Source organism: Flavimobilis marinus, from assembly GCF_900113055.1.
GTDB lineage: Bacteria > Actinomycetota > Actinomycetes > Actinomycetales > Cellulomonadaceae > Flavimobilis > Flavimobilis marinus.
Genome location: NZ_FONZ01000003.1, coordinates 223,934 through 279,728, shown reverse-complemented (window position 1 = coordinate 279,728; position 55,795 = coordinate 223,934). Strand labels below are relative to the sequence as shown.

At 72.9% G+C, this 55,795-nt stretch carries 53 protein-coding genes (2 of these 53 cut by a window edge); 36 read left to right on the top strand and 17 right to left on the bottom strand.

From position 1 onward, the window contains the following. From BMZ30_RS09995 to BMZ30_RS09985, 3 genes are all read left to right on the top strand, one after another. Positions 1–481, top strand: partial view of a carbohydrate ABC transporter permease gene (locus BMZ30_RS09995; RefSeq protein ID WP_093378110.1) — the 3' portion only. It extends 359 nt beyond the left edge of the window; 481 of the gene's 840 nt are visible here — the last part of the coding sequence; its start codon lies beyond the left edge, outside the window; it ends in the stop codon at positions 479–481. Continuing rightward, complete coding sequence (locus BMZ30_RS09990) at positions 478–1,479, top strand: glycoside hydrolase family 43 protein (RefSeq protein ID WP_093378107.1); 1,002 nt, start codon at positions 478–480, stop codon at positions 1,477–1,479. The genes BMZ30_RS09995 and BMZ30_RS09990 overlap by 4 nt, the downstream gene beginning before the upstream one ends. A gap of 70 nt (positions 1,480–1,549) precedes the next feature. Beyond that, a complete protein-coding gene (locus tag BMZ30_RS09985) occupies positions 1,550–1,822 on the top strand; it encodes a DUF7218 family protein (protein ID WP_093378105.1) in 273 nt (90 codons plus the stop codon). Positions 1,823–1,904: 82 nt separating this feature from the next. Here the strand turns inward: BMZ30_RS09985 and BMZ30_RS09980 are convergent, their stop codons facing one another. From BMZ30_RS09980 to BMZ30_RS09970, 3 genes are all read right to left on the bottom strand, one after another. Further along, the gene (locus BMZ30_RS09980) at positions 1,905–2,834 is read right to left on the bottom strand and encodes a universal stress protein (protein WP_093378102.1); all 930 of its coding nucleotides are present in this window, start codon (positions 2,832–2,834) and stop codon (positions 1,905–1,907) included. Between the two features lie 265 nt (positions 2,835–3,099). Continuing rightward, entirely contained in the window at positions 3,100–3,882 is a 783-nt protein-coding gene (locus BMZ30_RS13590) for a hypothetical protein (RefSeq protein WP_143073175.1), read from the bottom strand. Between the two features lie 97 nt (positions 3,883–3,979). After that, the gene (locus BMZ30_RS09970; RefSeq protein WP_177191343.1) at positions 3,980–4,504 is read right to left on the bottom strand and encodes a DUF3806 domain-containing protein; all 525 of its coding nucleotides are present in this window, start codon (positions 4,502–4,504) and stop codon (positions 3,980–3,982) included. Positions 4,505–4,677: 173 nt separating this feature from the next. Here BMZ30_RS09970 and BMZ30_RS09965 point away from each other — a divergent pair, with 173 nt between their 5' ends. The 3 genes from BMZ30_RS09965 to BMZ30_RS09955 all read left to right on the top strand — a co-directional run bounded on the left by BMZ30_RS09965 (position 4,678) and on the right by BMZ30_RS09955 (position 9,566). Then, positions 4,678–5,118 carry an OsmC family peroxiredoxin gene (locus BMZ30_RS09965; RefSeq protein ID WP_093378094.1) on the top strand — a complete coding sequence of 147 codons (441 nt, stop codon included), beginning with the start codon at positions 4,678–4,680 and terminating at the stop codon, positions 5,116–5,118. A 59-nt stretch (positions 5,119–5,177) separates the two neighbouring features. After that, positions 5,178–8,096 (top strand): FAD-binding and (Fe-S)-binding domain-containing protein, encoded by a 2,919-nt coding sequence (locus BMZ30_RS09960; protein ID WP_093378092.1) that lies wholly within the window; start codon positions 5,178–5,180, stop codon positions 8,094–8,096. Between the two features lie 120 nt (positions 8,097–8,216). Then, complete coding sequence (locus BMZ30_RS09955; RefSeq protein ID WP_093378089.1) at positions 8,217–9,566, top strand: restriction system modified-DNA reader domain-containing protein; 1,350 nt, start codon at positions 8,217–8,219, stop codon at positions 9,564–9,566. Positions 9,567–9,578: 12 nt separating this feature from the next. On the opposite strand, the gene BMZ30_RS09950 is transcribed toward BMZ30_RS09955, so the two are convergent. From BMZ30_RS09950 to BMZ30_RS09930, 5 genes are all read right to left on the bottom strand, one after another. After that, positions 9,579–10,559 carry an alpha/beta hydrolase gene (locus BMZ30_RS09950; protein WP_093378087.1) on the bottom strand — a complete coding sequence of 327 codons (981 nt, stop codon included), beginning with the start codon at positions 10,557–10,559 and terminating at the stop codon, positions 9,579–9,581. After that, positions 10,556–11,509 carry a zinc-binding dehydrogenase gene (locus BMZ30_RS09945; RefSeq protein WP_093378084.1) on the bottom strand — a complete coding sequence of 318 codons (954 nt, stop codon included), beginning with the start codon at positions 11,507–11,509 and terminating at the stop codon, positions 10,556–10,558. The genes BMZ30_RS09950 and BMZ30_RS09945 overlap by 4 nt, the downstream gene beginning before the upstream one ends. Positions 11,510–11,580: 71 nt before the next feature. Continuing rightward, a complete protein-coding gene (locus BMZ30_RS09940) occupies positions 11,581–12,312 on the bottom strand; it encodes a maleylpyruvate isomerase N-terminal domain-containing protein (RefSeq protein WP_093378082.1) in 732 nt (243 codons plus the stop codon). A gap of 36 nt (positions 12,313–12,348) precedes the next feature. Beyond that, positions 12,349–13,581: a homoserine O-acetyltransferase MetX gene (gene metX / locus BMZ30_RS09935; RefSeq protein WP_093378079.1), complete on the bottom strand. Its 1,233-nt coding sequence runs from the start codon at positions 13,579–13,581 to the stop codon at positions 12,349–12,351. A 4-nt stretch (positions 13,582–13,585) separates the two neighbouring features. Further along, a complete protein-coding gene (locus BMZ30_RS09930; RefSeq protein WP_093378600.1) occupies positions 13,586–14,929 on the bottom strand; it encodes a bifunctional o-acetylhomoserine/o-acetylserine sulfhydrylase in 1,344 nt (447 codons plus the stop codon). A 446-nt stretch (positions 14,930–15,375) separates the two neighbouring features. Here BMZ30_RS09930 and BMZ30_RS09925 point away from each other — a divergent pair, with 446 nt between their 5' ends. Next, a complete protein-coding gene (locus BMZ30_RS09925; protein ID WP_093378077.1) occupies positions 15,376–16,929 on the top strand; it encodes an NlpC/P60 family protein in 1,554 nt (517 codons plus the stop codon). Between the two features lie 111 nt (positions 16,930–17,040). On the opposite strand, the gene BMZ30_RS09920 is transcribed toward BMZ30_RS09925, so the two are convergent. Beyond that, positions 17,041–17,541 carry an inorganic diphosphatase gene (locus BMZ30_RS09920; protein ID WP_093378074.1) on the bottom strand — a complete coding sequence of 167 codons (501 nt, stop codon included), beginning with the start codon at positions 17,539–17,541 and terminating at the stop codon, positions 17,041–17,043. 226 nt (positions 17,542–17,767) lie between these two features. On the opposite strand from BMZ30_RS09920, the gene dacB reads away from it, so the two are divergent. The 17 genes from dacB (at position 17,768) to nadC (ending at position 34,978) form a co-directional block, all read left to right on the top strand. After that, a complete protein-coding gene (gene dacB / locus BMZ30_RS09915) occupies positions 17,768–19,150 on the top strand; it encodes a D-alanyl-D-alanine carboxypeptidase/D-alanyl-D-alanine endopeptidase (protein WP_229828726.1) in 1,383 nt (460 codons plus the stop codon). Then, a complete protein-coding gene (locus BMZ30_RS09910; RefSeq protein WP_093378598.1) occupies positions 19,147–20,232 on the top strand; it encodes a zinc-dependent metalloprotease in 1,086 nt (361 codons plus the stop codon). The genes dacB and BMZ30_RS09910 overlap by 4 nt, the downstream gene beginning before the upstream one ends. A 3-nt stretch (positions 20,233–20,235) precedes the next feature. Beyond that, positions 20,236–21,231 (top strand): tRNA lysidine(34) synthetase TilS, encoded by a 996-nt coding sequence (tilS, locus tag BMZ30_RS09905; RefSeq protein WP_093378069.1) that lies wholly within the window; start codon positions 20,236–20,238, stop codon positions 21,229–21,231. Between the two features lie 12 nt (positions 21,232–21,243). Beyond that, entirely contained in the window at positions 21,244–21,798 is a 555-nt protein-coding gene (gene hpt / locus BMZ30_RS09900; RefSeq protein WP_093378067.1) for a hypoxanthine phosphoribosyltransferase, read from the top strand. Positions 21,799–21,951: 153 nt separating this feature from the next. After that, positions 21,952–23,976, top strand: a complete 2,025-nt coding sequence (gene ftsH / locus BMZ30_RS09895; RefSeq protein WP_093378064.1) for an ATP-dependent zinc metalloprotease FtsH — start codon at positions 21,952–21,954, stop codon at positions 23,974–23,976. Then, the gene (folE, locus tag BMZ30_RS09890; RefSeq protein ID WP_093378062.1) at positions 23,973–24,539 is read left to right on the top strand and encodes a GTP cyclohydrolase I FolE; all 567 of its coding nucleotides are present in this window, start codon (positions 23,973–23,975) and stop codon (positions 24,537–24,539) included. The genes ftsH and folE overlap by 4 nt, the downstream gene beginning before the upstream one ends. Before the next feature lie 78 nt (positions 24,540–24,617). Beyond that, the gene (gene folP / locus BMZ30_RS09885) at positions 24,618–25,433 is read left to right on the top strand and encodes a dihydropteroate synthase (protein WP_093378059.1); all 816 of its coding nucleotides are present in this window, start codon (positions 24,618–24,620) and stop codon (positions 25,431–25,433) included. After that, positions 25,430–26,602 (top strand): 2-amino-4-hydroxy-6-hydroxymethyldihydropteridine diphosphokinase, encoded by a 1,173-nt coding sequence (gene folK / locus BMZ30_RS09880; RefSeq protein ID WP_229828730.1) that lies wholly within the window; start codon positions 25,430–25,432, stop codon positions 26,600–26,602. Before folP ends, folK begins: the two co-directional genes overlap by 4 nt. Beyond that, entirely contained in the window at positions 26,602–27,072 is a 471-nt protein-coding gene (locus tag BMZ30_RS09875) for a DUF3180 domain-containing protein (protein ID WP_093378057.1), read from the top strand. The genes folK and BMZ30_RS09875 overlap by 1 nt, the downstream gene beginning before the upstream one ends. Before the next feature lie 11 nt (positions 27,073–27,083). Beyond that, the gene (locus BMZ30_RS09870; RefSeq protein WP_093378054.1) at positions 27,084–27,584 is read left to right on the top strand and encodes a PH domain-containing protein; all 501 of its coding nucleotides are present in this window, start codon (positions 27,084–27,086) and stop codon (positions 27,582–27,584) included. Then, positions 27,581–29,122: a PH domain-containing protein gene (locus BMZ30_RS09865; RefSeq protein ID WP_229828734.1), complete on the top strand. Its 1,542-nt coding sequence runs from the start codon at positions 27,581–27,583 to the stop codon at positions 29,120–29,122. The genes BMZ30_RS09870 and BMZ30_RS09865 overlap by 4 nt, the downstream gene beginning before the upstream one ends. Further along, positions 29,119–30,081, top strand: coding sequence for a Rossmann-like and DUF2520 domain-containing protein (locus tag BMZ30_RS09860; protein WP_093378052.1), 963 nt, complete (start codon positions 29,119–29,121; stop codon positions 30,079–30,081). Before BMZ30_RS09865 ends, BMZ30_RS09860 begins: the two co-directional genes overlap by 4 nt. After that, positions 30,082–30,963, top strand: a complete 882-nt coding sequence (panC, locus tag BMZ30_RS09855) for a pantoate--beta-alanine ligase (protein WP_093378049.1) — start codon at positions 30,082–30,084, stop codon at positions 30,961–30,963. Beyond that, entirely contained in the window at positions 30,960–31,457 is a 498-nt protein-coding gene (panD, locus tag BMZ30_RS09850; RefSeq protein WP_093378047.1) for an aspartate 1-decarboxylase, read from the top strand. Before panC ends, panD begins: the two co-directional genes overlap by 4 nt. Continuing rightward, on the top strand, positions 31,454–33,148 hold the full coding sequence (locus BMZ30_RS09845; protein ID WP_093378044.1) for an L-aspartate oxidase: 1,695 nt from the start codon (positions 31,454–31,456) through the stop codon (positions 33,146–33,148). Before panD ends, BMZ30_RS09845 begins: the two co-directional genes overlap by 4 nt. Before the next feature lie 71 nt (positions 33,149–33,219). Beyond that, complete coding sequence (locus BMZ30_RS09840) at positions 33,220–34,098, top strand: M15 family metallopeptidase (RefSeq protein ID WP_093378041.1); 879 nt, start codon at positions 33,220–33,222, stop codon at positions 34,096–34,098. Then, on the top strand, positions 34,091–34,978 hold the full coding sequence (gene nadC / locus BMZ30_RS09835; RefSeq protein WP_093378039.1) for a carboxylating nicotinate-nucleotide diphosphorylase: 888 nt from the start codon (positions 34,091–34,093) through the stop codon (positions 34,976–34,978). The genes BMZ30_RS09840 and nadC overlap by 8 nt, the downstream gene beginning before the upstream one ends. Positions 34,979–34,989: 11 nt before the next feature. On the opposite strand, the gene BMZ30_RS09830 is transcribed toward nadC, so the two are convergent. Then, positions 34,990–35,901 carry a cation diffusion facilitator family transporter gene (locus tag BMZ30_RS09830; RefSeq protein ID WP_093378036.1) on the bottom strand — a complete coding sequence of 304 codons (912 nt, stop codon included), beginning with the start codon at positions 35,899–35,901 and terminating at the stop codon, positions 34,990–34,992. A gap of 140 nt (positions 35,902–36,041) precedes the next feature. Between BMZ30_RS09830 and lysS the strand changes: the two genes are divergently transcribed. Beyond that, the gene (lysS, locus tag BMZ30_RS09825) at positions 36,042–37,505 is read left to right on the top strand and encodes a lysine--tRNA ligase (RefSeq protein WP_093378589.1); all 1,464 of its coding nucleotides are present in this window, start codon (positions 36,042–36,044) and stop codon (positions 37,503–37,505) included. Between the two features lie 156 nt (positions 37,506–37,661). Here the strand turns inward: lysS and mmsB are convergent, their stop codons facing one another. The 3 genes from mmsB to chvE all read right to left on the bottom strand — a co-directional run bounded on the left by mmsB (position 37,662) and on the right by chvE (position 41,593). Next, positions 37,662–38,834, bottom strand: coding sequence for a multiple monosaccharide ABC transporter permease (gene mmsB / locus BMZ30_RS09820; RefSeq protein WP_093378034.1), 1,173 nt, complete (start codon positions 38,832–38,834; stop codon positions 37,662–37,664). Then, positions 38,831–40,381, bottom strand: coding sequence for a multiple monosaccharide ABC transporter ATP-binding protein (gene mmsA, locus BMZ30_RS09815; protein WP_093378030.1), 1,551 nt, complete (start codon positions 40,379–40,381; stop codon positions 38,831–38,833). Before mmsA ends, mmsB begins: the two co-directional genes overlap by 4 nt. A 78-nt stretch (positions 40,382–40,459) precedes the next feature. Beyond that, complete coding sequence (chvE, locus tag BMZ30_RS09810) at positions 40,460–41,593, bottom strand: multiple monosaccharide ABC transporter substrate-binding protein (protein ID WP_093378028.1); 1,134 nt, start codon at positions 41,591–41,593, stop codon at positions 40,460–40,462. 364 nt (positions 41,594–41,957) lie between these two features. Between chvE and BMZ30_RS09805 the strand changes: the two genes are divergently transcribed. Next, positions 41,958–42,137, top strand: a complete 180-nt coding sequence (locus BMZ30_RS09805) for a hypothetical protein (RefSeq protein WP_093378024.1) — start codon at positions 41,958–41,960, stop codon at positions 42,135–42,137. 159 nt (positions 42,138–42,296) lie between these two features. Next, a complete protein-coding gene (locus tag BMZ30_RS09800) occupies positions 42,297–42,632 on the top strand; it encodes a histone-like nucleoid-structuring protein Lsr2 (protein WP_093378022.1) in 336 nt (111 codons plus the stop codon). Positions 42,633–42,702: 70 nt separating this feature from the next. Here BMZ30_RS09800 and xylB read toward each other — a convergent pair whose 3' ends face one another. Both xylB and xylA read right to left on the bottom strand, forming a co-directional pair. Further along, complete coding sequence (gene xylB, locus BMZ30_RS09795; protein WP_093378018.1) at positions 42,703–44,151, bottom strand: xylulokinase; 1,449 nt, start codon at positions 44,149–44,151, stop codon at positions 42,703–42,705. An 87-nt stretch (positions 44,152–44,238) separates the two neighbouring features. Next, positions 44,239–45,426: a xylose isomerase gene (gene xylA, locus BMZ30_RS09790; RefSeq protein ID WP_093378016.1), complete on the bottom strand. Its 1,188-nt coding sequence runs from the start codon at positions 45,424–45,426 to the stop codon at positions 44,239–44,241. A gap of 66 nt (positions 45,427–45,492) precedes the next feature. On the opposite strand from xylA, the gene BMZ30_RS09785 reads away from it, so the two are divergent. Continuing rightward, the gene (locus BMZ30_RS09785; RefSeq protein ID WP_093378013.1) at positions 45,493–46,869 is read left to right on the top strand and encodes an ROK family transcriptional regulator; all 1,377 of its coding nucleotides are present in this window, start codon (positions 45,493–45,495) and stop codon (positions 46,867–46,869) included. 9 nt (positions 46,870–46,878) lie between these two features. On the opposite strand, the gene BMZ30_RS09780 is transcribed toward BMZ30_RS09785, so the two are convergent. Further along, a complete protein-coding gene (locus tag BMZ30_RS09780; protein WP_093378010.1) occupies positions 46,879–47,181 on the bottom strand; it encodes a (2Fe-2S)-binding protein in 303 nt (100 codons plus the stop codon). 122 nt (positions 47,182–47,303) lie between these two features. Here BMZ30_RS09780 and mshA point away from each other — a divergent pair, with 122 nt between their 5' ends. Then, positions 47,304–48,602, top strand: a complete 1,299-nt coding sequence (mshA, locus tag BMZ30_RS09775) for a D-inositol-3-phosphate glycosyltransferase (RefSeq protein WP_093378008.1) — start codon at positions 47,304–47,306, stop codon at positions 48,600–48,602. 70 nt (positions 48,603–48,672) lie between these two features. Beyond that, positions 48,673–49,410, top strand: coding sequence for a phosphoglyceromutase (locus tag BMZ30_RS09770; RefSeq protein WP_093378005.1), 738 nt, complete (start codon positions 48,673–48,675; stop codon positions 49,408–49,410). A 77-nt stretch (positions 49,411–49,487) separates the two neighbouring features. Here the strand turns inward: BMZ30_RS09770 and phoU are convergent, their stop codons facing one another. Next, positions 49,488–50,162, bottom strand: a complete 675-nt coding sequence (gene phoU, locus BMZ30_RS09765; RefSeq protein ID WP_093378003.1) for a phosphate signaling complex protein PhoU — start codon at positions 50,160–50,162, stop codon at positions 49,488–49,490. Positions 50,163–50,359: 197 nt separating this feature from the next. Here phoU and BMZ30_RS09760 point away from each other — a divergent pair, with 197 nt between their 5' ends. From BMZ30_RS09760 to pstB, 6 genes are all read left to right on the top strand, one after another. Beyond that, positions 50,360–51,505, top strand: coding sequence for a sensor histidine kinase (locus BMZ30_RS09760; RefSeq protein ID WP_093378000.1), 1,146 nt, complete (start codon positions 50,360–50,362; stop codon positions 51,503–51,505). Further along, a complete protein-coding gene (locus tag BMZ30_RS09755; protein WP_093377999.1) occupies positions 51,502–52,218 on the top strand; it encodes a response regulator transcription factor in 717 nt (238 codons plus the stop codon). Before BMZ30_RS09760 ends, BMZ30_RS09755 begins: the two co-directional genes overlap by 4 nt. 127 nt (positions 52,219–52,345) lie before the next feature. Next, entirely contained in the window at positions 52,346–53,494 is a 1,149-nt protein-coding gene (locus BMZ30_RS09750; RefSeq protein WP_093377996.1) for a phosphate ABC transporter substrate-binding protein PstS, read from the top strand. A gap of 97 nt (positions 53,495–53,591) precedes the next feature. After that, the gene (gene pstC, locus BMZ30_RS09745; RefSeq protein WP_093377994.1) at positions 53,592–54,563 is read left to right on the top strand and encodes a phosphate ABC transporter permease subunit PstC; all 972 of its coding nucleotides are present in this window, start codon (positions 53,592–53,594) and stop codon (positions 54,561–54,563) included. Continuing rightward, positions 54,563–55,666 (top strand): phosphate ABC transporter permease PstA, encoded by a 1,104-nt coding sequence (gene pstA, locus BMZ30_RS09740; protein WP_093377991.1) that lies wholly within the window; start codon positions 54,563–54,565, stop codon positions 55,664–55,666. The genes pstC and pstA overlap by 1 nt, the downstream gene beginning before the upstream one ends. Before the next feature lie 59 nt (positions 55,667–55,725). Then, positions 55,726–55,795, top strand: partial view of a phosphate ABC transporter ATP-binding protein PstB gene (gene pstB / locus BMZ30_RS09735; protein ID WP_093377988.1) — the beginning only. 710 nt of this gene lie beyond the right edge of the window; 70 of the gene's 780 nt are visible here — the first part of the coding sequence; the start codon lies at positions 55,726–55,728; its stop codon lies beyond the right edge, outside the window.

The following is a 55,795-nucleotide window of genomic DNA, read 5'->3' as shown; positions in this document are numbered from 1 at the left end:
CGTGCCGCCGGTCATCCTGATCATCCCGAACTACCTGATCGTCGGGGAGCTGGGCTGGCTGAACACCCTCGCGGCGGTGGTGGTGCCGACGGCGGCCTCGGCGTTCGGGGTGTTCTTCCTGCGGCAGTTCTTCCTGTCGATTCCCGGGGAGCTCGAGGAGGCCGCGCGTCTCGACGGTGCGAACGCGTGGCAGATCTTCGCGAAGATCGTGCTGCCGCTGGCCAAGCCCGCGCTCGCGACGCTCGCCCTGCTGGCGCTGCTGACCAACTGGAACGACTTCCTGTGGCCGGTCTACGTCCTGTTCAGCCCGGAGATGCAGACGCTGCCGGCCGGCCTCTCCACCCTGCAGTCGGCGAACGCGGTGCGCTACGACCTGCTGATGGCCGGCGCCGTGATCGCGAGCGTGCCGGTGCTGATTCTCTTCGTCTTCCTGCAGCGCTTCATCATCGAGGGCGTCTCGCGTTCCGGGGTCAAGGGATGAGGCGCACCCCGGTGGCGATCCTCGCGCTCGCCGTCGCGCTGGGCGCGTGCTCGTCCTCGGAGCCGACGACGGCGCCCACCACCGCCGGCACTTCCGAAGCCCCGGCGCCCACCGGGGCGTCCGCCGCCGACGCCAACCCGGTGATCGCCGACGACTTCCCCGACCCCGACGTGCTCGAGGTCGACGGCGTCTACTACGCGTACGCGACGAACTCCGGCATGGCCAACGTGCAGGTCGCGCGCTCCGAGGACCTGCGCACGTGGGAGCGGCTGGACGACGCGCTGCCCGTGCTCCCGACCTGGGTGATCCCGGGCAAGACCTGGGCCCCGGAGGTCACGCAGCTCGGCCCCGAGCAGTTCGTCCTGTACTTCACCGCGACCAGCTTCGACCCGGCGCTGCAGTGCCTGGGGGTCGCGACGTCGTCGTCCCCCGAGGGGCCGTTCGCGGTGGTGGGCGACGAGATGCTCGTGTGCCCGCGCGACGAGGGCGGAGCGATCGACGCGGCCACCTTCCAGGCCGACGACGGCACCTGGCACCTGCTGTGGAAGAACGACGGGAACTGCTGCGGGTTCGACACCTGGCTGCAGATGGCCCCGCTCACCGCCGACGGCACGGCGCTCGCGGGCCCGGTGACGAAGCTGATCCAGCAGGACCAGCCGTGGGAGGGCAACCTCGTCGAGGCTCCGACGCTCGTCGAGCGGGATGGCGTCTTCACGCTGCTGTACTCCGCCAACGACTACGGGGGCGACCAGTACGTCATGGGCGCCGCGACGGCCACGGACCTGCTCGGTCCGTACACCAAGCACCCGGACCCGGCGCTCAGCACGGACTCGAGCGACGGCGCGTACATCGGCCCGGGCGGCCAGGACGTCGTCGTCGGTCCGGACGGGACCGACCACCTGGTGTTCCACTCGTGGTACGCCGAGGACACCTACCGCGGCATGAACGTGGTGCCCCTCGAGTGGGACGACGGGGTCCCGGTCCCGGTGCTCGACTGACGGCTCGGGCTGCGTCGGCGCGCCGTCGGGGGCACAGTGAGAGGACTGACGCACGACGACGGGAGGAACCATGCCGCAGGATCGTGATCCGGGCCCCTCGGTCAAGGACAAGGAGCTGTACGAGAAGCTGCGCGACGAGGGGAACTCGAAGGAGAAGTCGGCGCGGATCGCCAACGCAGCCGCGAAGCGGGGGCGCTCCGAGGTCGGCAGCAAGGGCGGGGAGTCCGGCAGCTACGAGGACTGGACGGTCGACGAGCTGCGCTCTCGCGCCGCCGAGCTCGACATCGAGGGCAGGTCGTCGATGAACAAGGACGACCTGATCGAGGCGCTGCGGAACCACTGACCGCCGACGGTTCTGCGCGGATCGACACACGAGCTGTCGATCCGCGCAGATCGGCGCGGCTGGCCGCCGGCGCCCGGCGGCGTCAGGTCCGGATGATCGTGACCGGGCAGGTGGCGTGCTCGAGCACCTGGCTGGAGATCGAGCCGAGCAGCAACCGGTCGAACCCGCCGAGCCCGCGGCTGCCCACGACCAGCCGCTCGGCGCCCGCTGCGTGCGCGAGCAGCCCCCGCGCCGCGGGCGCGTGCTCGACCACGGGCACGACGTCGTCGCGCCCGGAGAGGCCTGCCGCGGCGAGGGTCGTGGTGAGGGTGCCGGCCACGTGCTTGCGGTACGCCTCCTCGGGCGGGACCCAGCCCTGGGCGTCGGGCAGCAGGCCCATCGTGGTGATCTGCCAGCACATCACGGCATGCAGCTCGGCCCCGAGGCGCTGTGCCGCCTCGGCGGCGTGCTGGAGCGCGGTGCGCGAGGCGGGTGATCCGTCCACGCCGACGACGACGCGCGGGCGGCCGGAGCCGGACTCGGCGGCGGCGGGTGGGCTCTGCTCGCTGTGCTCGTCGGCCGGCACGACGGTCACCGGCAGGTGCGCCTGGCGAGCCACGCCCGCCGACACGGAGCCCAGGAGGAGGCGGCCGAGCCGACCCAGGCCGCGGCGGCCGACCACGAGCATCGCGGCGCCGTCGGCCTGCTCCAGCAGGGCCGTGACGATGGGTCCGGGCACCTGGACGGCCTCGACCTCGCTGGGATCGCCGTCCATCCGCGCGAGCACGCGGCGCACGATGGCCTCGACGCGGGTGCGCTCCTCGGCCTCGCGCGCCGCGAGCGTGTCCCGCGCGGACGCCGCGGCCCACACACCCTCGGGCCCGTCCATCCAGGACAAGTCCCAGGCGAGGACGGCGCGCACCGGGGGTACGCCGGCGCCGGCCGCGGCGAGCGAGCGGGCCTCGCGGAGGGCCCAGGCGAGTGCGACGTCACCCTGTGGTGAGCCATCCACTCCGACGACGATGGTTGACATGGCGGACCACCTTCCCGACGACGGGCGGCGTCCGGGGCGGACGACGACCCGTACCTCGAGTGTGCTCCGTCGCGGCGCTCAGGAACAGGGGACCTCTGTCCCTGGTGCGGGGCCCCAGCGCCAGGCGCCCGCGGTGCGGTTGCTGCGTCAGACCCCAGCGGTGCGGAAGACGAGGCCGCGGCTGTCTCCGTCTGACGCCATTGAGGTGCGATGCTCCGTGGCATGGCTGTCACCGCCGACGGAGGGCTGTGGGTCTTGCGGATGTCTAGGCGTTCAGCCGGTCCTGGTCCTCTATTGCGGCTTCGAGTAGATCGGTTACGACGCCAACGAAGGCCGCCATGACCTGATACGAGGTCGTCATCACGAAGTTGCCGCCAATGTCGGTCGTAGGGCCGTCCGGTCTGCTCTCGAGGACCATCAACGACACACTCCGGTTGCCATGAGCCATCGAACTGCATAGGCGCCAGACGTCGATCGGTCTGAACTCGTGAGTCTCGACGGCGCGTCCCGCGTCTATGACTATGTCAGTCATGGACGGGTACTTGACGTCGAGCGAGCGTTGGCCAGCCTTGCTCGCCGACAACAACTGATCGAGTCGTTCGCGCAGTTCTAGGAGAGACGATTCACGGCGCGGGTCCAGATGGCGTACTGCCTCATCGCTCAATGAGGCGCCATTCCACACTCTGTGTAGAGCTCGGAAGACTCTTTTCCTACGTGTCCCGCCAGTCGTCAACCAGAGCGCCTGGGCTGCGGACTCGAGCGCTGCTCTTACTAGCGGATACGCAGCAACCACTGGCATCCCGTCCTTGTCGAGCGCCCGTTTCAGCATTCCGAGGTGATCGAACGCCGCCATGAAGAGGTAGCGAACCTGATATGAGACCGGATCGTAGGCAGTTGCCCGGTCGTCGCCCGCGAGCAGGCTGCCGTGCCGCACTTTGAATGCGCTCGATCGGGACTCAGCCGTGTCTAGCCGTGCGAAGAGGCGCTCAAGACTACGAGCACCTTCAACCTCGGCTGGCCTGCTGTCTTTGAAGGCGGAAGCGCTCATGCCCATGTCTTGCCCCCAACGAATCCGTGCTGTCGCCGGAGTGCCGGCTCGACCTGAGGGTGTCAGTGCGTGCCGTCCTCGTGAGCCGCGCCCTGCGTCAGACGCCGACGGTGCGGAACACGAGGCCGCGGCGGCGCGGCAGGTCCGCGGCCTCGCGCGGCGCGAACCGAGCCACGTAGTCCGCCATCCAGGTGAGCTCGCGGTTCATCCAGCAGTACGCGACGTCGTCGAGCGGGGACACCACGGGCTCTCCGCCCTCGGTGACGAGGGCGAGCGCGGTCGGCATCGAGTCCTCGACCACCGCCCAGCGCAGGTCGGGGCGCTGGCCTCGCACCAGGTCGCCGAGCGCGACGCCGAGGGCGTTGATGGTGGTGTTCGGGTTCCACCGCTGCGGCTCGCGCTGGGCGTGCCAGCGGGTGCAGTAGTCCAGATAGACGCTCATCACGTGCTGCACGTCGTCGAGCCGGACGTGGGGGGCGCGCAGGAACTCGCGCAGCTCCTCCATCCACATGAGCTGAGCGGGGTTCGGTGCGACGAGCCGAGGGGCCGTGTCCGGGACGTCGAGGAAGACGGCGGCCTCGGCGGCTCCGGTGACACGCTGCCCACGCGTGAACATCTTCATGCATGACCTATCGGCAGCGTGCATGGGGTGCATGAGGGATTGCCGGAGCGCAATCGCGGCGCCTCGGTGGTAACACCCAGACGGTCCGGCCTGGCGACCGGGGCACAACGGGCATAGCGTCGGTGATGGGCCGCGAGCAGCGGCCTGACCCACGTCTCGAGAAGGAGAACGCCATGCCTACACGCACCGCGCGCACCGCCTGGAACGGCACCCTGCAGGACGGCTCTGGCCAGGTCGAGCTCACGAGCTCGAAGGTCGGCACCTACGACGTCTCTTTCCCGCGTCGCGCCGCCGACGAGGCCGGGGGAGTCACGAGCCCGGAGGAGCTGATCGCCGCCGCGCACACCTCCTGCTACGCGATGCAGCTCTCCGCGCTCATCGGTGAGGCCGGCGGCACGCCCGTCGCCCTCGAGGTCAGCGCGGACGTCACGCTCGAGCCGGACCCCGCGGGCGGGTTCCACATCACGACGATCGCGCTGACGGTCCGCGGCGAGGTCGAGGGCCTCGACGCCGCCGGCTTCGACAAGGCGGCGCAGGACGCGAAGACGACGTGCCCAGTGTCCAAGGCGCTGACCGGGACCACCATCACCCTCGACGCCTCGCTCGAGGGCTGATCCCCGTCTAGGTCCAAGGGCTGGGCGCCGGTGTCTCATCGTCGTGGGAAACTAGCGGCGTGACGAGCCAACCGGTCCCCGCCCCTGACCTGGTGGACGCCCTGCGTGCTGCGGTGCGCGGCGAGGTCGACGCGACCACGCTCCGGCGCGCGGAGTACTCGACGGACGCGTCCAACTACCGCGTGGTGCCCACGCTCGTCGTCTTCCCGCGCGACGCGGACGACGTCGTGGCGGCGCTCGCGGTCTGCCGCGCGCACGGCGTGCCGGTGACCTCGCGGGGTGCGGGAACCTCGGTCGCGGGCAACGCCGTCGGCCCGGGCGTGGTCCTGGACTTCTCGCGCCACATGAACGCCGTCCTCGAGATCGACCCCGAGGCCCGGACCGCGCGGGTGCAGCCCGGGGTCGTGATGTCCGTCCTGCAGCAGGCGGCGGCGCCCCACGGGCTGCGGTTCGGCCCGGACCCCTCGACGCAGAACCGCGCGACCCTCGGCGGGATGATCGGCAACAACGCTTGCGGGCCGCACGCCGTCGCCTACGGGCGCACGGCGGACAACACGATCGAGCTCGACGTCGTGGACGGCGCCGGCCGCCGGTTCACGGCGGGCGCCGGTCGCGGCGCGCTCGACGTCGTGCCGGGCCTGGACGCCCTGGTACGCACGAACATGGCGCTCATCCGGACGGAGTTCGGCCGGTTCGGGCGGCAGGTGTCCGGCTACTCGCTCGAGCACCTCCTGCCCGAGCACGGCTCGGACCTCGCCAAGGCCCTCGTGGGCACCGAGGGCACGGCAGTGACGATCCTCGAGGCGACGGTCCGGCTGGTCCCCATGGCTGCCGCCCCCGTCCTCGTCTGCCTCGGGTACCCGGACATGGCCACGGCGGCCGACGACGTGCCGGCCCTGCTCGCCCTCGCGCCGCTCGCGATCGAGGGCCTCGACGCGCGCCTCGTCGACGTCGTCCGCAGGGCCAAGGGCCCGGACGCGGTCCCGGCGCTGCCCGCGGGCGGCGGCTGGCTGATGGTCGAGGTCGGGGGCGAGGACCTCGAGGCGGCGCTCGCGGGTGCCGCAGCGATCGTGGAGGCGTCCACGACGCCGGCCAGCGTGATCCTCCCGCCCGGTCCCGAGGCGACGGCGATGTGGCGCATCCGGGCCGACGGCGCGGGGCTCGCCGGGCGGACGCCGGCCGGCAACCCCGCATGGCCCGGCTGGGAGGACGCGGCCGTCCCGCCCGAACGGCTCGGTACCTACCTGCGCGAGTTCGAGGCGCTCATGGCGCGGTACGGCGTGGACGGCCTGCCTTTCGGGCACTTCGGCGACGGGTGCATCCACGTCCGGATCGACCTGCCGCTCGAGCACGACGGCGACACGTTCGCCGCGTTCATCCGCGAGAGCGCCGAACTCGTCACCTCCCACGGCGGATCCCTGTCCGGCGAGCACGGCGACGGGCGCGCGCGCAGCGAGCTCCTGCCGCTGATGTACACCCCCGAGGCCATCGCGCTGCTCGGCGAGTTCAAGGCGCTGCTCGACCCCGCGGACCAGCTCAACCCCGGGGTCATCGTGCGGCCGGCCCCCCTCGCGGCCGACCTGCGCCGGCCCGCGGCGCGGCGCACCCCGGCCACGTCGGGGTTCGCGTTCCGGCACGACGACGGAGACTTCTCGACGGCCGTGCACCGATGCACCGGCGTGGGCAAGTGCCGGGCCGACAACGCCGCGTCCGGGGGGTTCATGTGTCCCTCGTACCAGGCGACCGCCGACGAGACCCACGTGACGCGTGGGCGCGCACGGGTGCTTCAGGAGATGGTCAACGGTTCCCTGGTGACGGGCGGGTGGCGCGCACCGGAGGTGCACGAGGCGCTCGACCTCTGCCTGTCCTGCAAGGCGTGCTCCGCGGACTGCCCTGCCGGGGTCGACGTCGCCGCGTACAAGGCCGAGGTGCTGCACCGCGCTTACCGTGGTCGCCTGCGCCCGGTCAACCACTACGCGCTCGGCTGGCTGCCCCGCTGGGCCCGGCTCGTGACCGCGGCGCCGGTACTCGCGCGCACGGTCAACGCGGTGCTGGGCGTGCGCCCCGTCGCGCGGCTCGTGCTGCGCGCGGGCGGCATGGACGCGCGGCGCTCCATGGTCCCGTTCGCGCCCGTGCCCTTCCGGCGGTGGTGGCGCGCGCGGCGCGACCAGCTGGGCCTCGCGACGGCGGACGGCACGACCGGTGTCCTGGGCACCCGCGACCCGGCAGGGCTGGTCCCCGGGGTGCGGTCGCGCACCAAGGTCGTCCTGTGGTCCGACTCCTTCAGCGACTCCCTCGCCCCGAGCGTCCCCCAGGCCGCCCTCGCGGTGCTGCAGGCGGCCGGGTACGACGTGATCGTGCCGGACCAGGAGGCGTGCTGCGGCCTGACGTGGATCTCGACGGGACAGCTCGACGGCGCGCGCCGACGGCTCGAGGCCCTGCTCGGGGTGCTCGGCCCCTTCGCCGTCAACGGCATCCCGATCGTCGGGCTCGAGCCGTCGTGCACCGGCGTCCTCCGCTCCGACCTCCTCGAGCTGCTGCCCGACGACCCGCGCGCCCACGCCGTCGCCCGCGCGACGCACACGCTCGCCGAGCTCCTGACGGCCCCCGCGCCGCTGGGCCCGGACCCCGAGGTGTGGCAGGTCCCGGACCTGTCCGACGTCACGGCCGTGGTGCAGCCGCACTGCCACCATCACTCCGTCATGGGCTTCGGCGCGGACGAGCAGCTGCTGCGCGGGGCAGGCGCGCAGATCACGACGCTCGCCGGCTGCTGCGGGCTCGCGGGGAACTTCGGCATGGAGGCGGGGCACTACGACGTCTCGGTCCAGGTGGCGGAGAACGCTCTGCTGCCGGCGCTGCGCGCGGCTGGCGAGGGTGATCTCTACCTCGCCGACGGGTACTCCTGCCGCACCCAGGCGAGTGATCTCGCAGGTGTGCAGGGTCAGGCGCTCGCGGAGCTGCTCGCCGCGCGCCTCTGAGGCCCGCGGCAGGGGTGCTCGCCCTCTTACGCTGGGGCGGCCGAGGCCGTACGCTGGCACCGCCTGCGGCCTGACGGCTGCGGCCGTCGCACGCCGTCCCACCGCTCGGAGGCACTGTTCGTGGCCATCTACCAGCTCGACGAGGACCGGCCGGTCCTGGTCCCCATGCAGTCGGCGCCCGCAGTGCTCGGCGCTGACGCGGGTGCTGTCGTCACGGACCACCTGGGGAGCCTGCTCGGCGAGCGGGTGCTGCCGATCGCGCACGGCGGGGACGACGCGGACGCGCCGTACCTGACGTGCCTGGATGTCGCGGGCACGCTCCTCGCCGTCGAGATCGTCCCGGTGCTGGACGCCGCCGGGCTGGTCGAGGCGATGCGTCGCGCGGGCCTCGCGGGTCGGCTCAGCCGCGCCGACCTCGCCGAGCGCTATGCCGACGGCCCCGAGCAGTTCGCGGCCGCGGTCGCGAAGTTCCAGCGCGAGACCCCGCTCGGCGCACCGGCGCCGGCGGCGTCCGGCGGGGTGCGGCTGGTCCTGGTGTGCTCCTCGGTCGACGCCGCGGCGTCGGACGCGCTCGAGTTCCTCCGCCAGCCTGGCCAGCGGGTGGACGTGCTCAAGGTGGGCGTGCTGCACCTGGCCGACGGCCGGCGGTTCATCGACATCTCCCCGCTCGGGGCCGGAGGGCGGGGCCCGCGCGCGCTCGAGGCGACGCAGGAGGTGCCGATCGTCGGGCGCACCAGCGTCGTCACTCCGCCGCTCGCATCGGCTCAGACGCCGGCGGTCGCCCGTGGCGCCGCCGTCTCGGCCCCGGTCCGCGTCGTCGCGACCACGACGCCGGCGGTCGCCCCCGAGCCGGCCGTGCAGGTGCCCGAGCCGGTCCGCGCGGCACCGCGCGACGTGGCCCCTGAGGCATGGACGGCGCGCGTGGTGAGTCCCGTGGCGCGCACCCGGACCGCGGCGGCGCGCTCGGTGACCCGGGTGTCCGTCACCCAGGGCCTGCAGCCGCCCGCGCACCAGGGAGCCGCGGCTGGCCCGCGGCCACGCCTCCGCCCGGCCGCGGTGCCCTCGGCCACCGGTTCCTCCGTGCACCCTGCCGGCTACACGAGCGCGCGCACCTCCGCGCGGGAGACCCAGATCGCGACGAGCCCCAACCAGCTGAACGAGGTGCGCACCGCGCACGGCGCCCTCGGTGTCGCCCGCACGAGCGAGATCCCGGACGCCCCGGACGCCCAGCTGGTCGCGCTCGCTGCGCAGCTCGACGAGCCCGCGCCCCTGGTCTGGGTGCGTGCGCGCCGGGGGGACCGCTTCGAGGCGACGCTGCACCCGGACGGCACGATCGCCCTGCCGGACGGCGCGCGGTTCCAGTCCCCGCACGCGGCGGCCGCAGCCGCGAGCGGGAGCGTCGGCTCGGACGGCTGGCGCGTGTGGCGGCTGGGCGGGCCCACGGGACCGGCCCTCGCCGAGGTGCTCTGAGCCGTCGGCTCGTCAGACCCAGCCGTAGGCGCTCGTCCAGCGGGTGAGGTGCCCGTAGAACTGGGCGCGCGGTCGGGCGGCGGACAGCGCGAGGTCGTGCACGCCGTCGGTGATCCGGGCGAGGGTGACGAGGTCACCCAGGTTGGCGGTGCGGCGCGCGATCGCGTCGACGTCCAGCACGATGTCCGCCGCGCGCATCTCCTCGCTCCAGCGGGCGCTGATGAGGCTGCGTCGGGCCAGCAGGATCAGGACCGGGGCGTCGATCCTGAGCCCGCGCGCGACCTGCGCGTGGCCGGCGATGACCGCGCGCAGCCAGCCCGCGCGCACGGGGAACGACGGCGTGGGGCGCCAGGCGGTGTCGAACTCCCACTCCCCGCCCTCGTCCTTGAGGATCGTGCGGTTGTAGAACCCGGGGTCGATGTTCGGCAGGGGCGTGCGCGGCTGGAAGCGGGCGAGCTGCGCGATGGCAGGCGTGGAGACGGTCCGCGCGACCGCGGAGCCCTGCAGCTCGAGCCAGGGGGAGTTCAGCATGAGGCCCGAGACGCGCCCGGGGTTCCGGTGTGCCCACAGCGCCGCCGTCAGGCCCCCCGTCGAGTGCGCCATGATCATGACCGACGCCCGGCGCCCGAGGTCGGCGTGGATGACCGCGAGCGCGGCCTCGATGTCCTCGTCGTACACGGCGAGATCGTCGGTGTAGCAGGGCGTCTGGTGCGCCCGCATGCTGCGGCCGTACTTGCGCAGGTCGAGCGCGTAGAAAGCGGCGCCCTGCTGGTGCCAGTGCTCCGCGAGACCCGTCTGGAAGAAGTAGTCGCTCCAGCCGTGCAGGTAGAGCACGGCACGGGCCGGCCGCTGCGGCTCGGGCGTGCTCGGGTCGAACCGGACGAGCGTCGCGACGACCGAGCCCTCGTCGTCGTCTGCCAGGGGGAGCGTCAGCGCGCGGTACCCGGGGCCGAGGATGTCGTCGTGCCAACCCGCCTCGGCGCCCGTGGTCACGGCACGAGGACGATCTTGCCGAAGTGCTCCCCGGACTCGAGCAGGGCCAGGCCCTCGTCCGCCCGGGCGAGCGGCAGCACCTGCGCGATCGTCGGGCGCAGCTCGTGGCGGTCCAGGAAGGCCAGGAGCGCGCGCAGGTCCTCGCGCGAGCCCATCGTGACGCCCTGCACCCGCAGCTCGTTGAAGAACACGCGCGTGAGCTCGGCGCCCGGGTCGCCCGTGGTCGCGCCGGCGACGGCGATGGTGCCGCCGGGGCGCAGGCTCGCGGCGGAGTGCCGCCACGTGGCTTTGCCCACCGTCTCCACCACGCCGTCGACGCGGCGGGGGAGGCGCGCGCCGGGCTCGACGGCGGTCGCCCCCATCGCGCCGGCTCGCGCCCGCTTGTCCGCGCTGCGCGACGTGGCGTAGACGTCGAGGCCCGCGGCGACGCCCAGGGCGATCGCGGCCGACGCGACGCCGCCCCCGGCGCCCTGCACCAGCACGGCGTCACCGGGCTTGAGGTTCGCGGCGCGGAACAGCAGGGAGTAAGCGGTGAGCCAGGCGGTCGGCAGGCAGGCGGCGTCCTCGAAGGACAGCGACGCGGGCTTGTCGATCAGGTTGGCCGTCGGGATGCTGACCTGCTCCGCGAGGGTGCCCGGGTAGCGCTCCGAGAGCAGGCTGCGGCGTTCCTCGGGCCCGACGCCGTGCCCGTCGGCGCCGATCACGCCGTGCACGACGACCTCGCGGCCGTCGTCGGTCACGCCGGCCGCGTCGGTGCCCAGGATCATCGGGAGTGCGGAGTCCGGCAGGCCTACCCCGCGCAGGGACCACAGGTCGTGGTGGTTCAGGCTCGCTGCGCGGACGGTGACGCGTGTCCAGTGCTCCCGGTCCGCGGGCGCGGGCTGGTCGGCGATCTCGAGTGCGGACAGCGGGTGCGCAGCGTCGGTGCGTGCGGCGAAGGCGGCGAGCATGTGCTCAACCTACGCGAACCGGCCCGCGCGGGGCAGGGGGGCTGATCGGTCGGGCGAGCGCGCGGGCGGACCTACAGGAGCGGCAGCATGCGGCCGAGGTCGGGGACGCCGCCCGCGGTGAACCCGGGCGCGAGGGCGTGCGCGAGGGTGTCGACGTCGTAGGGCACGCGACCGGTCGCGAGCCGGACCCAGGTCAGGGCGTCGACGACCTCGAGGCTCCAGCCGCCGCGCGTGACGACGATCCGCAGCAGCTCCTCGGCGACGATGCGTCGCGCCTCGGGGTCCCGCGGGTCCTGCGGACCGACGGCGTCGACCGTCGGGGCGAGCGAGACGACGAGGTCGTCCGCGTGCACGACGAGCTCGATCAGGCGGGAGACGACCAGCTCGCGCAGCAGCATCGGGCCTCGCCGGGCCTCGACGACGAGGCGGTCGGCACCGGCGAGCCCGTCGAGGCGCGCGAGGCCTTCGTCGGCGACGGTGCGCACGTGGGGGAGCGGGTTCGCACCGAGTGAGTCGGCGAGCTCGCGGGTGGAGGTCGCGATCTCGGTCGCGCGCTCGGGGTAGGTGCCCAGGTACTCCGCGAGCGTCAGGGGGACCGTCCCCTCGGGCGCCTCGCGGAAGTCGACGAGCGGCCGCAACGCCCGGCCGAGGTGCGCCACGAGCTCGCGGTTGGTCCATCCGTCCAGCGCGCTGGGCTCCTCGGCGAGCGCGTACATGTCGGCACCGAGCGGCTCGAGCCACCCGTACAGCCGGTTCCACTGCGACCGGAGCGCGCCGGTGAGGGTGGCGAGGTCGGTGGTCATGGTGGTCCTCTCGGTCGGTGGCGCTGCGCGGCCGGGTCAGCTGCTCGGGAGGCTCGCGAGGAAACCCGCGATGATCGAGGAGAGCTGGCCGACCTCGATCAGGAACCCGTCATGACCGTACTCCGAGCGGATCGTGTGCACCCCCGGACAGCGGGGGGCGTGCCGGGCGATGCGTGCGGACTCCACCGGGAGGAACAGGCGGTCGGACTCCACGGCGGCGACCATCACGCGGGCCTGGATGGAGGCGAGGGCCGTGTCGACGCCGCCGCGGTCGCGGCCGAGGTCGTGGGTGAGCATCGACTCGGTCAGCACGAGGTAGCTGTTGGCGTCGAAGCGCCGGGCGAGCTTGTGTGCGTGGTGATCGAGGTAGGACTGGACCGCGAAGCGCCCGCCGCGCAGGGGATCCTCCGCGCCCTGCGGGATGCGGCCAAACCGGCGGTCGAGCTCGGCCGCGCTCCGGTAGGTGGTGTGCGCGATCTGCCGGGCGATGCCGAGACCGGTGGTCGGCGCCTGGGCCTGGTCGTAGTAGTCGCCGCCGTGGAAGTGCGGATCGGCCTGGATGGCGGCGAGCTGGGGGTGCGCCCAGGCGATCTGGTCCCCCGACGACTGTGCCGTCGCGGCGATCACGCCCACGGAGACGACGTCGATGCCGGCCTCGGGCCCGAGGATCGCCCACTCGAGCGCGCGCAAACCGCCCATCGAGCCGCCGACGACGAACTGCCAGGCGTCGATCCCGAGCGCCGCGCTGAGCTGGATCTCCGCGGCGACCTGGTCGCGCACCGTGACGACCGGGAAACGGCTGCCGTAGGGGCGGCCGTCCGGGGCGGGGGAGGCCGGGCCCGTGGAGCCGTGGCAGCCGCCGAGCACGTTGGGCGCGACGACGAAGTACCGGTCGGTGTCGATCGGCAGACCCGGGCCGACGAGGTCCTGCCACCAGCCCGGTCGCGTCGGGTCCTCCGTACGGACGTCGGTCCCGCCCGTGAGCGCGTGCAGCACGAGGACGGCGTTGGAGCGGTCCGGCGCGAGGGTGCCCCAGGTCTGATAGGCCAGGACCACGTCCGGGAGCACGCTGCCGGTCTCCAGCTCCACCGCGCCCACCGCCGCGACGGGGCCCGCGGGTGCGCTCGGTCGCCAGCCGGGGCCGGCGCCCTCGGCCCGCGACCCCCGGCGTGCTGTGCCCGCGTACGCGGGCGCGGCACGGTGGGCGGCGACGTCGCCCGAGCGCGGGCGGGCGAGCGCGCCGCCGGCCTCGTGCTCGAGCGACGTCATCGGCTCAGACCTCGGCCGTGGCGAGGCTGGCGTGCGCGGCGGCGGCGGCGAAGCCCGCCTCGAGGTCCGCGAGGATGTCCGCGACGTTCTCGATGCCGACGGCGAGGCGCACGAGGCCGGGGGTGACCCCGGACCGCTCCTGCTCGGCGGCCGTGAGCTGGCTGTGCGTGGTCGACGCCGGGTGGATCACGAGCGAGCGGACGTCGCCGATGTTCGCCACGTTCGAGTGCAGCGTGAGGCCGTCGACGAACGCCTTGCCCGCGGCGGCGCCGCCGGCGATCTCGAACGCGAGCACGGCGCCCGCGCCCTTGGGGGCGTACTTGGTCTGGTTGGCGTGCCACGGGCTCGAGGCCAGCCCGGCGTAGTGCACGCCGACGACGTCGTCGCGCGCCTCGAGGAAGGCCGCCACCTGCTGGGCGTTGGCCACGTGCCGCTCGACCCGCAGGGACAGGGTCTCGATGCCCTGGGCGATGAGGAAGGCGTTGAACGGGCTGATCGCCGAGCCGAGGTCGCGCAGCAGCTGCACGCGCGCCTTGAGGATGAAGGCCAGGTTCGCACCGAACGCGCCGCCGACGCCGAGGTCCCGCGCGTAGACGAGGCCGTGGTAGGAGGGGTCGGGGGTGTTGTAGTTGGCGAACCGCTCGGGGTCCTGGGCGAAGTCGAAGGAGCCGCCGTCGACGATCACGCCGCCGATCGCGGTGCCGTGCCCGCCCAGGTACTTCGTCGCCGAGTGCACCACGACGTCGGCCCCCCAGCGCAGGGGGTTGATCAGGTAGGGCGTCGCGATCGTGTTGTCGACGATCAGCGGCACGCCGGCGGCGTGCGCGACGTCGGCGACCGTCTCGATGTCGAGGACGTCCGAGCGGGGGTTGGGGATCGACTCGGCGAAGAACAGCTTGGTGTTCGGCTGCACGGCGTCGCGCCACGCCTGGGCGTCGTGGGGGTCGGTGACGAACGTGGTCTGCACGCCGAGCTTGGCCAGGGTGTGGTGCAGCAGGTTGTACGTCCCGCCGTACAGGCTCGGGCTCGCGACGACGTGGTCCCCGGCCTCGGCGATGTTGAGGATCGCGAGCGTCGCCGCGGCCTGGCCGGAGGAGACCAGGAGCGCCCCGACGCCGCCCTCGAGCGCGGCGACGCGGTCCTCGACCACCTGCTGGGTCGGGTTGCCGATCCGGGTGTAGATGGGGCCGAGGTCCTTGAGGGCGAACCGGTCCGCCGCGGCGTCCGCGTCGGGGAAGACGAACGAGGTCGTCTGGTAGATCGGGAGCGCGCGGGCGCCCGTCGTCGGGTCCGGGCTCTGGCCCGCGTGGATCTGGAGGGTCTCGAAGGACCATTCGGGAGTGCTCATCGTGGCTCCTGCGTCGTTGTCGGGGGGCCGTGGAGCAGCGAGGGTGCCGCGGTGCGTCGTCGGCGGTGCGCCGTCGGGCAGGTGGGTCGCCTCCTCGCCCTCCACGTGGGGGGCTGGGGTCTGGTTCCGCACCTGCGGCCGGAGTCAGGGACTGCGCGGCGGGTGTGCGGTGATCAGCAACACATTCGACGGGTCATGCCCCGACCATAGGGGCGCGGGTGCCGCCCCAGGCAGGTGCGTCTTGCCATGCGGACAAGTGTCCAGATCCGGACGCGCGTCGCCGCGTGCGCTCGGCGGCGCTCCGGACGCGCGATCGGGTGAGGCGGGTGTGGCAGATGTGACTACTGTGACTGAAGGGGTGGAAGTTCGAGGTGGGACAGGTGTTCACAAGCGGCGGTGCGGCATATAGCCTCAGTGGGCTACCCCCGCATCTCGAGAGGACCACCATGGTCGCCCCGTCCCGTCGCGCCGTTCCCGGCGCCCCGGCGCCCCTGCGCCGCCGGGCCCTCGCCCTCGGTCTCGCGGTGGCGCTCCTCGGGCTCGCCGGGACCAGCGGCGCGATGGCCGATCCCACGGCGCCGAGCGAGGAGGAGATCCAGGCGGCCCGCCAGGCGGAGGACCTCGCGGCCCTCGACGTCGCGCAGGTCGAGGTGCAGCTCGCCTCCCTGAACGTGACGCTCGACGACGCCTGGGTGGCGGCGCAGCTCGCAGGCGAGGAGTACCTGGTCGCCCAGGCCGCGGTGGAGACCGCCGCAGCGGACGCCGCGGCGGCCCAGAGCCAGCTCGACGGCGCGCTCGCCCAGATGGAGGTCTCGCGCCGGACGCTCGCGGGGATCGCGATCGAGCAGTACCGCAGCGGTGGTGCCATGCAGGGCCTGCAGGCCGTGCTGTCGGCCGACGGGCTCGAGGAGGTCGTCGAGCGCACCAACGCCCTCGAGGTCGTCAACGGCGTCGCGGACACCGCGGTGCAGCAGTTCCGCGCCGACTCGCTCGTCGCGGCCACGATGCAGGACCGCGCCACCCAGGCGCTGGCCGCCAAGGAAGAGGCGGCCGTGGCCGCCGACGCCGCGCTCGAGCGTGCCAACGTCCAGCAGCAGGCGGCCCAGGACGCGGTCGCGTCCGCCGAGGACCAGCGCGCCGCGCTGATCGGGCGGCTCGCCGAGGCGCGCGGCACCACCGCCGCCCTCGAGCGCGAGCGCCAGGACGCGATCGACGCCGAGCGTCGCCGCGCGGCCGAGCAGGCGGCCGAGCGCGAGCGCCTCGCCCGCGAGCAGGCCGACCGCGAGCAGGCGGAGGCCGAGCAGGCCGACCGTGAGCGGGCAGAGCGCGAGCAGGCCGAGCGCGAGCAGGCCGAGCAGGACCGGGACGAGCCCCAGGCACCGCCGACGCGCGAGCCCAGCCGGGAGCCGTCGCGCGAGCCCAGCCGGGAGCCGTCCCGCGAGCCGAGCCAGGAGCCCTCGCGAGAGCCCACCAGGGAGCCGAGCCAGGAGCCGACGCGCGAGCCGACCCAGGAGCCGACGCGTGAGCCCGTCGCACCGCCGGTCGTGACTCCCACGACGCCCCCTGTGCAGACTCCCGCGCCGCCGGTCGTCTCCACGCCGGGCCTCGGATCGGGAACCTCGGTGGGCACCGCCGCCCAGGGCAGGGCCGCCGTCGCGTGGGCGCGCAAGCAGATCGGTGCCGACTACGTGTGGGGGTCCACGGGGCCCACCGCGTTCGACTGCTCCGGGCTGACCTCGATGGCCTGGGGCAGCCAGGGCGTTGGCATCACGCGCACGTCGCGCTCGCAGTACGCCTACGTGAAGAAGATCTCGTACGCGTCGCTGCGGCCTGGCGACCTGCTGTTCTACGCGAGCAACACCGCGAACCCGTCGACGATCTACCACGTCGCGATCTACGCCGGCAACGGCCAGATGATCGAGGCGCCGGTGCCGGGCAAGCAGGTCAACATCGTGCCGATGCGCTACAGCCAGTCGATGCCGTACGCCGGGCGGCCCTGAGCGCCGAGCTCGGACCGCCGGCCGCCGCGGCGCCAGCCAGCCCACGCGCTGCCCCCGCGCGACGAAGCCGCCCCGCCCGGACCTCGGTCCGGAGGGGCGGCTTCGTGGTTGTCAGTGCCCGGAGTAGTAGCCGGAGTCGACCGCGCGCTGGCGCGAGCGCTCGATCTCGGCCTCCGCCTCCTCGCGGCCGGTCCAGTGCGCGCCCTCGACCGACTTGCCCGGCTCCAGGTCCTTGTAGACCTCGAAGAAGTGCTGGATCTCGAGGCGGTGGTAGTCCGAGACGTCGTCGATGTCCTGGCGCCACGCGGCGCGCTGGTCGCCGGTCGGCACGCACAGGACCTTGTCGTCGCCCCCGGCCTCGTCGCGCATGCGGAACATGCCGAGCGCCCGGCAGCGGATCAGGCAGCCCGGGAACGTCGGCTCCTCCAGCAGGACCAGCGCGTCCAGCGGGTCGCCGTCCTCACCGAGGGTGCCCTCGATGAAGCCGTAGTCGTCTGGGTACCGCGTGGAGGTGAAGAGCATCCGGTCGAGACGGATGCGACCGGTGTGGTGGTCGACCTCGTACTTGTTGCGCTGACCCTTGGGGATCTCGATCGTGACGTCGAACTCCACTGTTCTCCTCCAGTTTCGCCGGCGAGCCGGTCGGCGCTGACCGACCTCGTTGCGGCGAGCAGTAACCATCGTCATGTGGGGCCGTCCGCGGGCGCGGAACGACGCGCCCTGCGACGGGCGCCCCTCAGCCGTGCCTCTAGTGTGGCGTACGGACAGCGTATGTTGTGAACGACGTCGGACACCGGAGGTATGGATGGGGCTCGCGGCTCGTGTGGCGGGAGTCACGGTGACCTTCGCCCTGCTTGCCGGAGGAGGGTACGTCGCCGGTGACATCTACGACGTCGTCCCCGGTTTTCTGACGAACGCCCCGGTGCCCGAGCCTCCCGCGCCGTTCCCCACGGCACCTGCTGCGACGCTGGGCGGCGAGATCACCTCGACCGCCACCCTGCTCGACCCCGGCGCCCCCGTCCCGGCACCGGACCAGCTGGCGGAGCTCGTCCAGTCCCTGGTCGAGGAGGAAGACCTGGTGGGACCCAGCGTCGGGGTCCTGGTCACGGACGCGCTCACCGGGCAGGAGCTCGTCGCGCACGAGCCCGACGCGCCCCAGGTGCCCGCCTCCACCGTCAAGCTCCTGACCGGCGTCGCTGCCCTGACGACCCTCGGCACGGAGCGCACGCTCGACACCCGCGTGGTCCAGGCCACCGCCGGGGAGGTCGTGCTCGTCGGGGGCGGCGACATGATGCTCGCGCCCGGTGCCGGGGATCCCACGTCCGTCACTGCTCGGGCCGGCCTCGGCGACCTCGCAGCCCAGGTCGCCGACGCGCTCGCCGCCCGCGGTCAGGCCGAGGTCACCGTGCGGGTCGACGACAGCCTGTTCACAGGCCCAGCCGTCTCGGAGACGTGGCTCGACGCGAACGTCCGGCTCGGCTACGTCGCACCGGTCACGGCCCTCGCGGTCGACGTCGCGCGGACGGAGGACGGCCAGTATGTGCCCCGCTTCGCCGACCCCTCGATCGCGGCCGCCGAGGTCTTCGCCCAGGCGCTCGCGGAGAGCGGCGTGAGCGTCGTCGGCGACGTCGCCCGCCTCGTCGTCGAGGGCGAGCCCGAGGTCCTCGGATCGGTGTCCTCGGCGCCCCTCGGGGAGATCGTCGACTACACGCTGAAGACCTCGGACAACACGGTGGCCGAGGTCCTCGGGCGGCTCGTGGCCCTCGAGGCCGGGCTGCCGGGGTCGTTCGACGGGGCGACGGCCGCGGTCCTCGCCGCGGTCGGACGGACCGGCGTGGACGTCTCCCGCACCACGCTGGCCGACTGCAGCGGCCTCGGCGACGGCTCCCGGATCCCCCCGCGCGCCCTGGTGCAGACGCTGCAGCGCGCCTCGTCCGCGGAGCACCCCGTGCTGCGTCGCGCGATCGTCGGGATGCCGGTCGCCGGGCTGTCCGGGACGCTGTACGACCGCTTCCTGGAGTCGCCCGCCCGGGGCCTGCTGCGCGCCAAGACCGGCTCCCTGCCGCGGACCACGGGGCTCACCGGGTCGATCGTCACAGCCGACGGGCGCCAGCTGTACTTCGCCGTGATGGTCGACCGCGCACCGGAGGGCGGGGCGTGGGGCTCCCGCGCCACCGTCGACAAGTTCGTCAGCGCCCTCGCCGCCTGCGGGTGCTCGTGAGCGGCGGGGGCACGGCGTCCCTGACCGACGCGGTCGACTGGCCGCTGGCTGCGCGCGCGGGCGCCGTGCTGGCGCCCGCAGGGCCGACCGCCGGCGCGGCCGAGCTGCGCGAGCACGTCGAGGCGCTGCGGGCGAGCGCCCACCGGGCGGTGCCGCACGTCGCCGACGTCACGCGGATGCGGTTCGCCGACGGCGCGGGTCCGGCGCGGGTGCTCGTCGTCGACCGGGCGGGCTGGGTCCGCGCGAACGCGCGGTCGATGCAGACGCTGCTGCGCTCCGTGCCGGCCGGGCACGTGGCGCGTGGACCCGCGACGTCGGACGACGACGACCCGGTCGCGGCGGTCGTCGGAGGCCTCGAGATCGGGGGCACGCTCGCGATGCTCTCGACCAAGGTGCTCGGGCAGCTCGAACCGTTCGGTGACGAGCCGACGCTGCTGCTCGTCGCGCCCAACGTGCTCCGCGTGCAGCGCCAGCTCGGGCTCGACGCCGACGACTTCCGCCTCTGGGTGTGCCTGCACGAGCAGACCCACGCGCTGCAGTTCGGCGCAGCCCCGTGGCTCGTCGACCACCTGCGCTCGCGCGTCGGCGCCCTGCTAGGCGAGGTCGCCGGCACTGCCGCCGCGGTGGGGGAGGGCTCCGCGCTGGCGCGCACCCGCGCGGCGGCCGACCTCGTGCGCCGGTTCGTGCGTCAGCCCGCGGGCACCCCGCTCGCCGAGCGGCTGCTCACGCCGGACCAGCGGGAGCAGATGGCGCAGGTCGCGGCGGTGATGTCGCTGCTCGAGGGGCATGCCGACGTCATGATGGACGTCGTCGGGCCCAAGGTCGTGCCGAGCGTCAGAGCGATCCGCAAGGCCTTCGACGCGCGCCGCGCCACCCCGCGCGGCACGGACCTCGTCCTGCGCAAGGTCCTGGGCATGGACGCGAAGATCGCGCAGTACGTCGACGGCGCGGCGTTCGTCCGCGGCGTCCGGCGGCGCGCGGGCACCACGGCACTCAACGTGGTGTGGGATGGGCCCCAGAACCTGCCGACCCCGCGCGAGATCTCCGACCCGGCCGCATGGCTGCGGCGCGTCCACGGCTGAGCCGTGCTCCCGACGCCTGACGTCGTCGCGGGCCGCCGCGCCGTGCGCGCCGTGCTCGCGGTCGAGGGTGACGGCGCCGAGACGGAGGGCGCGCGCCCGCGGCTCGTCGTCGCGTGCTCCGGCGGAGCCGACTCTCTCGCGCTCGCGGCGTGCGTCGCGCTCGAAGGGCTCCGCGGGCTCGCCGTCGTGGTCGACCACGGGCTGCAGCCCGGCAGCGCTGACGTCGCGCAGCGGGCCGCCGACCAGTGCCGCGGGCTGGGCCTCGACGCCGTCGTCGTGCCGGTCGTCGTGACCGCCAGCGGCGGACCCGAGGCCGCGGCCCGGAGTGCACGGTACGCAGCCCTCGAGGGGGTGCGGGCCGAGCGCGTGCCGGGCGGGCCGATCCTGCTCGGGCACACGCTCGACGACCAGGCCGAGACGGTGCTCCTGGCGCTCGCGCGCGGGTCCGGCGCGCGAGCGCTCGCCGGGATGCCGGCGGCCCGAGGGTCACTGCGCCGGCCCTTCCTGGGGCTGCGCCGGGCGCAGACGGAGCAGATCTGCGCGGACCTGGGGCTGACGCCGTGGCAGGACCCGACCAACGCCGCGCCGGCCGACGGTGCCGGGTGGCCGCTGCGCTCCCAGGTGCGCGCCTCCGTGCTGCCCGAGCTCGTGCGGGTGCTCGGACCCGGCGTGCCCGCAGCGCTCGCGCGCACCGCGGTGCTGCTGCGCGACGACGACGCCGCGCTCGAGGAGATCGCGGACGAGCTGCGCGCGCGGGCCGCCGGCGCGGAGGGCCTCGACGTCGCGCTGCTCGCCGAGGCGCCGCCCGCCGTGCGCCGCCGGGCGCTGCGCGCCGCAGCGGCTGCGGCCGGCGCGGGGGCGCTGACCCAGGTGCACCTCGCGCAACTGGACGCTCTCGTCGTCGCCTGGCACGGGCAGGGGCCGGCCCATCTTCCTGGCGGGGTCAGGGCCCAGCGCACGTGTGGCAGGCTTGTCCTGCACACCCCCACCCCCGCATGAGGAGCTTTCGTCGTGGACCAGTCAGACATCGGTAGCGACCTCGAGTCCGTGCTGCTGAGCGAGGAGCAGCTCTCGACGCGGCTCGCCGAGATGGCCGCCCAGATCGACGCGGACTACGCGGGCGAGGACCTGTTGCTGGTGGGGGTGCTCAAGGGCGCCGTCATGGTCATGGCGGACCTCGCGCGTCAGCTGCACCACCCCGTGGAGATGGACTGGATGGCGGTCTCGTCGTACGGCTCGGGCACCAAGTCCTCCGGCGTCGTGCGTATCCTCAAGGACCTCGACGCGGACCTCACGGGACGCAACGTGCTGATCGTCGAGGACATCGTCGACTCCGGTCTCACGCTGTCCTGGCTGCTCGCGAACCTGCGCAGCCGCGGACCCAAGTCCGTCGAGGTGGCCGCGATGCTGCGCAAGCCCGAGGCGAACAAGGTGGAGATCGACGTCCGCTACGTCGGCTTCGACATCCCCAACGAGTTCGTCATCGGCTACGGCCTCGACTACGCCGAGAAGTACCGCAACCTGCCGTTCGTCGGGACGCTCGCCCCCCACGTCTACGCGGAGTGACCGCGGGCCGGGGGCGCACGGGCGGGCCCTGGCACCCGTCCATGGCGTGATGCCCTCGGCGAACAATCAGCCGATCTCCAGGATTCGCGTGTAACTTCCAAGGCGGAAGCAGGCGAGTCGAGCGGAAGGACCCCGGGGCGTCCCGGTACACGGATGAAGATGAAGCGGCTGTTCGGCGGACCCTACGTGTGGATCGCGATCGGTCTGGTCCTCCTCTGGATCGGTTATTCGACCCTGACGACGCCCAAGATCGGGCGCATCGACACCTCCCAGGGTCTCGAGCTGATCACCGAGGGCAAGGTGAAGAGCGCGCTCGTCGTCGACGGTGAGCAGCGCGTCGAGCTCACGCTCACCGAGGACTACACCGTCGACGGCGACAACCGCGGCTCGCTCGTCGAGTTCTACTACGTCGACCCGCAGGGCGAGCGCGTCGTGGACGCGATCGCGGCGGCGGACCCGGCCGAGGGGTTCAACTCGCGCGTCTCCCAGCCGAGCTTCTGGCTGTCGATGCTGTCGATCCTCGTGCCCTTCGTGATCATCGGCGTGCTCTTCTTCTTCCTGATGTCCCGCATGCAGGGCGGCGGCTCGCGCGTCATGGGCTTCGGCAAGTCCAAGGCCAAGCTCGTCGGCAAGGAGAGCCCGCAGGTCACGTTCGCCGACGTCGCGGGCGCCGAGGAGGCCGTCGAGGAGCTGCACGAGATCAAGGAGTTCCTCTCCGAGCCCGCCAAGTTCCAGGCCGTGGGCGCGAAGATCCCCAAGGGCGTGCTCCTGTACGGACCGCCCGGCACCGGCAAGACGCTCCTCGCGCGCGCCGTCGCGGGCGAGGCCGGCGTGCCGTTCTACACGATCTCCGGCTCGGACTTCGTCGAGATGTTCGTGGGCGTCGGCGCAAGCCGCGTGCGTGACCTGTTCCAGCAGGCCAAGGAGAACGCCCCGGCGATCATCTTCGTCGACGAGATCGACGCCGTCGGCCGCCACCGTGGTGCCGGCATGGGCGGCGGCCACGACGAGCGCGAGCAGACCCTCAACCAGCTCCTCGTCGAGATGGACGGGTTCGACCCCAAGGCCAACGTCATCCTCATCGCGGCGACCAACCGCCCCGACATCCTCGACCCCGCGCTCCTGCGTCCGGGCCGGTTCGACCGGCAGATCGCCGTCGAGGCGCCTGACCTCAAGGGCCGCGAGGCGATCCTCAAGGTGCACGCGCGCGGCAAGCCGATCGTCGAGGGCATCGACCTCGCGACCGTCGCGCGCCGCACGCCCGGCTTCACGGGCGCGGACCTCGCGAACGTCCTCAACGAGGCGGCGCTGCTGACGGCCCGCAGCGGCGCGCAGCTGATCGACGACCGCGCGCTCGACGAGGCGATCGACCGCGTCATCGCCGGCCCGCAGAAGCGCACCCGCGTCATGAACGTCAAGGAGCAGAAGATCACCGCGTACCACGAGGGCGGGCACGCCCTCGTGGCGGCGGCCATGCGGTACACGGACCCCGTCACGAAGGTGACGATCCTGCCGCGCGGACGAGCCCTGGGCTACACGATGGTCATGCCCACGCAGGACAAGTACTCGACCACCCGGAACGAGCTGCTGGACCAGATCGCGTACGCGATGGGCGGACGCGTGGCCGAGGAGCTCGTGTTCCACGACCCGACGACCGGCGCCTCGAACGACATCGAGAAGGCCAGCTCGATCGCCCGCAAGATGGTCACGGAGTACGGCATGTCCGAGCGCGTCGGGGCCATCAAGCTCGGCACGTCCGGCGGCGAGCCGTTCCTGGGCCGGGACATGGGTCACCAGCGCGACTACTCCGAGGCCGTCGCGGGCACGGTGGACCACGAGGTCCGCAAGCTCATCGAGGCCGGGCACGACGAGGCGTGGGAGGTGCTGGTCCAGTACCGGGACGTCCTCGACCGCCTGGTGCTCGAGCTGCTCGACAAGGAGACGCTCAATCAGAAGGAGCTCGCCGAGATCTTCGCGCCCGTGGTCAAGCGCGAGCCGCGGGACGTCTGGCTGTCGAGCGAGCAGCGCGTCGTCTCCGACCGGCCGCCGGTGCTGACCCCGGCCGAGCAGGCGACGCAGGACGGGCCCGTGATCCCCGAGGACGAGGCCGTCGCGCGGCCGGAGCGCCCGACGGACCCGGTCGGGGAGATCCCCGACGGCGGGACGGTGGAGCTGTGAGCGTCGACCTGGCCCGCGCCGAGGCCGCCGTCCGCGAGCTGCTCCTCGCGGTCGGGGAGGACCCGGACCGCGACGGGCTGACCGACACCCCGGGGCGCGTCGCGCGCATGTACGCCGAGACGTTCGCCGGGCTCGACCAGGACCCCGAGACCATCCTGGGCACGACGTTCGACATCGACCACGAGGAGATGATCCTCGTGCGCGACATCGAGGTGTACTCCACGTGCGAGCACCACCTGGTGCCGTTCCACGGCGTCGCGCACGTCGGGTACATCCCGGGTGCCGACGGCCGGGTGACAGGGTTGAGCAAGCTCGCCCGGCTCGTCGACCTGTACGCGCGGCGGCCCCAGGTCCAGGAGCGCCTGACGACGCAGGTCGCGGACGCCCTCGTGCAGCACCTGGCGCCGCGCGGCGTGATCGTCGTGATCGAGGCCGAGCACCTGTGCATGTCCATGCGGGGGGTGCGCAAGCCCGGCTCGCGCACCCTGACTTCCGCGGTGCGCGGGCAGATGCGCGACGGTGCCACCCGGGCCGAGGCCATGAGCCTGATCACGGGACGCTGACCGGCGACTAGGCTTCCTAACGTGGCCCGTCACCCCGCCCCGCTGCCTCCGGGCCTCGCCCTCGGGCGGACCCTGGTGATGGGCGTCGTCAACGTCACCCCCGACTCGTTCTCGGACGGCGGCCGCTGGTTCGAGCCCGCCGACGCCGTCCGGCACGGGCTCGGCCTCCTCGCCCAGGGCGCCGACCTCCTCGACGTCGGCGGCGAGTCCACCCGTCCCGGCTCCGCACGCGTGCCCCAGGCCGACGAGCTCGACCGCGTGGTCCCGGTGGTCGAGGAGCTCGTCGCCCGCGGCGCCGTCGTGTCCGTGGACACCACGCGCGCCGAGGTCGCGGCCCGCGCCGTCGCGGCCGGCGCGGTCATCGTCAACGACGTCTCGGGGGGGCTGGCCGACCCGGAGATCTATGACGTCGTCGCCCAGACGGGCGTCGTGTACGTCGCGATGCACTGGCGGGGCCACGCGGACGTGATGGACAGCCTCGCGACGTACGACGACGTCGTCGTCGACGTGCGGCGCGAGCTGAGCGAGCGCGTGGCCGCGCTCGCCGCGCGCGGGGTGCGCCCCGAGCAGGTCGTGCTGGACCCCGGGCTCGGGTTCGCCAAGCCCGGCGCGGCGAACTGGCCCCTGCTGCGCCGGCTCGACGAGCTGATCGCGCTGGGACACCCCGTCCTCGTCGGTGCCTCGCGCAAGCGATTCCTCGGTACGCTGCTCGCGGGACCGGACGGGCAGGCGGTCCCGCCGCTCGAGCGCGACGGCGCGACGGCGGCGATCACCGCGCTCGCCGCTGCGCACGGCGCCTGGGGCGTGCGGGTGCACGACGCCGCGGGATCCGCCGCGGCGGTCAGGGTCGCCCAGGCGTGGACCGACCCCCGAGAGGTTCTGGAGCTCCCGTGACCTACCTGCCCCCGACAGCCCCGGTGCTCGACGAGCACGGGCGGCCGGCCGACCAGATCCGCCTGCTGGGTCTGAGCGCGACCGGTCATCACGGTGTCCTCGACCACGAGCGGGTGGACGGGCAGACCTTCGTCGCGGACGTGGTGGTGCACGTCGACACCCGGCGGGCCGCGGCCACCGACGACCTGGTCCACACGCTCAACTACGCGAGCCTCGCGCAGGACGTGGTGGCGGTCCTGGCCGGCCCCGCGGTCAACCTCGTGGAGACGGTCGCCGAGCAGGTCGCCGCGCTCGTGCTGGACCGGCCGGGCGTCGTCGCGGTGGACGTCGCCGTGCACAAGCCGGGCGCGCCCGTCCCGGTGCCGTTCACCGACGTGGTCGTGGCGATCCGGCGCGATCGCACCAAGCTGCCCTCCGCGCGGTTCGACCCCACCGCGGCGCCGGCGGCGTCCGTGGCCGAGATCGCGACGCCGCGCACGGTGGAGGACGCCGCGCTGTCCGTCGCGCACGCACCAGTCGAGGACCCGGACCCCGCACCGCCCGCGCCCGACCGGCTGGACGAGACCCCGGGCGGGCCCGTGCGCGCCGTCCTCGCCCTCGGTGCCAACCTGGGCGATGCCCGCGCGACGCTCCGCGAGGCGGTGCACGAGCTCGCCCAGACGCCGGGCATCGAGATGCTCGCCGTCGCACCGCTCGCCCGCACCGCAGCCGTGGGCGGCCCCGAGCAGCCGGACTACCTGAACACGGTCGTGCTGGTGGCCACCGCCCTGTCCCCGCGGCAGCTGCTGCACGCCTGCCAGGGCGTCGAGCAGCGGCACGGGCGCACGCGCGAGGTGCGCTGGGGCGCTCGGACGCTCGACATCGACGTCGTCGACATCGCCGGGATCGTCGCGGTGACCGACGACCTCGAGCTGCCGCACCCGCGGGCCAACGCACGTGCCTTCGTGCTGCAGCCGTGGGCCGAGGTCGAGCCCGGGGCCTTCCTGCCCGGTCTCGGTGGCGGTCCCGTGGACGCGCTCGCGGCCACCGCCCCGGATCGCGACGGCGTGCGCTGGCTCGCGCTCGACTGGCTGAACGAGGCCCCTGCGCCGGTCGCCGCGCCAGCCCGTCCGGCCGCGCACGCGGAGCCGCCCGCGCCGCCCGTCCCGCTGCCGCCCGAGCCCTCCTGATGCAGCCTGTCCGGATCTCGCGCCTCCTCGCGCTCGCGCTCGCCGTCGCGCTCGGCGGATGGGCCGTGCTCCTGGTCCTGGCACCGCAGGGGATCCGTCCGGGACCCGTGCCGGTGCTGGCCGACGCCGTCGTGCTGGTGATCGCGGCGGGCACGCTGGTCGCCGGGTTGCGGGTGCGCTCCTACCTGCGCGGGCGCAGGCCCGGGCTCGACCCCGTCGTCGCCGCACGGACCGCGGTCCTCGCGCAGGCCGCGGCGCTCACGGGCGCGCTGCTCGTCGGCTGGTACAGCGCGCAGGTGCTCGTCACGGTCGGGGACCTCGAGATCGCGGCGTTCGCCGCGCGGGCCCGCGCCGCGGGCGCCGCCGTGCTGTGCGCGCTCGTGCTCGGCGTCGTCGGCGTCGTGGTGGAGCGCTGGTGCCGGATCGACTCGCCGCATGACGACGAGCCGGGCGACGGTCAGCCAGCCTGAGCAGTGGCAGGATGGGCGCCATGACTGAACCCACAGGCCTGTTCGACCCGGACGGCATCGTCTGGCAGCGCGTCTCGGGGCGCCTCGTCACGGCGCGGCTGATCTCGCTCGGGATCGGGATCGGGTTGCCCGTGGTCGTGCTCGCGGTCCTGGCCGTCCTGCTCACGCCGTGGCTCTGGCTGCCGGCGGCGGTCCTCCTCGTGATCGGCGTCGCGTGCGCCTCCGTGATCGCCCGCCAGGTGCACGCCATCGGGTACGCGGAGCGCGCCGACGACCTGCTGATCCGCAAGGGCGTGCTGTTCCGCTCGCTCGTCGTCGTTCCCTACGGCCGCATGCAGTTCGTCGACGTCTCCGCCGGCCCGCTCGCCCGCGCCCTCGGCATCGCGTCGGTGCAGCTGCACACGGCGTCGCCCACCACGGACGCGTCGATCGACGGTCTCGAGCCGGGCGAGGCCGCGCGCCTGCGTGACCGCCTCGCCTCCCGCGGCGAGGCCCAGCTGGCCGGCCTGTGAGCGCCGTCCCGCCCCCGCCGCCCCCCGCTCCCGCGGCGCCGTCCGGCGAGACCGCAGCGCCCCCGCTCGGCGTGCCCGACGACGGTCTCGACTGGCGGCGCATGCACCCGGTCACCCCCGTGGTCCGCGGCTGGGGCGTGATCGTCGTGCTCTTCCTCGTCGGCTTCAACCAGGTCGCGACGGACGTCGAGGGCGCGGGCGAGGTCGTCTCGTCCGTGAACCCGCTGTGGTTCGTCGGCGGGCTCGCGTTCTTCGCCCTGGTGGTCTTCCTGTACTCCGCCCTCGCCTGGCGCATGATGCGCTACGCCGTGGGCGCCGAGGCCGTGCACCTGCGGCAGGGCATCGTGTTCCGCCAGCAGCGCCAGGCCCGCCTGGACCGCCTGCAGGCCGTCGACATCGTGCAGCCGCTCGTCGCCCGGATCTTCGGCCTGGCGGAGCTCCGGCTCGAGGTCGCCGGCGGAGCCGACTCCGCGGTCAAGGTCGGGTTCCTGAAGATCGGCGACGCCGAGACGCTGCGGGCGGAGCTCCTCGCGCGCGCCGCCGGCGTCACCGTCGCCGAGGGTGAGGCCGCGCCCGTCGCCCCGGAGGAGCAGGTGATCCAGGTCGAGCCCGGCATGCTGGTCGGCTCCCTGCTGCGCACCGGTGCCCTGCTCGCGTTCCTCGCGATCCTCGTGGGGCTCGGCGTCGCTGCGGTGCTCGCGCACACGGCCGCGCCCCTGCTGTCCGCGATCCCCGGGCTGATCGGGTTCGGCTCCTACCTCGCGCAGCGGTTCGTCGGCGAGTACGGGTTCGTCGGCGCCGTCTCCCCGGACGGCATCCGGCTGCGTCGCGGCCTGCTCGAGACCCGGTCGCAGACCATCCCACCCGGACGCGTCCAGGCGATCCGGCTGAGCCAGCCGCTCCTGTGGCGCCGCAAGGACTGGTGGCGCGTCGAGGTCAACGTCGCCGGGTACGGCTCGATCACGGCGGACGCGAAGTCCAGCTCGCAGGTCCTGCTCCCCGTCGGCGACCGTCGCGCCGCGCTCGACGCGCTCTGGCTCGTCCTCCCGGACCTCGGGCTGACGGACGCCCTCGCGGTCCTCGACGAGGCGCTCGTCGGCAGCGGCCCCAGCGAGACCTTCACCACGAGCCCGCGCAGCGCGCGGATCCTCGACCCCCTGACGTGGCGGCGCAACGGCTTCGCGGTCGCGCCCCGCGCGCTCCTGCTGCGCCAGGGCCGGCTGGTGCGCCAGCTGGTCGTCGTCCCGCACGAGCGCACCCAGTCCCTCGGGGTCGAGCAGGGGCCGCTGCAGCGGCGGCTCGGCGTCGCGAGCTTCGCCCTGCACACGACGGTCGGGCCGGTCACCCCGCAGATCGCGCACCTCGCGGAGGCCGACGCCGCCCGGCTGCTCGCCGAGCAGGACGAGCGCGCCCGCACCGCCCGCAACAGCGAGGGCCCGGAGCTGTGGATGCGTCAGATCGCCACGGAGCCCGTGGCCGAGGTCGTGACGGAGCCCGTGACCGAGCCCGCGGCCGAGCCCACGGGGGACGGCGCGTGAGCGCTCGGCCCGCGCGGCTCGGCGTCGGGGTCGTCGGTGCCGGCCGTGTGGGCGCGGTGCTCGGGCACGCGCTGCGCGCCGTCGGGCACGCGGTGGTCGGCGCGAGCGGCGTGTCCCAGGACTCGCTCGAGCGCATCGACACCCTGCTTCCTGGCGTGCCGGTGCTCGAGGTGCCCGAGGTCGTGCGTCGGGCGGAGCTCGTGCTCGTGACCGTGCCCGACGACGAGCTCGAGGGCGTCGTCGGCGGGCTCGCGGCGCTGGGCGCCTGGCAACCCGGTCAGCTCGTCCTGCACACGTCCGGTCATCACGGCACCGCGGTGCTCGCTCCCGCGGCGGCGGCCGGTGCCATCACGCTCGCCGTGCACCCCGCGATGACCTTCACGGGCACGTCGCTCGACCTCGCCCGCCTCGAGGGCACGAGCTTCGCCGTGACGTGCGCGCCCGCCCTCGAGCCCATCGGCCAGGCGATCGTCGTGGAGATCGGTGGCGAGCCCGTGATGATCGACGAGGCCCAGCGGCCGCTGTACCACGCCGCCCTCGCGCACGCCTCGAACCATCTGGTGGTGCTCGTCGCCCAGGCAGCCCACGCCCTCGCGGCCGCCGGCGTCGCCGAGCCCGGCCGGATGCTCGACGCCCTCGTGCACGCGAGCCTCGACGGCGCGCTCCGGGCGGCCTCGACCGACGCCTCCGGCGACCCGGCCGGCCTGCCCGGCCCGGGTGCACCGGGAGCGATCGCGGCCCTCACCGGACCGGTGTCGCGGGGTGACGTGGGCACCGTCCGCGGGCACCTGGAGGTCCTCGCGGCGTTCGGTGCCGACCACCAGGGGCCCGACCTCCCCGCGAGCTATCGCACGTTGGCGCGCGCGGCGACGTCGCGCGCGCTGGCCGCGGGCCGCCTCGGCGAGGCGCAGGCCCGCGACCTCCTCGACGCCCTCGACGCCCTCGACCCGGAGCACTAGATGACCACGCTCGTCCGCACCCGCGCGGAGCTCGACGCCGCCCTCGCCTCCCCGCCGCGGGGCCGCCGCGCGGTCGTCATGACGATGGGCGCCCTGCACTCGGGCCACACGAGCCTGGTGCACGCGGCGCGGGATCTCGTGGGGCCGCACGGCCAGGTCGTGGTCACGGTGTTCGTCAACCCCCTGCAGTTCGGGCCCAACGAGGACTTCGCGCAGTACCCGCGCGACCTCGAAGCAGACCTCGCGACGCTCGCCGCCTCCGGCGCCGCCGTCGACCTCGTGCTCGCCCCCGACGTCGCGGAGGTCTACCCGGGCTACCCGGACGCCCCGCTCGTGCGGGTGAGTGCGGGCCGGCTCGGTGAGGTGCTCGAGGGGGCCTCGCGCCCGGGCCACTTCGACGGTGTGCTGACGGTCGTGCTCAAGCTGCTGCACCTGGTGCAGCCCGACGTCGCGGTCTTCGGGGAGAAGGACGCCCAGCAGCTGCTGCTGATCCGGCGGATGGTCACGGACCTGGACGTGCCGGTCGAGGTCGTCGGCGTGCCCATCGCCCGGGCGGACGACGGCGTCGCGTTGTCCTCGCGCAACGCCTACCTCTCCGCGGCGGAGCGGGAGAGCGCCCGTGCGCTGTCGGGCGCCCTGCGGGCCGGCGCGGCTGCGGGTGCCCTCGGGGCCGAGGCCGTGCGCGCAGCGGCCCAGGAAGTCCTGGCCGAGGCGTGCCTCACACCTGACTACCTGAGGCTCGTCGACCCGACTACGGTGGACGAGGTGCCCAGCGATCACGGCGGCCCGGCGCTCCTGCTGGTCGCCGCCCGCGTGGGCACGACCCGCCTGATCGACAACATGGCCGTGCAGGTCACGGACCCAGGAGAGACGACTCGATGAGCACTCCGCGCACCCCGCGCACCACCCCCGCCTCGCTGCAGCGCCCCATGATGATCGCGAAGATCCACCGCGCGACCGTGACGCAGGCGGACCTCCACTACGTCGGCTCGATCACCGTGGACGCCGACCTCCTCGCCGCCGCGGACCTCATCCCCGGCCAGCAGGTCGACGTCGTCGACGTCACCAACGGCTCCCGCCTGACGACGTACGTCATCCCCGGCGAGGCCGGGTCCGGGCAGATCTGCATCAACGGTGCGGCGGCGCACCTGATCAACCCGGGCGACATCGTCATCCTCATCGCCTACGGCACGCTGTCCGACGCCGACGCGCGCACGTTCCTGCCGCACGTCGTGTTCGTCGATGCGGCCAACCGGATCGTGTCGGTCAACGAGGAGCCGGGTCTCGTGCCGGACGGGTACGGCCTCGAGGCCTCGGGCCTGGCGATCACCCCGTTCCAGCACCCGGACACCGACCCTGAGGCGGACCGCGGATGACGCAGCTGGCGCGGCGGCTGCACGCCCCGCAGCCCGGCTGGACCACCACGGCCGACGTCGTCGTCGTCGGCTCCGGCATCGCCGGCCTCACCGCGGCGCTCGAGCTGCGAAGCCGCGTGGACCGCGTGCTGCTCGTCACCAAGGGCGAGCTGTCGTCGGGCTCGACGGTGTGGGCGCAGGGCGGCATCGCCGCGGCGCTGGACCCCGCCGACTCGCCCGCGGCGCACCTCGCGGACACCCTCGAGGCCGGTGCCGGCGTCTGCGACGCGGCAGCCGTCGAGCTGCTCGTCACCGAGGGCCCGGAGCGCGTGCGGGAGCTGGTCGCGCTCGGGGCGGCGTTCGACCTCGAGCCCGGCGGCGACATCGCCCTGACGCGCGAGGGCGGGCACCGGGCCGACCGGATCGCGCACGCGGGTGGCGACGCGACCGGCGCGGAGATCTCCCGTGCCCTGGTCGCCCAGCTCGAGGCCGTCCGGGACGACCCGGGCATCGACGTCATCGAGCACGCGCTCGTCCTCGACCTCCTCACGGGTGAGGCGGGGCCGGACGGCGCGCCGGGTGCCGTCTGCGGCCTCACGCTGCACGTGATCGGCGAGGGCACGCGCGACGGCGTCGGAGCCGTCCGTGCCCGCGCCGTCGTGCTCGCCACGGGGGGCATCGGGCAGGTCTTCCGCTCGTCGACGAACCCCGCCCAGGCCACCGGCGACGGGACGGCGCTCGCGCTGCGCGCCGGCGCGCGCGTGGGGGACATGGAGTTCGTGCAGTTCCACCCGACGGTCCTGTGGCTCGGTGCCGGCGTGAAGGGCCAGCTGCCCCTGATCTCCGAGGCCGTCCGGGGCGAGGGCGCCTGGCTGGTGGACACGGACGGGCTGCGGTTCATGGTCGACGTGCACCCGCTGGCCGAGCTCGCGCCGCGGGACGTGGTCGCGCACGCGATCGTGGGTCGCCTCGCCGCGACCGGCTCCGACCACGTGTACCTCGACGCCCGACACCTGGGCGCCGACTTCCTGCGGGGACGGTTCCCCACGATCCACGAGCGGCTGCTCGCGCACGGCATCGACCTCACCACGGACCTGGTCCCCGTCGCACCGGCCCAGCACTACCACTCGGGCGGCGTGGTCACCGACGTCGACGGACGGACCTCGGTGCCCGGGCTCTACGCCGTCGGAGAGGTGGCCTGCACCGGCGTGCACGGCGCGAACCGGCTGGCCTCGAACTCCCTGCTCGAGGGCCTCGTGTTTGCGCACCGGGCTGCGCGCGACATCGGCGCGCGCCTCGCCGCCGGCGAGCTCCCGCCGCTCGACCCTGCCCCGGTCGCCGGCCCGGCCGCGCTCGTGACGGCCGCGGCGCGGTCCGGCATCCAGCGGGCGGCGGCGTTCGGCCCGGGCGTGGTCCGGTCCGCGGGCGGGCTCGAGGCCGCGGCGGCGCGGCTGGCCGCGGTGCGCACCGACGCGCACCTCGTCGACGGCACGGGCGCCCTCGTGCAGACCGTGCCGCAGGTCGCGGAGTGGGAGACCACGAACGTGCACCAGGTCGCCACGGTGCTCACGGCCACCGCCCAGGAGCGGACCGAGAGCCGAGGCGGCCACTTCCGGCAGGACTTCCCCGCGCAGGACGACGCGTGGCGGCTGCGCATCGAGGCCTGGCTCGACGTCGACGGCACCCTGCGCCTGGAGCGCACCGCGCTCTGAGGATGCGGAGGGCTTGTGCACGTCGTCCACCAGGGTGGACGCGTGCGGGGCCGGCGGGTGATGCTGGGACGATGCGTCGCCGTCGTGCCCTCCTCGTCCTCGCCGCCGGTCTGCTGGCGGCCGGGCCGGTGCTGCCCGCGCACGCCTCCCACGAGCCCGAGAAGCGCGTGGCCGCGACCATCACCGAGCACTGGCGCTCGCTGCGCGCCGAGCGCGGGTTCCTGGGCGAGCCGCTGGGCGAGCTCCGCTGCGACCCGGCGGTGACCCGCTGCACGCAGGGGTTCGCGGGGGGCTCGATCGTGTGGGAGCCCGCACGCGGCCCGTACCTGGCCGCAGCCGACCGCGCGGCCAGCCGGTACGCCGTCGTGAACAAGCATCGCCCGCTCCCGGAGGGCTACGCCCCGGCCAGGCTGCGCGAGGTGGCGCCCGGGCACCGGCTCGTCCCCGCGGCCGCGCGCCAGGCGAAGGCTCTGCTGGCCGCCGCTGCGGAGGACGGTGTCGCTCTGCGCGTGGCGAGCGGCTACCGCTCCACCGACCACCAGGCCGCGGCGTTCCGACGCTGGACCCGCGAGCTCGGGGCCGAGCGTGCGGCTCAGCAGTCCGCACGGCCGCGGCACTCGGAGCACGAGACCGGCCTCGCCATGGACCTGCTGCCCGCGAGCGGCCCCTGCCAGGAGTTCGGCTGCTTCGCCGACACCGAGCACGCGGGCTGGCTCGCCGAGCACGCGTACGAGCACGGCTTCGTCGTCCGGTACCAGGAGGGCCAGGAGGACGTCACCGGCTTCACGTACGAGCCGTGGCACCTGCGGTTCGTCGGCGAGCCGCTCGCCCGGGACCTGCGCGCGCTCGGCAGCGACAGCCTCGAGGAGCACCTCGGCCTGTCGCCTGCCCCGGCGTACGCGGCGTCGCTGCCCCGTGACCGGCAGCCGCTACGGTGGTCGGGTGACTGACCTCGACCCGTCCTGGCTCGCCCGCACCGTGACGACCGCCCTCGACGAGGACCTCGGTCCCGGCGTCGGGCGGGACGTGACCACCCAGGCGACCATCGCCCCCGACGTCGCCCGCACCGCCCATCTCGTCGCACGGCAGGACGGCGTCGTCGCCGGCCTCGCCGTCGTCGCCGAGACGCTCGCGCAGGTCGCGCGCCGGTTCGGCCTCGCGGCCGCCACGGTCGAGCTCCGGGTCGCCGACGGTGCGCGCGTCGCCCGGGGGGACGTGCTCGCCGTCGTGCACGGTCCGGTGCAGTCCCTGCTGATCGCCGAGCGCACCCTGCTCAACCTGGCCTCGCGGGCCTCGGGCGTCGCCACCGCGACGCGCGCGTGGGCGGACGTGCTCGACGCCGCGCCGCGCGCCGACGGCACCCGCGCCACCGTGCTGGACACGCGCAAGACCACCCCGGGCCTGCGCGAGCTCGAGAAGTACGCGGTGCGCTGCGGGGGCGGCACCAACAAGCGCATGGGGCTGTACGACGTCGCGATGGTCAAGGACAACCACGTCGTCGCCGCGGGCTCGGTGTCCGAGGCGATCGCCCGCGTGCGCGAGCGGTTCCCGGACGTCGCCGTGCAGGTCGAGGCCGACACCACGGACCAGGCGGTCGAGGCCGTGCGCGTCGGCGCGGACTTCCTGCTGCTGGACAACATGCCCGACGACGTCCTGGCGGCCACGGTCGCGGCGGTGCGGGCGCTCGACCCGGCCGTCGAGCTCGAGGCGACCGGCAACCTGACGCTGGACCGCGCGGCCGCCGTCGCCGCGACGGGCGTGGACTACATGTCCGTGGGAGCGCTGACGCACTCCGCCCCGATCCTCGACCTCGCGCTCGACCTGCAGTAGCAGCGGCCGGGCTACCGGTGCCCGGCGGCCTCGTGGTCGCCGTGACCGACCGGCTCGAGCTGGAACGTGCAGTGCGACGTGTCGAAGTGCTCGCCCAGGCACGCGGCGAGGGCGTCGAGGACCTCGCCGGACCGGTTCTCGGCGAGGCACGCGTCGTCGACGACGACGTGCGCGGACAGGACGGGGACACCCGACGTGATGGTCCAGGCGTGCAGGTCGTGCACGTCGACGACGCCGGGGATCTCCCGCAGGTGCGCCCGCACGACGTCGAGGTCGATGCCCTTGGGCGTGGCCTCGAGCAGCACGTCCAGGACGTCGCGCAGGAGGGACCAGGCGCGCGGCAGGATGAACGCGCCGATCGCGACCGACGCGACCACGTCCGCCCGCGCGTACCCGGTGGTGGCGATGACGATGCCCGCGACGATCACGGCGACCGAGCCGACGAGGTCGCCGAGCACCTCGAGGTACGCGCCCCGCAGGTTCAGGCTCTCCGCCTGGCCGCCGCGCAGGATCAGCAGGCAGACCAGGTTGGCGAGGGCGCCCACGGCAGCGACCACGAGCATGACCCCGGTCTCGACCGCGGGCGGGTCGTTCCACCGCTGCACCGCCTCGACGACGACCCACACGCCCAGGACGCCGAGCAGCAGCGCGTTGACGAGCGCCGCGAGGACCTCCGCGCGCTGCAGGCCGAACGTGCGGGCGCTGGTGGCGGGCCGGGTGGCGAGCGAGGCGGCGATCAGCGCGATCGCGATCCCGCTCGCGTCGGTCAGCATGTGCGCGGCGTCCGCGAGCAGCGCGAGCGAGCCGGACACGAGCCCGCCGACCACCTGGGCGACGACGACCGTCGCCGTGATGGCGAGGACGATCACGAGGCGTCGTCGGTGCTGCCCCGTGGCAGTGCCGTGCGCGTGATCGTGACCCATGCCGCCATGCTAGCCAGGGGCTCACGGGCGACCAGCGTCGGTACGATGGCCAGGTGAATCCCCAGAGCCCCGCGCCCGAGCCCACGACCGCACCGGACCAGCCCGCCGTCGGCGCCCTGGCCGACGAGCTGCCGGAGCAGATGCGGGTGCGGCGAGAGAAGCGCGAGCGCCTGATCGAGCGCGGCGACGAGGCCTACCCGGTGAGCGTCCCCGTGACGCACACGATCGCCGCCGTCCGCGCGGACTACGCGCACCTGGCCGATGGCGAGGAGACGGACGACCTCGCCGGCGTCGCCGGGCGGGTGGTGTTCCTGCGCAACACCGGCAAGCTGTGCTTCGTCACGGTGCAGGACGGCGAGGGCAACCGCCTGCAGGTCATGCTCAGCCAGGCCGTCGTGGGGGAGGAGAGCCTCGCGCGGTTCAAGGCCGACGTGGACCTCGGTGACCACCTGTTCGCGCACGGACGGGTGATCTCCTCGCGCCGGGGCGAGCTGTCGATCTTCGCGGACGACTGGAAGATCGCGTCGAAGGCGCTGCGGCCCCTGCCCGTCCTGCACAAGGAGCTGTCCGAGGAAGCGCGCGTGCGCCAGCGCTACGTCGACCTCATCGCCCGCCCGGCGGCGCGTGACGCTGCCCGGCTGCGCTCCGCCGTCGTGCGCTCGCTGCGGGACAACTTCCACCGGCGGGGCTACCTCGAGATCGAGACGCCGATGCTCCAGACCATCCACGGCGGGGCGTCCGCGCGGCCGTTCGAGACGCACATGAACGCGTTCGACATGGACCTGTTCCTGCGGATCGCGCCCGAGCTGTTCCTCAAGCGCGCCGTGGTCGGCGGGATCGAGCGCGTGTTCGAGATCAACCGGAACTTCCGCAACGAGGGCGCGGACTCCACGCACTCGCCGGAGTTCGCGATGCTCGAGGCGTACGAGGCCTACGGCGACTACAACACGATGGCGGCGCTGACGAAGGACCTGGTGCAGACCGCGGCCATGGAGGCTCTGGGCACCACGCTCGTCACGCTGCCCGACGGCGAGGAGTACGAGCTCGGCGGCGACTGGGCCGAGCTCAGCATGTACGACTCGCTGTCCGAGGCGCTGGGGGAGGAGATCACCCATGACACCCCGGACGCGGTGCTGCTCGGCTACGTCGAGAAGTTCGACCTCAAGATCGACCCGAAGAAGCAGAACCACGGCAAGCTCGTCGAGGAGCTGTGGGAGCACCACGTGGGCGACGGGCTGTACGCGCCGACGTTCGTGCGGGACTTCCCGGTCGAGACGAGCCCGTTGACCCGGGACCACCGGAGCAAGAAGGGCCTGGTGGAGAAGTGGGACCTGTACGTGCGCGGCTTCGAGCTGGCCACGGCGTACTCGGAGCTCGTGGACCCCGTCATCCAGCGCGAGCGCTTCGAGGCGCAGGCGCGGCTCGCGGCCGCCGGTGACGACGAGGCCATGGTGCTGGACGAGGACTTCCTCACGGCCATGGAGCACGCCATGCCCCCGAGCGGCGGCATGGGCATGGGCCTGGACCGCCTCCTGATGGCCCTCACGGGCCTGGGCATCCGCGAGACCATCCTCTTCCCCCTGGTCAAGCCCACCCAGCACTAACCACCCCCACCCCATCGCTGAGTGCGGACTTTTAGCGGTCTTTGCGACGGCGAACACCGCTAAAAGTACGCACTCAGCGTCTTGTGGTGGGTAGGGGAGAAAGACAGCGGCGCCCCTCCCCGGGTGGGGAGGGGCGCCGTCGTCGTGCGGCTAGGGTCAGACCGCGCCGGTCTTGCGCTTGTTGAGGATGTCGAACGCGACGGCCGCAAGGAGCACCAGACCCTTGATGGTCTGCTGCCAGGCGGCGTCGACGCCCATGATCGACAGGCCCATGTTGAGCACACCCATGATGAGCGCACCGATGATCGCGCCGGTCACCTTGCCGACACCACCCGTGACCGCCGTACCACCGATGAAGGCGGCGGCGATCGCGTCGAGCTCGAACATGTTTCCGGCCGAGGCGACGGCGGAGCCAGCACGCGCGGTCGTGACGATGCCCGCGACCGCGGCGAGGACGCCCATGTTCACGAAGATCATGAAGTTCACGCGGCGGGTGTTCACACCGGACAGGATGGCGGCGGAGAGGTTGCCACCGATCGCGTAGATGTGGCGGCCGAACACGGTCTTGTTCATGACGAACGTGTAGATGACGACGAGCGCGCCGACGATGACCAGGACGATCGGCGTGCCGCCGGCCGACTTGGCGAGCAGGTACGTGATGAACCCGATGAGCAGGCCGATGACGACGAGCTTGCCTACGAACGCCACGAGCGGCTCGGCGGCGAGGCCTTCGCGCTGCAGGACGCGGCGCGAGCGGAGCTGACCGAAGATGAGCCCACCGATCGCGACGCCGCCGATCAGCAGCGTGAGTGCGTCGAGGTCCCCGGCGAAGCCGAGGACGTTCGGCAGCGAGCCCTTGGAGATCGCGTTGAACTCACCGGGGAAGCCCGAGATGGTCGTGCCCGCGATGACGATGGCGAGACCACGGAAGATCAGCATGCCGGCCAGCGTCACGATGAACGCGGGTATCCCCATGTAGGCGATCCAGAAGCCCTGCCAGGCTCCGACCAGGGCGCCGATGCCGAGCCCGATCACGACCGCGAGGAGCCACGGGATCTGCTCCTGCACGATCAGCACGCCCATGACGCCACCGACGAAGGCGACGACGGAGCCGACCGACAGGTCGATGTGCCCCGCCACGATCACCATGACCATGCCGATGGTCAGGATGAACACGTACGCGTTCTGCTGGACGAGCGCAGCCACGTTGTTCGGGATGAGCAGGCGGTTGTCCGTGAGGAACTGGAACACCACGACGATGATGATGAGCGCGGCCATCATCCCGTAGTCGCGGAGGTTCTTGCTGAGGTACTGCGTCAGTGCGCTCATGCCTGAGCACTCTCCTTCTCCATGGTCATGTAACGCATCAGGGACTCCTGGTCCGCTTCGCCGCGGGGCAGCACCCCGGTGATCCGGCCCTGGCTCATCGCGAACACGCGGTCGCAGATGCCGAGCAGCTCGGGGAGCTCGGACGAGATCACGATCACGGCCTTGCCCTGCTCCGCCAGCTTGTTGATGATCTGGTAGATCTCGTACTTCGCACCGACGTCGATGCCGCGGGTGGGCTCGTCGAGGATGAGCACGTCCGGGTCAGCGAAGATCCACTTGCTCAGGACGACCTTCTGCTGGTTGCCGCCGGACAGCTTGCCGGTGACGGCGTCGACGCTGGGCGCCTTGATGTTCATGTCCTTGCGGTAGCCCTCGGCCGTGCCGACCTCGGTACGGCCGTCGACGACGCCGAACCGGGACAGCTTCCCCAGCGCGGACGACGAGATGTTGCGCTTGATGTCCTCGATGAGGTTCAGGCCGTACCGCTTGCGGTCCTCAGTCGCGTACGCGATGCCGGCGTTGATCGCCTGCTTCACGGACTTCGGGGAGATCTCCTCGCCGTCCTTGACTAGGCGGCCGGAGATGTTGCTGCCGTAGGAGCGGCCGAACACGCTCATCGCGAACTCGGTGCGGCCGGCGCCCATGAGCCCGGCGATGCCGACGATCTCGCCCTTGCGGACGTCGAGGTTCGCGTTGTCGACGACGACGCGCGAGTGGTCGTTCGGGTGGTGCACGGTCCAGTTCTCGACCCGCAGAGCCTCTTCGCCGATCTCGGGCGTGCGCTCGGGGTAGCGGTTCTCGAGGCTGCGGCCGACCATGGCGCGGATGATCCGGTCCTCGGTCACGGGCTCAGCGCCGTGCATGTCGAGGGTCTCGATCGTCTGGCCGTCACGGATGATCGTGGTGGAGTCGGCGATCGCGGCGATCTCATTGAGCTTGTGGGAGATGATGATCGAGGTGATGCCCTGGCCCTTGAGGCTGCGCATCAGGTCGAGCAGGTGGGCGCTGTCCTCGTCGTTCAGGGCCGCGGTGGGCTCGTCGAGGATCAGCAGCTTGACGCGCTTGGAGAGGGCCTTGGCGATCTCGACGAGCTGCTGCTTGCCGACGCCGATGTCCATGACCTTGGTGTCCGGGTGCTCGGTGAGGCCGACGCGGGCGAGGAGCATGGCTGCCTCGCTGTTCGTCTTGTGCCAGTCGATCACGCCGCCCTTGGCGCGCTCGTTGCCGAGGAAGATGTTCTCCGCGATCGACAGGTACGGGCTGAGCGCGAGCTCCTGGTGGATGATGACGATCCCGCGCTCCTCGGAGTCGCGGATCGTGCGGAACTCGCAGGGTTCGTCCTCGAAGAGGATGTCCCCGGTGTAGGAGCCGTGCGGGTAGACACCGGAGAGGACCTTCATCAGGGTCGACTTCCCGGCGCCGTTCTCGCCGCAGATGGCGTGGACCTCGCCGCGGGTGACCTGCAGCGTGACGTCCTGGAGTGCTTTGACGCCGGGGAACGTCTTGGTGATTCCCCGCATCTCGAGAATGACGTTGTCCGTGGACATGGTGCTCATCCTGTCGTCGGAATGGCCGTGGGAGAACCCTGCCGGCCGCCCGTGACGGGCGGCCGGCAGGGTCAGGTGTCACAGCCCGAGGTCAGAAGCCTCGTAGAAGCCGGACTCGACGAGCGCGGACTCGACGGTGTCCTTGGTGACCACCTGCGGGGGCAGGAGGTAGGACGGCACGACCTTCTTGCCGTTGTCGTACGTCTCGGTGTCGTTAACCTCGACCTCTTCGCCCTTGAGCATCTGGTCGACCATCTTGGCGACCTGGTCACCGAGGGTGCGGGTGTCCTTCCAGACGGTCATGGCCTGCTTGTCGGCCAGCATGTTCTGGACGTTCGCCTGGTCGGCGTCCTGGCCCGTCACGAGGGGCCAGTCGTTGCCGGGCTCGTAGCCAGCGGCCTCGAGCGAGGACTCGATGCCCAGGGCGAGCGAGTCGTTCGGGGACAGGACGACGTCGACCTTCTCGTCGCCCGTGTAGAACGAGTTCAGGCGGTTGTCCATCTCGGCCTGGGCCTTCGCGGACTCCCAGCCCTGGATGCCGATGGTGGTCCACTCGTCGAGCGAGGCCGGAGCCTTGCCGGACGGGACGACGAGCGTGCCGTCCTCGACGTACGGCGTCAGGACGTCCCACGCACCCTTGAAGAAGAAGCGGGCGTTGTTGTCGTCCGGCGAACCGGCGAAGGGCTCGAGGTTGAACGTCTCGTCCGTGCCCTCGAGGCCGAGCTGCTCGACGATGAACTCGCCCTGCAGGTTGCCGACCTTCTCGTTGTCGAAGGTGGCGTAGTAGTCGATCGCGTCGGTGCCGTTGATGAGGCGGTCGTAGGCGATGACGTCGATGCCCGCGGCGGCGGCAGCGTCGAGAGCGGGCGCGAGGGCCTCACCGTCGATCGCGGCGACCACGAGGATCTTCGCGCCCTGGTTGACCATGTTCTCGATCTGCTTGATCTGCTCTTCGACCTTGTTGTCCGCGTACTGCAGCGAGGTCTGGTAGCCCGCGTCCTTGAGAAGCTTCTCGAGGTGCGTGCCGTCGTTGTTCCAGCGCTCGAGGCTACGGGTCGGCATGGCGATGCCGATCATGGCGTCGGACGCGGCGGCGGCGCCACCGGTCCCGGTGCTCGCGGGGGTCTCTTCGCGCTCGGAGCTGCAGGCAGCGAGGCCGAGCATCAGCGTGGCGCTGGCGGTGATCGCCAGCATCTTCTTCGTCGTGGACATCCTTGGCCAATCCCTTCGGGTTCGTGAGTCCGGACGGCAGGCCGTCCGGGGCGGGGAGCGCCAACGTTGGCGATCCTCGTGGTTCCCGCCACGCTGCTGTGCGGCGCGGGAACCGCGGTCAGCTCCTCGTCACTGAGGTCGTCGTCATCGCCGATCCTGCCAGCGCTGGCGGTGCCAGGTCCGACGACCCAGCCGATCTCCGATTAGTTGACCGCCCTAACATATCCCCTAGAAGTCGCTCTGCAAGCGCTTACCGGTAACGATCTGACAACGTCCTCGTGATCGTTCGGTGCCCCCGCCGGAGCGATCCAGGCCCGCATGGGCGGAAGGTCCCAGGTGGTTGGCGGCGGCGTAGCATGGTCGGGTGGACCTCGTTCTCGACGCTCTCGCCGCCCTGCTGCCCTCGGCCGGGGTGCTCGCGCTGTTCGCCGTCGCGATCCGCGCCGTGATGCGTGCCGACAGCAACGAGCGCGCTGCGGTGGCGGAGTTCGAGCGCACCCAGGCGCAGGCGGCGACCCAGACGTCAGCCACCCCCCGCGACTGACGCCGCACACCGCCGTCTCTTCCTCCGCTCTTTGCGGACGGTCGCCTCCGAATACCTCCGCATTGTCCACCGCCGCGCGCCATTCTTTGACCGCGATCATCCCGGGACGCATAATGCTAGGGAACGATGTCCCAAAACATCTCTCCCGAGGGAAAACACATGGCACAGAAGGTCCAGGTCATCCTGGTCGACGACATCGACGGTGGCGCGGCGAACGAGACCGTCACCTTTGGTCTCGACGGCGTCACCTACGAGATCGATCTCAGCACCGAGCACGCAGCCGAGCTTCGGGAGGCCTTTGCCTCGTGGGTCGGGCACGCGCGAAAGACGGCACGGGGCGCGGCGCCGCGCACCGCAGCGCGTTCCGGCCGGACCCGGCGCTCGACGTCGGACGCGAACGAGATCCGCACGTGGGCCCGCGAGAACGGTCACAACGTGAATGACCGCGGCCGTATCTCCGCCGAGATCCGTGAGGCTTACAACGCGGCGCACTGAGCCGCAGCGCACGACGCAAAGCGCCCCCGACGAGAACTCGTCGGGGGCGCTTTGGCGTTCCAGATGCGCCCTACTGCGGACGGTGGTATGTCATCTCGCGCACCGCGGCATACTGCCCGCGCACGAGCGCCGTCATGGCACGGCCCTCGTCCGAGGAGTCGGCCGGGAAATGCTCGACGCCTTCTTCCGGCTGCCACGCGGGTGCCGAGCCGGTGAGGGCCCAGACCGCCTGGCGGGCTGCGCCGTCGGCGACGTACTCCCCGGGCCGCGGGACGGTGACGTCGAGGCCGAACACGATCGGGGCGATCGCACGGACGGCGGGGGACTGGGCCCCGCCGCCGATCAGCTGCAGCGTCCGCGGCTCGAGACCGCCGCGCACGAGCTCGTCGAGGCCGTCGGCGAGGGCGCAGAGCATGCCCTCGATCGCCGCGCGCGCCACGTTCGCGGGCGTGGAGTTGCCGAGCCGCATGCCGTGCAGCGCGGCGGTCGAGCGCGGCTTGTTGGGGGTGCGCTCGCCCTCGAAGTAGGGCACGAGCACGAGGCCTTCGGCGCCGGCCGGCGCCGTCAGCGCGAGCCGCGCGAGCTCGTCGTAGTCGACGCCGAGCATGCGGCACGCGACGTCGAGCACGCGCGAGGCGTTCAACGTGCACACGAGCGGCAGGTACTGCCCGGTCGCGTCGGCGAAGCCCGCGACCAGGCCGCTCGGGTCCGTCGTCGGCTGCGGGGAGACCGCGCACACGACGCCCGAGGTGCCGAGCGAGACGGACACGTCGCCCGTGCCCAGGCCGAGGCCGAGGCTCGCGGCAGCGTTGTCGCCCGCACCGACGCCGACGACGGCACCGCGGCTGAGCTCGCTGTCGGTCGTCCCGGCGTGCTCGCCCGGACCGAGGACGACCGGGAGCGTGACGTCGTGCCCGAGGGCGCGGACGAGCAGGTCGCGGCGGTACTCGCCCGTGGCGGGCGACCAGTAGCCGGTGCCGGACGCGTCCGAACGGTCGGTGCGCAGGTCCTCGAGGGAGCGGGCGCCGCACAGTCGCCAGGTCAGCCAGTCGTGGGGGAGGGCGACGGCAGCGACGCGCGCTGCGTTCTCGGGCTCGACCCGTGCGAGCCAGCGCAGCTTCGTCACGGTCAGCGAGCTCACGGGGACCGAGCCGATGGCCTCGGCCCACGCAGCGGCACCGGCGACCGGGTCGCCGTCGCCGAGCTCTGAGATCAGCTCCTCGGCGTCGCGCGCGGAGCTGGTGTCGTTCCACAGCATGGCGTCGCGGATCACGGCGCCGTCGGCGTCGAGGGCGACCATGCCGTGCTGCTGCCCGCCCACGGAGATGGCGGCGACGTCGTCGAGCCCGCCGGCTGCGGCGACCGCCTCGACGAGGGCGTCCCACCAGGCGTGGGGGTCGACGGTCGTGCCGTCGGGGTGCTTGGCGCGGCCCTCGCGGACGAGGGCGCCGGTCTCGGCGTCACGGATGACGACCTTGCAGGACTGGGTGGAGGAGTCCACCCCGGCGACGAGAGGCATCGAGGGCCTTTCCGGTTCAGGGGGTGCGGAAACGGCCGCCGTGCGCGTGCACGGCGGCCGGTCCGGGTCCCACGGGAGGGACGTGTGTCAGCGGGCGCCGAGCGCGTGCTCGAGGGCCAGCTGGTTGAGGCGGACGAAGTGGAAGCCACGCTCGGCGACGGCGTCGACGTCGAGCTCCTCGTACGCGCTGGGGTCGTTCAGCAGGTCCTGGATCGTCTCGCCCTCGGCCAGCGTCGGCTGGGCGAGCTCGAAGACGCCGGACGCCTCGAGGGCCTCCTGGACCTCGGGGTCGGCACGGAAGGCCTGGGCGCGCTCCTTGAGCAGGATGTACGTGGCCATGTTGGCGGCCGCGGAGTCCCAGACGCCGGTGAAGTCCTCGGTGCGCGAGGGCTTGTAGTCGAAGTGGCGGGGGCCGTCGTACTTCGGGCCGCCGCTCGGGAAGCCGTTCTCCACCAGGTCGACGGTCGCGAACGCGGAGAAGAGGTCGCCGTGGCCGAACACGAGGTCCTGGTCGTACTTGATGGACCGCTGGCCGTTGAGGTCGATGTGGAAGAGCTTGTCCGCCCACAGCGCCTGCGCGATGCCGCTCGTGTAGTTGAGGCCGGCCATCTGCTCGTGACCCGTCTCCGGGTTGAGGCCGACGATGTCGCCGTGCTCGAGGCGCGCGATGAACGCGAGCGCGTGACCGACGGTCGGCAGCAGGATGTCGCCGCGCGGCTCGTTGGGCTTGGGCTCGATCGCGATACGCAGGCCGTAGCCCTTGTCCTTGATGTACGCGGCGACCGAGTCGATGCCCTCGGCGTAGCGGTCGTGCGCGGCGTTGAGGTCCTTGGCGGAGTCGTACTCCGCGCCCTCGCGGCCGCCCCACATGACGAACGTGTCGGCGCCGAGCTCGGCGGCGAGGTCGACGTTGCGCAGCACCTTGCGCAGGCCGTAGCGGCGCACCCGGCGGTCGTTCGAGGTGAACGCGCCGTCCTTGAAGATCGGGTGGCTGAACGTGTTGGTCGTGACCATCTCGACCTTGATGCCGGTCTCGTCCAGGGCCGTCTTGAAGCGGTCGAGGATCGAGTCACGCTCGGCGGCGCTGGAGCCGAACGGCACCACGTCGTCGTCGTGGAAGGTCACGTACGAGGCGCCGAGCTCAGCGAGCTTGTGTACCGACTCGACCGGGTCCAGCCAGGCCCGGGTCGCGCTGCCGAACTGGTCCTGGGCGTTCCATCCCACGGTCCACAGACCGAAGGAGAACTTGTCTTCCGGGGTGGGCTTGCGCACCATCATTCTCTCCTCATCGAGATTTGTTGTATGAGTGAACTTATCCTCATCGCGCGGTAGGGTCAAGCCATGACACAGGTCACGACGGCGTCGTCTGGCACGCCGCGCAAGCGCACCGGCGCGGCGGTGCGGCGCGTCGCCGCGCGTCAGGAGGACATGCGTGACCACAACCTGAGCCTGGTGCTCGGAAACGTTCTCGACTCGCCGGACCCGATCTCTCGCGCGGACATCGCCGCGTCCACCGGTCTCGCCCGCGCCACCGTGTCGCAGCTGGTCGACCGCCTCGTCGCTGCGGGCATGATCGCCGAGCTCGAGCCCGTCTACCACGGCCGCGCCGGGCGCCCCGCGGTCCCGCTGGTGCCCGCGAGCGGGACGATCGCCGGCATCGGCCTCGAGGTCAACGTCGACTACCTCGGTGCGCGGTCGGTCGACCTCGCGGGCAACGTGATCGACCAGCACATCATCCTGGGGGACTTCCGCACGAGCGACCCCGACGTCGTCCTGGGCACCCTCTCCGTCGCCGCCGAGCGCGTGATCGCGACCACCCAGGCCCACGGTGCGCGCGTCGCGGGCACCTGCATCGCCCTGCCGGGCATCGTCGACCGCGACTCGGGGCCCCTCCGGCTCGGCGCACCGGCGGCGACCGACCCGCCCACGAACCCCGGCCCCCTCCGCCGCGCCCCCAACCTCGGGTGGTCGGACACCGACCTCGCACCGCTCCTCGACCGTGACCCGTTCCGCACCTTCGGCGTGTCCCTCGGCAACGACGCCAACCTCGCGGCCCTCGCGGAGCTGCGCGCCGAGCGCGGGGCGCACCAGAGCTTCCTCTACGTCTCGGGCGAGGTCGGCATCGGTGCGGCCATGATCTACGAGGGACGGCTGTTCGTCGGCGAGCGCGGCTGGAGCGGCGAGGTCGGGCACACGACCATCGAGCCCGGCGGCCCGCGGTGCGGGTGCGGTTCGCTCGGCTGCCTCGAAGTCTACGCGGGCAAGGACGCGCTCATGATGGCCGCCGGGCTCGACCGCAAGCTCGGCGTCGACGTCCTGGTCGACGCCGTGACCCGCGGCGACGAGCGGGCCCGCGCCGCCGTGGACCGGGCCGGCTGGGCGCTCGGCATCGCGCTCGCGAACTTCGTCAACCTGATCGACGTCAGCAGGCTCGTCCTCGGTGGGATCTACGCGCCGCTGACCGAGCTCCTCGCCCAGCCGGTGCGCGCCCAGCTCGAGATGCGCGTGCTGACCTCGCCGTGGGCGCACGTGGAGGTCGTGTCGTCGCTCGCCGGGCCGCAGGCGGCGATGACCGGCGCCGGCATGGCCGTGCTCCGTGACGTCGTCACAACGCCGGGGCGCTGGGGTGCGGCCGACCGCGACTCGTGGGGCATCGAGGCCCGCACCGACGACATCGACGAGCGCCAGGCGCGCGGCATGGGTCAGCTCACCGTCTGACCACCGCGCTCAGCGTCGGGCGCAGGCCCGGCCGAGCTCGATGTCGACGACCTCCGTCAGCAACCCGACGCACTTGCCGCAGCTGCCGCCCGCGCGCGTGGCGCGCTGGATCTCGTCCAGGGACGAGCACCCGGCCTCGTGGATCAGCATCCGCAGCTCGCCCGCGCTGACGTTGGTGCAGTGGCAGACGATGTGGTCGTCGGGGAGCGTCGCGGCGTCGACGACCGGCGCGGCCTCGTCGACGACGACGGCCGGCTGCGCGGCGAGCGTCGCGCGCAACGCCTCGAGCTTCGCACTCGCGTCAGAGTTCATGCCTCCAGGGTCACCCGCGACCCCCGCTCCTGGCTAGGACCTCCGGCCCGGGTGTTCCGTCCGGCCGAGGGACGCGAGCGCCGAGAGCGCCGGGGCGACCGAACGGGGAGATACTGGCGGGCATGCCGTCCGTGCCTCCCGACGACCGCCTCCGCGTCGCCATGATCTGCGTCCACACCTCTCCGCTCGACCAGCCGGGGACGGGCGACGCCGGCGGCATGAACGTCTACGTCGTCGAGCTCGCCCAGGCCCTGGCGCGGCAGGGGAGCGAGGTCGAGATCTTCACCCGGGCGACGTCGTCGGCCACGCCCGAGGTCGTCGAGGTGAGCCCTGGCGTGAGCGTCCGGCACATCACGGCGGGACCGTTCGAGGGGCTCGACAAGAACGACCTGCCCGGCCAGCTGTGCGCCTTCACCGCGGGCGTCCTGCGCACGGAGGCGAGCCGCACGGCCGGCTGGTACGACGTCGTGCACGCGCACTACTGGCTGTCGGGCCAGGCCGGGTTCCTCGCCGCGGACCGCTGGGACGTCCCGCTCGTGCACACCATGCACACCATGGCCAAGGTCAAGAACGCCTACCTCGCTCCCGGCGACCACCCCGAGCCGCGCGGGCGCGTGATCGGCGAGGAGCAGGTGGTCGAGGCCGCCGACGCCCTCGTCGCGAGCACCCCCGCCGAGGCCGACGAGCTCGTCGACATGTACGGCGCGGACCGCAGGCGCGTGCACGTCGTGCCGCCGGGCGTCGACCTGCGTCTGTTCCGGCCCGGCGACGGCGACCCGGACGAGGTCATGGCCGCCGAGCGCGTGCGGCTCGGGCTGCCCGACGGCCCCCTGGTGCTGTTCGCGGGCCGGGTGCAGCCGCTCAAGGGCCCCGACGTCGTCGTCGAGGCCCTCGCGGCGATGCGGGACGCCGGGCGCACCGTGCCCACGCTCGTCGTGCTCGGGGGGCCGAGCGGACGCCCGACGGCGCTGCGCGAGCTGCAGGCGCTCGCCGCGCAGGTCGGCGTCGCGGACCACCTCGTGCTGCACCCGCCCGTGCCGCGCACCGAGCTCGCGGGATGGTTCCGCGCGGCCGACCTCGTCGTCGTGCCCTCGCACAGCGAGTCGTTCGGGCTCGTGGCCGTCGAGGCCCAGGCGTGCGGCACCCCGGTCGTCGCCGCCGCGGTCGGCGGCCTGCGCACGGTCGTGCGCGACGGGGAGTCCGGGGTCCTCGTGCGCGGTCACGAGCCGGCGCGGTGGGGCCAGGTGCTCGCCGACCTGCTCGACGCGCCCGAGGAGCGGGCGCGGCTGCGCGAGGGTGCGGCGCGAGCCGGCGCGAGCTTCGGCTGGGACGAGGCAGCGTCGGCGATGCTCGAGGTGTACCGCGAGGCCCGGGACGTGCGCCGCGCGAGCCTTGCGGCGGCCCACCGTCCGACCGCCTGAGGCTGCTCGTGGCGCGCCCGGGGCCGAAAGGCCCCCTGACGCGGGCGGCCTCATGGGGCAGGATGGTCCCATGACCTACACCCTCGTGCTGCTCCGCCACGGCGAGAGCGACTGGAACGAAAAGAACCTCTTCACTGGCTGGGTCGACGTCCAGCTCACCGAGAAGGGCCGCGAGGAGGCCGCGCGCGGAGGCCGCCTGCTGACCGAGGCAGGCATCCTCCCCGACGTCCTCCACACGTCGCTGCTGCGTCGCGCGATCACCACCGCGCACCTCGCGCTCGACGCCGCGGACCGCCACTGGATCCCGGTCAAGCGCAGCTGGCGCCTGAACGAGCGCCACTACGGCGCGCTCCAGGGCAAGGACAAGAAGCAGGTCCGCGACGAGTTCGGCGAGGAGCAGTTCATGCTCTGGCGCCGGTCCTACGACGTGCCGCCGCCCGCGATCGAGGCGGGCTCGGAGTTCTCCCAGGACGGCGACCCCCGCTACGCCGACGCGCCCGAGGTCCTCACCGAGTGCCTCAAGGACGTCCTCGAGCGCGCGCTGCCCTACTGGGAGTCCGACGTCATCCCCGACCTCAAGGCGGGCAAAACGGTCCTCGTCGCCGCGCACGGCAACTCGCTGCGCGCGATCATCAAGCACCTCGACGGCATCGACGACGAGACGATCGCGGGCCTCAACGTCCCGACCGGCATCCCGCTCGTCTACGAGCTCGACGACGACTTCAAGCCCGTCGTCAAGGGCGGTCGCTACCTCGACGCCGACGCCGCCGCTGCGGCCATCGCGGCCGTCGCCAACCAGGGCAAGTAGTCCTGGCCTGAGCCCGAACGCCGACGGCGCCGGCCCCCGAGCGGGGACCGGCGCCGTCGGCGTTCGCGCTGCGCGCGTCAGGAGCTCTGGGCTCCCGGGACGCTGTGGTCGTCGCTGAACTGGCCGGTGACCAGGTAGAGCACGCGGCGGGCGATCGAGACACCGTGGTCGCCGAACCGCTCGTAGTAGCGGCCCAGCAGGGTGACGTCGACCGTCTCCTGCGCCGTGCCGTGCCACTCGGTGCCCAGCAGCGCCGCGAAGGTGTCCTGGTGCAGCGTGTCGAGCAGGTCATCGTCACGCTCGATGTTGTGCGCGACGGTGAGATCGCGCGTGGTGAGCAACGTCGTCGTGCGGCGAGCCACGCGGACGGCCGCCGCCTGCATCTCGGTGAACGTCTGCTCGAGGGGCTCGGCCAGCGCGCGCTTGGGGTAGCGGCCCCGGGCGACCTGCGCGATGTGCCGCGCGAGGTCGCCCATACGCTCGAGCGTCGCGCTCATCCGCAGGGCGGAGACGACGACGCGCAGGTCCGTCGCGACCGGCTGCTGCTGGGCGAGCAGGAGCACGCAGCGCTCGTCGAGGTCGCGCTCGATCGCGTCGATCAGGTGGTCGGAGGCGATGACCTGCTGGGCCAGCTCGAGGTCGGCCGTGAGCAGCGCGGTCCCCGCCTTCGTGATCGCACCCTCGACCAGCCGGCTCATCTCGGCCAGGTCGTCGCCGACCTGCTGGAGCTCGGCCTCGAAGATCTCCCGCATCGCACACCCTTTCCCCGCCCGGTCCGCCGGGCCCATCGTCGTCGCAGGGCAGGTGCGCCCCACGATCGACCACTGTCACAGTGTGGTGCTGCCGCCAGGTGAACGCACGCGACCGCCCAGGTGAACAGTTGGCGACCACCAGCGGCACAGCTGCCGCGCGGGGCCTGGTGGCGCCGGGGCGACCGTACGCTGAGCGGGTGGACGGGTACGAGATTCTCATCGCGGGGGCCATCGGGCTGGTGACCGGCGTGTTCGCCGCCAGCCTGTTCTTCGTGTCCGAGCGCCGGCAGAAGGAGATCCCGGTCGGCCCGCCGTCGGACCTCGACGACGGGCTGGTGCGGGCGCTGGCCGTGCTGCGCTCCGCCGCGGTGGTGGTGGACCAGGACAACGAGGTCGTGCGCGCGAGTGCCCCCGCGTACGCGCTCGGCATCGTCCGGCACGACGCGCTCGCGCACCAGGTGATCGCGGACATGGTCGACACCGTCCGGGCCAGCGGCGAGATCCTCGACGAGGAGCTCGAGGTGCCCCGGGGCCCCAGCGGCCGGGGCGACGTGCTCGTCCAGGTCCGCGTGGCGCAGGTCGATCCCCGGCACGTGCTCGTGCTCGTCGAGGACCGCACCGAGGCGCGTCGGCTCGAGGCGATCCGGCGGGACTTCGTGGTCAACATCTCGCACGAGCTCAAGACGCCGGTCGGCGCCCTGTCGCTGCTCGCCGAGACCGTGCAGGCCGCGGCCGACGACCCGGAGGCGGTGCGGAAGTTCTCCGCCCGCATGCAGTCGGAGGCGACCCGCCTGGGCGACCTGGTGCACGAGATCATCGAGCTGTCCCGGCTGCAGGTCGCCGGTGCCCTCCGGGAGGTCGGCGCCGTCGAGGTGGGGCCGGTCGTCGCCGAGGCCGTCGACCGCGCCCGCACGCGGGCCGGCGCCCGCCAGATCCGCCTGACCACCGCCGGGGACATGTCTGCCCAGGTGTACGGCGACCACAGCCTGCTCGTCACCGCCCTGCGCAACCTCGTCGACAACGCCGTGAACTACTCGCCCGACTCGAGCGGCGTCAGCGTCGGCGTCCGCCAGGGCCAGGACTTCGTCGAGATCTCCGTGGTCGACCAGGGCGTCGGGATCGACCCAGCCGTCCAGGACCGGATCTTCGAGCGGTTCTACCGGGCCGACCCGGCGCGCTCGCGGGAGACCGGCGGCACCGGGCTCGGTCTGAGCATCGTCAAGCACGTCGTCGCCGACCACGGCGGCGAGATCTCGATCTGGTCCGAGCCCGGGCAAGGGTCGACGTTCACCATGAAGATCCCGGCAGCTGCTGCCGGGCACCCGATCGAGGAGAAGGCATGACGCGCATCCTGGTCGTCGAGGACGAGGAGTCCTACGCCGAGCCGCTCACCTACCAGCTCGAGCGGGAGGGCTACGAGGTGGTCGCCGTCGCGAACGGCCCCGACGCGCTCGCGGCGTTCGACGATGGTGGCGCTGACCTCGTGCTCCTCGACCTCATGCTCCCGGGGCTGTCGGGCACGGAGGTGTGCCGCGAGCTGCGCACCCGCTCCAACGTCCCCGTCATCATGCTGACCGCGAAGGACACGGAGATCGACAAGGTCGTCGGCCTCGAGATCGGCGCCGACGACTACGTGACCAAGCCCTACTCCTTCCGCGAGCTGCTCGCACGCATGCGGGCCGTCCTGCGCCGGCACAGCGAAGCGGGCGCCGCGGCTCCCGCAGCACCGGAGGCAGACGACGACGAGGTGCTCGTCGTCGGCGGGGTGCGGATGGACGTGGACCGGCACGTGGTGACGGTCGACGGCGCGCCGGCGCCGTTCCCGCTCAAGGAGTTCGAGCTGCTGGAGGTGCTGCTGCGCAACGCCGGGCGCGTCCTGACCCGCGGCCAGCTGATCTCGCGCGTGTGGGGGTCCGACTACGTCGGCGACACCAAGACGCTCGACGTCCACGTCAAGCGCGTGCGGTCCAAGATCGAGGCCGACCCGGCGAACCCCCGCCTGCTCGTCACGGTGCGCGGGCTCGGCTACAAGATCGCCGACGACGCGACCTCCTGAGCAGCCGCGCGGGAGGCGATGTGCACTGTTCATCGCCCGTTCACCGAGCGGGGGCCTAGCGGTCAACCAGCCTGCCTAACGTCGAGCACAGAGCGCGGGAGTCCCGCGCAGAGACTCGACTCACAGGATGGAAGATTCAGTGAATCTCAGCCGTATCAGCACGCGTTCCGCGGTCCTCGTCGGTGCACTCGCCCTGACCCTGACGGCGTGCAGCTCCGACTCCGAGAGCCCGACGTCGACCACGCCCGGCGCCACGGGCGGGGGCGAGACGCAGAGCCAGGAGCTCAGCGGGAACCTGGCCGGCGCGGGCGCGTCCTCGCAGGGCAAGGCCATGGAGGGCTGGATCGCCGGGTTCAACGAGATGGCCCCTGACGTCATCCTCTCGTACGACCCCGCCGGATCCGGCTCGGGGCGCGAGCAGTTCCTCGCGGGTGCCGTGCAGTTCGCCGGCTCCGACGCCGCGCTCAAGGAGGAGGAGCTCACCGCCGCCCAGGAGCGCTGCTACGGCGGCGAGGCCATCGAGGTGCCCCTCTACATCAGCCCGATCGCCGTCATCTACAACCTGCCGGGCGTCGCGGCCGAGAACCTCCAGATGTCCGCCGAGACCCTCGCGAAGATCTTCAACGGCGACATCACGAGCTGGAACGACCCGGCGATCGCTGCGGAGAACGAGGGCGTCGAGCTGCCCGACCTCACCATCATCCCCGTGAACCGCTCCGACGAGTCCGGCACCACCGAGAACTTCGTCGAGTACCTCGCGGACGCCGGCAACGGCGCCTGGCCGCACGAGGTCTCCGGCGACTGGCCCGTCAGCGGCGGCCAGTCCGGCAAGGGCACGCAGGGCGTCGTGGACACCGTCTCTGCCGCCGAGGGCACCATCGGCTACGCCGACGCGTCCCGCGCCGGCGACCTCGGCACCGTGGCGATCAAGGTCGGCGAGGAGTACGTGCCGTTCTCGCCCGAGGCCGCAGCCAAGGTCGTCGACGCCTCGCCCCGCGCCGAGGGCGCGACGGACAAGCGCCTGATCGTCGAGCTCGACCGCACGACGACCGAGGCCGGTGCCTACCCGCTCGTCCTGATGTCCTACTCGCTGGCCTGCTCGGTCTACGAGGACGCCGCGGACGTCGCGAACGTCAAGGCGCTGTTCACCTACATGGCGAGCGAGGACGGCCAGGCTCGGGCCGCTGACCCGGCCGTGGCCGGCTCCGCCCCGATCTCGGACGCGCTGCGCACCGAGGTCATGGCGGCGATCGACTCGATCGCGGTGGCCAGCTGATCCACGCTCGACCCACGCCAGGACGGACGCACCCCCGCGGTGCGTCCGTCCAGGCGTGAACAGGACCCCCAGACCTTCGAGACCTGACGGAGAACTCGTGGCTGTATCGAGCCCGACCACCGACCTCGCGCCGGCGCGCAGCGCCCGCCACCGGGGGCGCCTGCCTGACCGCGTGTTCCACGGCCTGTCGGCGGGTGCCGGCTGGTTGATCCTCGTGGTGCTCGCGGCGGTCGCGATCTTCCTGTTCCTGCGCGCCTGGCCGGCACTGTCCGCGTCCGCGGAGGACCTGAACGCGATCTCGTGGATGAACGGGGCCTCGATCGCGACCTACGTCGGTCCGCTGATCTTCGGCACGCTGCTGTCCGCGCTCCTCGCGCTCGTGATCGCCGTGCCGCTCTCGCTCGGGATCGCGCTGTTCATCTCGCACTACGCGCCCCGCAAGCTGGCGCAGGGCCTCGGCTACGTGATCGACCTGCTCGCAGCCATCCCGAGCGTCGTGTACGGCCTGTGGGGCGCGCTGTGGCTCGCTCCCGTGCTCGACCCGGTCTTCGGGTGGCTCAGCGGCACGCTCGGGTTCATCCCGCTGTTCGAGGGCTACACCGCACCGGCGCGCAACGTCATGGCCGCCTCGGTCGTGCTGGCCGTGATGATCCTGCCGATCATCAGCGCCGTCGCCCGCGAGGTCTTCCTGCAGACGCCGCGCCTGCACGAGGAGGCCGCGCTCGCGCTGGGCGCCACCCGCTGGGAGGTCGTGCGCATGGCCGTCCTGCCGTTCGGCCGGTCCGGGCTCATCAGCGCGTCGATGCTGGGCCTCGGTCGCGCGCTCGGCGAAACGATGGCCGTGCTGATGATCCTCTCGCCCGGCTATGCCGTCTCGTTCTTCCTCCTCCAGCCCGGGCAGCACCAGTCGATCGCGGCGAACATCGCCGCGAAGTTCCCCGAGTCCAGCGGGTTGTCGGTCAGCGTCCTGATCGCTACCGGCCTCGCGCTGTTCGTGATCACCCTGCTGGTCAACCTGGCGGCGCGCGCGATCATCGCCCGCCGCGCCGAGTTCTCCGGAGCCAACTGATGACGACGCCCACCCCGCTCGCCCGCGCCGCCACGAGCGCCCCGCTCGAGCCGGAGCCCCAGACTCCCTCGCCGCTCGCGCCGCGGGGCGGCCGGCTGCCCCGTTACGTGCCCTACGCCGTCGGCGCCGCCTCGCTGGTGTTCGCCTACCTGCTGCTGCTCGTCGTGGCGTCGCCCGGGATCCCGAGCGTCGTGGCGAGCGCCGCTGCGCTGTACGCGGTCGCGATCACGATCGTCTCGCGCGTCGTCGAGGGCCACCGCTGGGCCGTCGACCGGCTGGCGACCACCCTGGTCACGTTCGCCTTCGCCGTCGCCCTCATCCCGCTCGTCTCGCTGCTGTGGACCGTCGGGTCGAAGGGCGCGGCGCTGTTCTCAGCCGAGTTCCTCACGACCGACATGGTCGGCGTCTTCGGGGACATGACCTCCGGTGGTGTCGCGCACGCGATCGTCGGCACCCTCGCGGTCACCGCGACGGCCGCGTTGATCTCGGTCCCGATCGGCCTCCTCACGGCGATCTACCTCGTCGAGTACGGGCGCGGCCGGGTGGCGAAGGGCATCACGTTCCTCGTCGACGTCATGACCGGCATCCCCTCGATCGTCGCCGGGCTGTTCGCCTTCGCGCTGTTCACCCTGATCATGGGGCCGGCCTACCGCTCGGGTTTCATGGGCGCCGTCGCGCTCGCGGTCCTCATGACCCCGGTCGTGATCCGCTCGGTCGAGGAGATGCTCCGGCTGGTGCCGAACGAGCTGCGCGAGGCCGCGTACGCCCTGGGCGTGCCGAAGTGGCTGACGATCGTGAAGGTCGTGCTGCGCACCGCGGTCGCCGGGATCGTCACGGGCATCATGCTCGCGGTCGCCCGCGTGATCGGCGAGACCGCGCCGCTGCTGATCACCGTCGGCATCCTGACCCGCAGCAGCTGGAACGTGCTCGAGGGCCGCATGGCGACCCTCCCGGTCTTTGCCTACAACCAGTACCAGCAGGGCGGCGTCGGCGTGGACCGCGCCTGGGCGGCCGCGCTCACGCTCATCCTCATCGTGATGATCCTCAACCTTGCCGCGCGCATGATCAGCCGCGTGTTCGCCCCGAAGGGTGCGGCACACTGATGCTCGCGCCCGCTCGCCCCCTCCGCTCGTCCCGGCCCCAGGGCCCTGGAAGGAAATCCATGTCCAAGCGCATCGACGTCGACCACCTCAACGTCTTCTACGGTGACTTCCTCGCCGTCGAGGACGTCT

Excerpts from the sequence above, each read along its gene's own strand:
- BMZ30_RS09990 (WP_093378107.1), top strand. The coding sequence starts at position 478 with ATGAGGCGCACCCCGGTGGCGATCCTCGCGCTCGCCGTCGCGCTGGGC.
- BMZ30_RS09875 (WP_093378057.1), top strand. The coding sequence starts at position 26,602 with ATGCAGCCTGTCCGGATCTCGCGCCTCCTCGCGCTCGCGCTCGCCGTC.
- BMZ30_RS09750 (WP_093377996.1), top strand. The coding sequence starts at position 52,346 with ATGGAAGATTCAGTGAATCTCAGCCGTATCAGCACGCGTTCCGCGGTC.
- BMZ30_RS09945 (WP_093378084.1), bottom strand. The coding sequence starts at position 11,509 with ATGCTCGCCGCCTTCGCCGCACGCACCGACGCTGCGCACCCGCTGTCC.
- chvE (WP_093378028.1), bottom strand. The coding sequence starts at position 41,593 with ATGTCCACGACGAAGAAGATGCTGGCGATCACCGCCAGCGCCACGCTG.
- BMZ30_RS09845 (WP_093378044.1), top strand. The coding sequence starts at position 31,454 with ATGACGCAGCTGGCGCGGCGGCTGCACGCCCCGCAGCCCGGCTGGACC.
- BMZ30_RS09840 (WP_093378041.1), top strand. The coding sequence starts at position 33,220 with ATGCGTCGCCGTCGTGCCCTCCTCGTCCTCGCCGCCGGTCTGCTGGCG.
- BMZ30_RS09780 (WP_093378010.1), bottom strand. The coding sequence starts at position 47,181 with ATGAACTCTGACGCGAGTGCGAAGCTCGAGGCGTTGCGCGCGACGCTC.
- mshA (WP_093378008.1), top strand. The coding sequence starts at position 47,304 with ATGCCGTCCGTGCCTCCCGACGACCGCCTCCGCGTCGCCATGATCTGC.
- BMZ30_RS09970 (WP_177191343.1), bottom strand. The coding sequence starts at position 4,504 with ATGAAGATGTTCACGCGTGGGCAGCGTGTCACCGGAGCCGCCGAGGCC.
- BMZ30_RS13590 (WP_143073175.1), bottom strand. The coding sequence starts at position 3,882 with ATGAGCGCTTCCGCCTTCAAAGACAGCAGGCCAGCCGAGGTTGAAGGT.
- BMZ30_RS09930 (WP_093378600.1), bottom strand. The coding sequence starts at position 14,929 with ATGAGCACTCCCGAATGGTCCTTCGAGACCCTCCAGATCCACGCGGGC.
- mmsA (WP_093378030.1), bottom strand. The coding sequence starts at position 40,381 with ATGTCCACGGACAACGTCATTCTCGAGATGCGGGGAATCACCAAGACG.
- ftsH (WP_093378064.1), top strand. The coding sequence starts at position 21,952 with ATGAAGATGAAGCGGCTGTTCGGCGGACCCTACGTGTGGATCGCGATC.
- phoU (WP_093378003.1), bottom strand. The coding sequence starts at position 50,162 with ATGCGGGAGATCTTCGAGGCCGAGCTCCAGCAGGTCGGCGACGACCTG.
- mmsB (WP_093378034.1), bottom strand. The coding sequence starts at position 38,834 with ATGAGCGCACTGACGCAGTACCTCAGCAAGAACCTCCGCGACTACGGG.
- BMZ30_RS09770 (WP_093378005.1), top strand. The coding sequence starts at position 48,673 with ATGACCTACACCCTCGTGCTGCTCCGCCACGGCGAGAGCGACTGGAAC.
- BMZ30_RS09830 (WP_093378036.1), bottom strand. The coding sequence starts at position 35,901 with ATGGGTCACGATCACGCGCACGGCACTGCCACGGGGCAGCACCGACGA.
- BMZ30_RS09985 (WP_093378105.1), top strand. The coding sequence starts at position 1,550 with ATGCCGCAGGATCGTGATCCGGGCCCCTCGGTCAAGGACAAGGAGCTG.
- BMZ30_RS09925 (WP_093378077.1), top strand. The coding sequence starts at position 15,376 with ATGGTCGCCCCGTCCCGTCGCGCCGTTCCCGGCGCCCCGGCGCCCCTG.
- BMZ30_RS09965 (WP_093378094.1), top strand. The coding sequence starts at position 4,678 with ATGCCTACACGCACCGCGCGCACCGCCTGGAACGGCACCCTGCAGGAC.
- folP (WP_093378059.1), top strand. The coding sequence starts at position 24,618 with ATGGGCGTCGTCAACGTCACCCCCGACTCGTTCTCGGACGGCGGCCGC.
- BMZ30_RS09755 (WP_093377999.1), top strand. The coding sequence starts at position 51,502 with ATGACGCGCATCCTGGTCGTCGAGGACGAGGAGTCCTACGCCGAGCCG.
- BMZ30_RS09785 (WP_093378013.1), top strand. The coding sequence starts at position 45,493 with ATGACACAGGTCACGACGGCGTCGTCTGGCACGCCGCGCAAGCGCACC.
- pstA (WP_093377991.1), top strand. The coding sequence starts at position 54,563 with ATGACGACGCCCACCCCGCTCGCCCGCGCCGCCACGAGCGCCCCGCTC.
- panC (WP_093378049.1), top strand. The coding sequence starts at position 30,082 with ATGACCACGCTCGTCCGCACCCGCGCGGAGCTCGACGCCGCCCTCGCC.
- BMZ30_RS09980 (WP_093378102.1), bottom strand. The coding sequence starts at position 2,834 with ATGTCAACCATCGTCGTCGGAGTGGATGGCTCACCACAGGGTGACGTC.
- xylB (WP_093378018.1), bottom strand. The coding sequence starts at position 44,151 with ATGCCTCTCGTCGCCGGGGTGGACTCCTCCACCCAGTCCTGCAAGGTC.
- xylA (WP_093378016.1), bottom strand. The coding sequence starts at position 45,426 with ATGGTGCGCAAGCCCACCCCGGAAGACAAGTTCTCCTTCGGTCTGTGG.
- lysS (WP_093378589.1), top strand. The coding sequence starts at position 36,042 with ATGCGGGTGCGGCGAGAGAAGCGCGAGCGCCTGATCGAGCGCGGCGAC.
- BMZ30_RS09940 (WP_093378082.1), bottom strand. The coding sequence starts at position 12,312 with ATGACCACCGACCTCGCCACCCTCACCGGCGCGCTCCGGTCGCAGTGG.
- BMZ30_RS09800 (WP_093378022.1), top strand. The coding sequence starts at position 42,297 with ATGGCACAGAAGGTCCAGGTCATCCTGGTCGACGACATCGACGGTGGC.
- metX (WP_093378079.1), bottom strand. The coding sequence starts at position 13,581 with ATGACGTCGCTCGAGCACGAGGCCGGCGGCGCGCTCGCCCGCCCGCGC.
- BMZ30_RS09870 (WP_093378054.1), top strand. The coding sequence starts at position 27,084 with ATGGGCGCCATGACTGAACCCACAGGCCTGTTCGACCCGGACGGCATC.
- panD (WP_093378047.1), top strand. The coding sequence starts at position 30,960 with ATGAGCACTCCGCGCACCCCGCGCACCACCCCCGCCTCGCTGCAGCGC.